Annotated in this window: 62 protein-coding genes (1 of these 62 cut by a window edge); 19 read left to right on the top strand and 43 right to left on the bottom strand. The window is 48.1% G+C overall.

Annotated features, from left to right (window positions below; all coding sequences use genetic code 11):
* Window positions 1–750, top strand: the final stretch of a protein-coding gene (locus KA369_11005; protein ID MBP7736491.1) for a trypsin-like peptidase domain-containing protein. The gene continues 759 nt to the left of window position 1, outside the view; 750 of the gene's 1,509 nt are visible here — the last part of the coding sequence; its start codon lies off the left edge, out of view; the stop codon is at window positions 748–750.
* Between the two features lie 30 nt (window positions 751–780).
* Here KA369_11005 and KA369_11010 read toward each other — a convergent pair whose 3' ends face one another.
* From KA369_11010 to KA369_11020, 3 genes are all read right to left on the bottom strand, one after another.
* A complete protein-coding gene (locus KA369_11010) occupies window positions 781–1,911 on the bottom strand; it encodes a CapA family protein (GenBank protein MBP7736492.1) in 1,131 nt (376 codons plus the stop codon).
* A 110-nt stretch (window positions 1,912–2,021) separates the two neighbouring features.
* Entirely contained in the window at window positions 2,022–2,522 is a 501-nt protein-coding gene (locus KA369_11015; protein MBP7736493.1) for an OmpA family protein, read from the bottom strand.
* 475 nt (window positions 2,523–2,997) lie between these two features.
* Window positions 2,998–3,552, bottom strand: a complete 555-nt coding sequence (locus KA369_11020; GenBank protein ID MBP7736494.1) for a helix-turn-helix domain-containing protein — start codon at window positions 3,550–3,552, stop codon at window positions 2,998–3,000.
* A gap of 198 nt (window positions 3,553–3,750) precedes the next feature.
* Here KA369_11020 and KA369_11025 point away from each other — a divergent pair, with 198 nt between their 5' ends.
* The 3 genes from KA369_11025 (at window position 3,751) to htpX (ending at window position 8,175) form a co-directional block, all read left to right on the top strand.
* Window positions 3,751–5,466 (top strand): chloride channel protein, encoded by a 1,716-nt coding sequence (locus KA369_11025; protein MBP7736495.1) that lies wholly within the window; start codon window positions 3,751–3,753, stop codon window positions 5,464–5,466.
* A gap of 246 nt (window positions 5,467–5,712) precedes the next feature.
* Window positions 5,713–7,011, top strand: coding sequence for an HlyC/CorC family transporter (locus KA369_11030; GenBank protein ID MBP7736496.1), 1,299 nt, complete (start codon window positions 5,713–5,715; stop codon window positions 7,009–7,011).
* Window positions 7,012–7,299: 288 nt separating this feature from the next.
* Window positions 7,300–8,175: a protease HtpX gene (gene htpX / locus KA369_11035; GenBank protein ID MBP7736497.1), complete on the top strand. Its 876-nt coding sequence runs from the start codon at window positions 7,300–7,302 to the stop codon at window positions 8,173–8,175.
* A 203-nt stretch (window positions 8,176–8,378) separates the two neighbouring features.
* Here the strand turns inward: htpX and KA369_11040 are convergent, their stop codons facing one another.
* From KA369_11040 to KA369_11085, 10 genes are all read right to left on the bottom strand, one after another.
* Window positions 8,379–8,729 carry a response regulator gene (locus KA369_11040; protein ID MBP7736498.1) on the bottom strand — a complete coding sequence of 117 codons (351 nt, stop codon included), beginning with the start codon at window positions 8,727–8,729 and terminating at the stop codon, window positions 8,379–8,381.
* A gap of 14 nt (window positions 8,730–8,743) precedes the next feature.
* The gene (locus KA369_11045; GenBank protein ID MBP7736499.1) at window positions 8,744–11,047 is read right to left on the bottom strand and encodes a PAS domain S-box protein; all 2,304 of its coding nucleotides are present in this window, start codon (window positions 11,045–11,047) and stop codon (window positions 8,744–8,746) included.
* A 564-nt stretch (window positions 11,048–11,611) separates the two neighbouring features.
* Complete coding sequence (locus KA369_11050; GenBank protein MBP7736500.1) at window positions 11,612–12,046, bottom strand: hypothetical protein; 435 nt, start codon at window positions 12,044–12,046, stop codon at window positions 11,612–11,614.
* 45 nt (window positions 12,047–12,091) lie between these two features.
* Window positions 12,092–12,253, bottom strand: a complete 162-nt coding sequence (locus KA369_11055; GenBank protein MBP7736501.1) for a hypothetical protein — start codon at window positions 12,251–12,253, stop codon at window positions 12,092–12,094.
* Window positions 12,254–12,451 (bottom strand): hypothetical protein, encoded by a 198-nt coding sequence (locus KA369_11060; protein MBP7736502.1) that lies wholly within the window; start codon window positions 12,449–12,451, stop codon window positions 12,254–12,256.
* A gap of 27 nt (window positions 12,452–12,478) precedes the next feature.
* A complete protein-coding gene (locus tag KA369_11065; GenBank protein ID MBP7736503.1) occupies window positions 12,479–12,853 on the bottom strand; it encodes a hypothetical protein in 375 nt (124 codons plus the stop codon).
* A gap of 183 nt (window positions 12,854–13,036) precedes the next feature.
* Complete coding sequence (locus KA369_11070) at window positions 13,037–13,357, bottom strand: MarR family transcriptional regulator (protein ID MBP7736504.1); 321 nt, start codon at window positions 13,355–13,357, stop codon at window positions 13,037–13,039.
* A 294-nt stretch (window positions 13,358–13,651) separates the two neighbouring features.
* Entirely contained in the window at window positions 13,652–14,656 is a 1,005-nt protein-coding gene (locus KA369_11075) for a glycyl-radical enzyme activating protein (GenBank protein ID MBP7736505.1), read from the bottom strand.
* A 23-nt stretch (window positions 14,657–14,679) separates the two neighbouring features.
* Window positions 14,680–17,199 (bottom strand): formate C-acetyltransferase/glycerol dehydratase family glycyl radical enzyme, encoded by a 2,520-nt coding sequence (locus tag KA369_11080; protein MBP7736506.1) that lies wholly within the window; start codon window positions 17,197–17,199, stop codon window positions 14,680–14,682.
* A gap of 97 nt (window positions 17,200–17,296) precedes the next feature.
* The gene (locus KA369_11085) at window positions 17,297–17,665 is read right to left on the bottom strand and encodes a hypothetical protein (protein MBP7736507.1); all 369 of its coding nucleotides are present in this window, start codon (window positions 17,663–17,665) and stop codon (window positions 17,297–17,299) included.
* A 236-nt stretch (window positions 17,666–17,901) separates the two neighbouring features.
* On the opposite strand from KA369_11085, the gene KA369_11090 reads away from it, so the two are divergent.
* The gene (locus tag KA369_11090) at window positions 17,902–18,564 is read left to right on the top strand and encodes a TetR/AcrR family transcriptional regulator (protein MBP7736508.1); all 663 of its coding nucleotides are present in this window, start codon (window positions 17,902–17,904) and stop codon (window positions 18,562–18,564) included.
* 79 nt (window positions 18,565–18,643) lie between these two features.
* Here KA369_11090 and KA369_11095 read toward each other — a convergent pair whose 3' ends face one another.
* A complete protein-coding gene (locus KA369_11095) occupies window positions 18,644–19,204 on the bottom strand; it encodes a class I SAM-dependent methyltransferase (GenBank protein ID MBP7736509.1) in 561 nt (186 codons plus the stop codon).
* A 263-nt stretch (window positions 19,205–19,467) separates the two neighbouring features.
* Here KA369_11095 and KA369_11100 point away from each other — a divergent pair, with 263 nt between their 5' ends.
* The 4 genes from KA369_11100 to KA369_11115 all read left to right on the top strand — a co-directional run bounded on the left by KA369_11100 (window position 19,468) and on the right by KA369_11115 (window position 22,685).
* Window positions 19,468–20,085, top strand: a complete 618-nt coding sequence (locus KA369_11100; protein ID MBP7736510.1) for a TetR/AcrR family transcriptional regulator — start codon at window positions 19,468–19,470, stop codon at window positions 20,083–20,085.
* A 229-nt stretch (window positions 20,086–20,314) separates the two neighbouring features.
* On the top strand, window positions 20,315–20,920 hold the full coding sequence (locus KA369_11105; GenBank protein ID MBP7736511.1) for a TetR/AcrR family transcriptional regulator: 606 nt from the start codon (window positions 20,315–20,317) through the stop codon (window positions 20,918–20,920).
* Window positions 20,921–20,949: 29 nt separating this feature from the next.
* Complete coding sequence (locus tag KA369_11110) at window positions 20,950–21,873, top strand: ABC transporter ATP-binding protein (protein ID MBP7736512.1); 924 nt, start codon at window positions 20,950–20,952, stop codon at window positions 21,871–21,873.
* Entirely contained in the window at window positions 21,870–22,685 is an 816-nt protein-coding gene (locus KA369_11115; GenBank protein ID MBP7736513.1) for an ABC transporter permease, read from the top strand. The genes KA369_11110 and KA369_11115 overlap by 4 nt, the downstream gene beginning before the upstream one ends.
* Window positions 22,686–22,820: 135 nt before the next feature.
* Here the strand turns inward: KA369_11115 and KA369_11120 are convergent, their stop codons facing one another.
* Entirely contained in the window at window positions 22,821–23,336 is a 516-nt protein-coding gene (locus tag KA369_11120) for a DUF3592 domain-containing protein (protein MBP7736514.1), read from the bottom strand.
* Window positions 23,337–23,596: 260 nt separating this feature from the next.
* Between KA369_11120 and KA369_11125 the strand changes: the two genes are divergently transcribed.
* The gene (locus tag KA369_11125; GenBank protein ID MBP7736515.1) at window positions 23,597–23,806 is read left to right on the top strand and encodes an SUMF1/EgtB/PvdO family nonheme iron enzyme; all 210 of its coding nucleotides are present in this window, start codon (window positions 23,597–23,599) and stop codon (window positions 23,804–23,806) included.
* A 239-nt stretch (window positions 23,807–24,045) separates the two neighbouring features.
* Here KA369_11125 and KA369_11130 read toward each other — a convergent pair whose 3' ends face one another.
* The 4 genes from KA369_11130 to KA369_11145 all read right to left on the bottom strand — a co-directional run bounded on the left by KA369_11130 (window position 24,046) and on the right by KA369_11145 (window position 26,706).
* On the bottom strand, window positions 24,046–24,405 hold the full coding sequence (locus KA369_11130; GenBank protein ID MBP7736516.1) for a hypothetical protein: 360 nt from the start codon (window positions 24,403–24,405) through the stop codon (window positions 24,046–24,048).
* Between the two features lie 25 nt (window positions 24,406–24,430).
* Window positions 24,431–24,931 carry a hypothetical protein gene (locus KA369_11135; protein ID MBP7736517.1) on the bottom strand — a complete coding sequence of 167 codons (501 nt, stop codon included), beginning with the start codon at window positions 24,929–24,931 and terminating at the stop codon, window positions 24,431–24,433.
* 62 nt (window positions 24,932–24,993) lie between these two features.
* Window positions 24,994–25,653, bottom strand: a complete 660-nt coding sequence (locus KA369_11140; GenBank protein MBP7736518.1) for a TetR/AcrR family transcriptional regulator — start codon at window positions 25,651–25,653, stop codon at window positions 24,994–24,996.
* 156 nt (window positions 25,654–25,809) lie between these two features.
* Complete coding sequence (locus tag KA369_11145) at window positions 25,810–26,706, bottom strand: SDR family NAD(P)-dependent oxidoreductase (GenBank protein ID MBP7736519.1); 897 nt, start codon at window positions 26,704–26,706, stop codon at window positions 25,810–25,812.
* Between the two features lie 147 nt (window positions 26,707–26,853).
* Between KA369_11145 and KA369_11150 the strand changes: the two genes are divergently transcribed.
* From KA369_11150 to KA369_11160, 3 genes are all read left to right on the top strand, one after another.
* The gene (locus KA369_11150) at window positions 26,854–27,426 is read left to right on the top strand and encodes a TetR/AcrR family transcriptional regulator (protein ID MBP7736520.1); all 573 of its coding nucleotides are present in this window, start codon (window positions 26,854–26,856) and stop codon (window positions 27,424–27,426) included.
* 217 nt (window positions 27,427–27,643) lie between these two features.
* Window positions 27,644–28,648: an FAD-dependent oxidoreductase gene (locus tag KA369_11155; protein MBP7736521.1), complete on the top strand. Its 1,005-nt coding sequence runs from the start codon at window positions 27,644–27,646 to the stop codon at window positions 28,646–28,648.
* 11 nt (window positions 28,649–28,659) lie between these two features.
* Complete coding sequence (locus tag KA369_11160; GenBank protein MBP7736522.1) at window positions 28,660–29,301, top strand: thioredoxin family protein; 642 nt, start codon at window positions 28,660–28,662, stop codon at window positions 29,299–29,301.
* An 83-nt stretch (window positions 29,302–29,384) separates the two neighbouring features.
* Here the strand turns inward: KA369_11160 and KA369_11165 are convergent, their stop codons facing one another.
* The 7 genes from KA369_11165 to KA369_11195 form a co-directional block, all read right to left on the bottom strand.
* Window positions 29,385–30,128 carry a transglutaminase family protein gene (locus KA369_11165; protein MBP7736523.1) on the bottom strand — a complete coding sequence of 248 codons (744 nt, stop codon included), beginning with the start codon at window positions 30,126–30,128 and terminating at the stop codon, window positions 29,385–29,387.
* Between the two features lie 40 nt (window positions 30,129–30,168).
* Window positions 30,169–30,960, bottom strand: a complete 792-nt coding sequence (locus KA369_11170) for a helix-turn-helix transcriptional regulator (protein ID MBP7736524.1) — start codon at window positions 30,958–30,960, stop codon at window positions 30,169–30,171.
* Between the two features lie 122 nt (window positions 30,961–31,082).
* Entirely contained in the window at window positions 31,083–31,733 is a 651-nt protein-coding gene (locus KA369_11175; protein MBP7736525.1) for a hypothetical protein, read from the bottom strand.
* A gap of 28 nt (window positions 31,734–31,761) precedes the next feature.
* Complete coding sequence (locus KA369_11180; GenBank protein ID MBP7736526.1) at window positions 31,762–32,928, bottom strand: alpha/beta hydrolase; 1,167 nt, start codon at window positions 32,926–32,928, stop codon at window positions 31,762–31,764.
* 66 nt (window positions 32,929–32,994) lie between these two features.
* Window positions 32,995–33,438 (bottom strand): winged helix-turn-helix transcriptional regulator, encoded by a 444-nt coding sequence (locus tag KA369_11185; protein ID MBP7736527.1) that lies wholly within the window; start codon window positions 33,436–33,438, stop codon window positions 32,995–32,997.
* A 353-nt stretch (window positions 33,439–33,791) separates the two neighbouring features.
* Window positions 33,792–34,565: a peroxiredoxin gene (locus KA369_11190; protein MBP7736528.1), complete on the bottom strand. Its 774-nt coding sequence runs from the start codon at window positions 34,563–34,565 to the stop codon at window positions 33,792–33,794.
* A 367-nt stretch (window positions 34,566–34,932) separates the two neighbouring features.
* The gene (locus KA369_11195) at window positions 34,933–35,238 is read right to left on the bottom strand and encodes an EF-hand domain-containing protein (GenBank protein ID MBP7736529.1); all 306 of its coding nucleotides are present in this window, start codon (window positions 35,236–35,238) and stop codon (window positions 34,933–34,935) included.
* Window positions 35,239–35,598: 360 nt separating this feature from the next.
* Between KA369_11195 and KA369_11200 the strand changes: the two genes are divergently transcribed.
* Window positions 35,599–37,023 (top strand): tetrathionate reductase family octaheme c-type cytochrome, encoded by a 1,425-nt coding sequence (locus tag KA369_11200; GenBank protein MBP7736530.1) that lies wholly within the window; start codon window positions 35,599–35,601, stop codon window positions 37,021–37,023.
* A 170-nt stretch (window positions 37,024–37,193) separates the two neighbouring features.
* Here the strand turns inward: KA369_11200 and KA369_11205 are convergent, their stop codons facing one another.
* On the bottom strand, window positions 37,194–37,589 hold the full coding sequence (locus tag KA369_11205) for a PIN domain-containing protein (protein ID MBP7736531.1): 396 nt from the start codon (window positions 37,587–37,589) through the stop codon (window positions 37,194–37,196).
* A gap of 5 nt (window positions 37,590–37,594) precedes the next feature.
* Window positions 37,595–37,789: a type II toxin-antitoxin system VapB family antitoxin gene (locus KA369_11210; protein ID MBP7736532.1), complete on the bottom strand. Its 195-nt coding sequence runs from the start codon at window positions 37,787–37,789 to the stop codon at window positions 37,595–37,597.
* A gap of 538 nt (window positions 37,790–38,327) precedes the next feature.
* Here KA369_11210 and KA369_11215 point away from each other — a divergent pair.
* A complete protein-coding gene (locus KA369_11215) occupies window positions 38,328–40,556 on the top strand; it encodes a nitric-oxide reductase large subunit (protein MBP7736533.1) in 2,229 nt (742 codons plus the stop codon).
* 126 nt (window positions 40,557–40,682) lie between these two features.
* Here the strand turns inward: KA369_11215 and KA369_11220 are convergent, their stop codons facing one another.
* A complete protein-coding gene (locus KA369_11220) occupies window positions 40,683–41,138 on the bottom strand; it encodes a universal stress protein (GenBank protein ID MBP7736534.1) in 456 nt (151 codons plus the stop codon).
* Between the two features lie 126 nt (window positions 41,139–41,264).
* Between KA369_11220 and KA369_11225 the strand changes: the two genes are divergently transcribed.
* Window positions 41,265–41,861, top strand: coding sequence for a TetR/AcrR family transcriptional regulator (locus KA369_11225; GenBank protein ID MBP7736535.1), 597 nt, complete (start codon window positions 41,265–41,267; stop codon window positions 41,859–41,861).
* Between the two features lie 57 nt (window positions 41,862–41,918).
* Here the strand turns inward: KA369_11225 and KA369_11230 are convergent, their stop codons facing one another.
* The 12 genes from KA369_11230 to KA369_11285 all read right to left on the bottom strand — a co-directional run bounded on the left by KA369_11230 (window position 41,919) and on the right by KA369_11285 (window position 52,065).
* Window positions 41,919–42,482 (bottom strand): DUF488 domain-containing protein, encoded by a 564-nt coding sequence (locus KA369_11230; GenBank protein MBP7736536.1) that lies wholly within the window; start codon window positions 42,480–42,482, stop codon window positions 41,919–41,921.
* Window positions 42,483–42,948: 466 nt separating this feature from the next.
* Window positions 42,949–43,110, bottom strand: coding sequence for a rubredoxin (locus tag KA369_11235; protein ID MBP7736537.1), 162 nt, complete (start codon window positions 43,108–43,110; stop codon window positions 42,949–42,951).
* Window positions 43,111–43,258: 148 nt separating this feature from the next.
* Entirely contained in the window at window positions 43,259–43,693 is a 435-nt protein-coding gene (locus KA369_11240) for a hypothetical protein (GenBank protein ID MBP7736538.1), read from the bottom strand.
* Window position 43,694: 1 nt separating this feature from the next.
* Window positions 43,695–44,237 carry a hemerythrin domain-containing protein gene (locus KA369_11245; GenBank protein MBP7736539.1) on the bottom strand — a complete coding sequence of 181 codons (543 nt, stop codon included), beginning with the start codon at window positions 44,235–44,237 and terminating at the stop codon, window positions 43,695–43,697.
* A gap of 243 nt (window positions 44,238–44,480) precedes the next feature.
* Complete coding sequence (locus tag KA369_11250) at window positions 44,481–44,903, bottom strand: GreA/GreB family elongation factor (GenBank protein ID MBP7736540.1); 423 nt, start codon at window positions 44,901–44,903, stop codon at window positions 44,481–44,483.
* A gap of 51 nt (window positions 44,904–44,954) precedes the next feature.
* Window positions 44,955–45,503 carry a hemerythrin domain-containing protein gene (locus KA369_11255; protein ID MBP7736541.1) on the bottom strand — a complete coding sequence of 183 codons (549 nt, stop codon included), beginning with the start codon at window positions 45,501–45,503 and terminating at the stop codon, window positions 44,955–44,957.
* Window positions 45,504–45,558: 55 nt separating this feature from the next.
* Window positions 45,559–46,641 (bottom strand): peptidoglycan bridge formation glycyltransferase FemA/FemB family protein, encoded by a 1,083-nt coding sequence (locus KA369_11260; protein ID MBP7736542.1) that lies wholly within the window; start codon window positions 46,639–46,641, stop codon window positions 45,559–45,561.
* A gap of 102 nt (window positions 46,642–46,743) precedes the next feature.
* Window positions 46,744–47,163, bottom strand: coding sequence for a nucleoside diphosphate kinase regulator (gene rnk / locus KA369_11265; GenBank protein ID MBP7736543.1), 420 nt, complete (start codon window positions 47,161–47,163; stop codon window positions 46,744–46,746).
* Window positions 47,164–47,273: 110 nt separating this feature from the next.
* Window positions 47,274–47,822, bottom strand: a complete 549-nt coding sequence (locus tag KA369_11270; GenBank protein ID MBP7736544.1) for a hemerythrin domain-containing protein — start codon at window positions 47,820–47,822, stop codon at window positions 47,274–47,276.
* 215 nt (window positions 47,823–48,037) lie between these two features.
* Window positions 48,038–48,466, bottom strand: coding sequence for a hypothetical protein (locus KA369_11275; protein MBP7736545.1), 429 nt, complete (start codon window positions 48,464–48,466; stop codon window positions 48,038–48,040).
* A 558-nt stretch (window positions 48,467–49,024) separates the two neighbouring features.
* The gene (locus tag KA369_11280; protein MBP7736546.1) at window positions 49,025–50,374 is read right to left on the bottom strand and encodes a sigma-54-dependent Fis family transcriptional regulator; all 1,350 of its coding nucleotides are present in this window, start codon (window positions 50,372–50,374) and stop codon (window positions 49,025–49,027) included.
* A 17-nt stretch (window positions 50,375–50,391) separates the two neighbouring features.
* Entirely contained in the window at window positions 50,392–52,065 is a 1,674-nt protein-coding gene (locus tag KA369_11285) for a Cache 3/Cache 2 fusion domain-containing protein (GenBank protein MBP7736547.1), read from the bottom strand.
* A gap of 362 nt (window positions 52,066–52,427) precedes the next feature.
* Between KA369_11285 and KA369_11290 the strand changes: the two genes are divergently transcribed.
* From KA369_11290 to KA369_11300, 3 genes are all read left to right on the top strand, one after another.
* Complete coding sequence (locus tag KA369_11290) at window positions 52,428–52,622, top strand: type II toxin-antitoxin system VapB family antitoxin (protein ID MBP7736548.1); 195 nt, start codon at window positions 52,428–52,430, stop codon at window positions 52,620–52,622.
* A gap of 4 nt (window positions 52,623–52,626) precedes the next feature.
* Window positions 52,627–52,989 (top strand): PIN domain-containing protein, encoded by a 363-nt coding sequence (locus KA369_11295; GenBank protein MBP7736549.1) that lies wholly within the window; start codon window positions 52,627–52,629, stop codon window positions 52,987–52,989.
* A 329-nt stretch (window positions 52,990–53,318) separates the two neighbouring features.
* The gene (locus tag KA369_11300; GenBank protein ID MBP7736550.1) at window positions 53,319–54,242 is read left to right on the top strand and encodes a helix-turn-helix transcriptional regulator; all 924 of its coding nucleotides are present in this window, start codon (window positions 53,319–53,321) and stop codon (window positions 54,240–54,242) included.
* Window positions 54,243–54,458: 216 nt separating this feature from the next.
* Here KA369_11300 and KA369_11305 read toward each other — a convergent pair whose 3' ends face one another.
* A complete protein-coding gene (locus tag KA369_11305; protein MBP7736551.1) occupies window positions 54,459–55,070 on the bottom strand; it encodes a choice-of-anchor D domain-containing protein in 612 nt (203 codons plus the stop codon).
* A 172-nt stretch (window positions 55,071–55,242) separates the two neighbouring features.
* Window positions 55,243–55,523 (bottom strand): hypothetical protein (locus tag KA369_11310; GenBank protein MBP7736552.1); only part of this gene is annotated, 281 nt, incomplete at its 5' end.

Below are 55,523 nucleotides of genomic sequence, written 5' to 3' on the forward strand. Positions count from 1 at the left end.
TCTGATCTTAGAAGATCCTGTAACATGGGGAAGAATATGACGGGTGTGTTCATTAATAGAATTGAATACCTTTCCCCGGCGCGTAATGTCCTAGCCGAAGGTGATATCATTCTATACATTGATTCAATGCGCGTGGGGAATGATGGTTCCGTTGAGTTCAGAAAGGGCGAGCGCACGTCGCTTCTGTACGCCGTACAGAAGCGGTTCATGAACGATGCGATTCCGGTCGTTGTTCTGAGAAAAGGTGAGGTAAAAAAATCAAGTATCAGGCTGAAGCGAACAAAACAGTCAATGCAGCTTGTCCCGTATGAACAATATGATGTGGCTCCGACATATTATATTGCAGGAGGTCTCGTGTTTGAACCCCTTACCAAGAACTACCTGCAGGAATGGGGTTCAAAATGGTATGACGAAGGACCAACGCGACTTCTTAATTATTATTTTAACGGTGTCATGACCCCAAACCGCAGCGCAGTGATTGTCCTTACAAAAGTCTTGGCAGATGAGATCAATGTAGGTTATCATGATTACTCAAACATGGTCATAACGAGAATAAACAATAGGAGGATTTCAAAAATTAACGATGTGATCTCCGCAATCGAAAACAACAATCAGAAGTATCATGTAGTCGAAACTGAAAATGGATCCAGGATAATATTGCTGAGGCAGAATGTCCAAAAATATTCGTCGCGCATATTGCGTCGATATCAGATACATGCAGATCGTTCATCGGATCTTAAGAAAGAGTGACCGAAAATCATCCTTACCCGGACCATTGTATCACTGGTGATAATCGGTGCGGGTATATTGTTTTGTGTTGTCGCCGGGAGTCCCCATTCCTGCAGCGGGTATGCCTTTACGGGGATCTATTATCCCGCAGTCATTATCAATGCTGATTTCAGTATTCAATTCATAGGACAGTTTTTGCAATAATGCAAGCACTGTTGCCGCTTCTATCCGATTGAGAAGATAAGGCTGAAACCGTATTTGCCTGTTTCGTCCTGCAACAGGTAAAACCTTTATATATTCCAGATCATTCCCACTATAATATAAAACGACGGCAATATTATCATGCTCGATTTTATTGGTGTAACCATTGATAAAATTGCCAAGAGAATACACGATGGGTTTGCCATGATACAGTTCAATACCCTGGGGCCAGTGAGGATGATGACCAATAATGGCATCCGCCCCGCAATCAATGATGGAGTGAGCCAGCGTTATCTGGTAGGGTTGCGGAGATATGGTGTGTTCGATGCCCCAGTGAAGAGAAACAATGATAATAGTGTCACCACGCCTGTGCGTCTCGATATCTTCTTTTATTAACGAAAGATCAAGGGGGGCGATTCCCGGTGAATCGATGGATGCGGAAAATGCTGCCGGCGGCCTTTCATTGTACGCGAGGATAATTATAGTGGTCCCTCCGTGATTCAAGCGCGCAGGTCTCCGTGCCGCATCCAGGGTTAAGCCTCCGCCAGCATACTGTATGTTCATATTTTTCAAAAAAAATAGCGTATCTTTCATCCCTTCCGGACCATAATCCATTAAATGATTGTTGGCTATTGAAACAGCATCCAGTTTCAGGTCCTTCAGGCATGTGGCGGTATCATTCTTAATCCTGAATATATATGGCTTGGGATGTACCGGGACGCCTCGTTCGGTAATTGGCGTTTCAAGATTGGCGAATATAAAGTCATATTTCAAAAATTCATTTTTTATTCTGGAGAAGGGGTAACCACTGCCTTTTATTTCAATATATCGTTCCGCTTCATTAGCCAGTAGTATGTCTCCGGCAAATAATATTGAAAAATGCAATGGCATCCCTGTCTTTTTTGATGGTGCCGCCGTGCAACATAAAAAGGAGAAAGCAGCGATTAGAATATATGGCAAGATTCTTTTGAATGCATTCATTATTTATTACAGGTTATAGCGCTGCATTTTTAGTTATACTCAACGATGCAAAGAGTATGCGGTCATGAGCCGTGAATGCTCATGACCGTAGAGATGCTTGCAGATGCGTCCTATTGAGGCACAATGGAAAAAGTTACTCTCCGCTGCTGGCCGCTGCGCGGAGCATATCCCGTAAGCGGTTCGGAGGACCCAACGCCTTTATAGGTGATCTTCCTCGATTCTATGCCTTCGGATGCAAGTGCTTTAACCACCGCTTTAGCCCGGTCCCGGGAGATGTTCATGTTCCCTGGTTTATCGCCTTCCTGCTTTTCAGGACCGCTGGCATCCGCATGTCCGCGCACTTCAAGGACGTAGCCGTCGGGGATTTTACCGAGAATATCCTTCACGGCAGGTGAAGCGACGCGCGCCCATGTTTTCCACTGCCGTTCAGGAACAGTTGCGCTTTTGTAGGCGAATCCGGCTACCGGATATTTGGCCAGCTGTTCGTTCGATCCTGTTACAAAGGCATTATTCGCACCGACCTGAACGGGTTCCTTTATTTGGTCTTTTGCACATGCATTCATTGCGAGAATTGCGGCTGAAATGAGTATTGTCATACACAAGGTTTTCATGCTCATGCCTCCTGATATGTTTGATTGTTTTTATTACCCTTCAGCGTGATTTCTCACGCTGACAATAGGAATCATTGAGAATGTATTGTTTCAAGTCAGTCAAATCGGCACGTATCAGGTTTTCCCATATGTTATTGCCGCTATAATTCATGTGTACCCGGCTGCAAATGGCCGGATCTGTTAATTTCAATTTTGCCGAAGAGTATGGATTATTAGTCGTATAATCGCGGGTGTTGCATCCAACAAAAAGAATAAGTTTCATCAGGGATAACACTATGATTATTGATCTTATCATTGAATTCCTTCCGGTAAAGATAGCATGTTATAATTGTAAGGTATTGATACGGAAAAGAGGTAACAAAATATTTTAAAATTATTAAATAATTTTCAATTATATCAAATATACAAAAATTCGCGTCAAGAAATTTTTTAGGATAAAATGCACATGCGGGCTAAATTGTTAGTAAAAAAAGAATCAGAAAAGTGGTGGCGTGCCGGTTACGATCAGTTTAGCAGCACGTGACCCCCTGTTTCTTACTCTGCAGGATATAAAGGATCTGAAAATTATAGAATCATCATTTTGGAGAATAACCTTTTCTTTATTTTTTATTTGAATCTCAACGGAGCCAGCCATTACGTAAATAAACCGTTCCCCTTCTATGTCGTCATCCAGTTGTGCGATGGCAATCTCCGCGTGCGGCTCCAATTGGGCTTTATATGATACATTTTTTGTATTCTGAAGCTTTGAGGCTAGAAAGGTAAGGGTAACTTTTTCAGTTTTACTGGTAAAGGTTTCGGCATCTTTGCTTTTAACAACCAGGTAGTCATTTTTTTCAACTTGATTGAAAAATGCGGATAATCCAACACCATAGAATCTCAACAAGGCCTGAAGAGAATTTAGGGATGGGGAAGCCTTGTCATTTTCGAGCTGGGAGAGCAGGCTGGTTGACATCTTGGTCTTTGTTGCTACATCGTTCAGAGTATAATTTTTCTCTTTACGCAGCTTTTTTAAATATGCCCCTATTTCCATGTTGTTGCCGCGAGTAGATGTTTTTTAAAGGAAAATTTAATTGCATAACCCTAATTCTACAACGAAAATAATTGACAAATTATATCAACAAACATTTTAATATTGTAAAAAAAATTTAATAATATTGAATTTTGTTATTAATGCATTAAGATTGAGTATTCACACCGATTTTCAATACCGGGAATTGATAGAATTCACATGATAAAACCAAAGTTACTGATACATCTACTGCAGCAATTCCCTGAAAACGTGCGGGGGACGGTCTCTACCGGCCTGCTTGGACTGGCTGCCGGTCTCTCAGCCGTGGCTTTTTTGTTTTTAATCAACTTTTTATTTTCACAAACATACCTGGTGTTCGCGACCAAATCCGTCGCGTTCTTCATCATTGCCAGTTTCATTGTCATCAGCGTCACCTCGTTGCTGGTCGGATACCTGTTGAATGTGTTCAGTCCGGAATCGGCAGGGAGCGGGATACCGCAGATCAAGACGGCCTACTGGAAAGAGCTCGGCTATGTCAGTTTCAGACCGGTCATCGTGAAATTCATAGCCGGCGTTCTCAGTATCGGCGGGGGAAGCAGCCTGGGACGTGAAGGCCCATCGGTATTCCTGGGGAGCGGCGTGGCGTCCAATCTCGACGGTGTCCTGGGGACACCTCCGCGCCAGAGAAGAAGCGCCGCCCTGATCGGGGCTTCCGCCGGCCTGGCCGCGGCTTTCAATACGCCCCTGGCCGCGATAACCTTCGCCATCGAAGAAATCATCGGCGATATGAACAACCGTTATCTGGGCCGCGTCGTTCTTTCATCGGTCATCGGCGCGTTCGCCGTCTATGCCATCCTGGGCCGCCATCCCGCCTTTTCCCTTCCATCGATAGAGAACATCAGCTGGTTCCACTATCTCGTTGTTCCTTTCGTTTCCCTTGCCGCGTCCTTTGCCGGCGTGGCTTTCCAGAAGGGGACGATTTTTCTCAGGGGCCGGCTCATCAGGCAAAAGCGCATGCCGCGCTGGCTTCTTCCGTTGTGCGGGGGGATCATAACGTGGATCATAGGCTGCGCCGTATTTTTCGCCACCGGGAAGATCGGGGTATTCGGGCTCGGGTACCAGGACCTTTCCAGCGCGCTGAACAATGCCATGGCATGGGAAATAGCCGGTATTCTTGTCGGTGCGAAACTGGCGGCCACCATTGCCTGCTATAGCTTCGGAGGGTGCGGTGGTATTTTCGCCCCTTCCCTGTTCATAGGAGGTTTGACGGGATATTTCATCGGCGGGCTGTCGGGTTACTGGGTCCCGCTGACGCCGGCGGATCATATCGTTCTGGCGGCGGTGGGCATGAGCGCCTGCCTGGGCGCGATCGTGCGGGCGCCCCTGACGTCGATGCTGATCGTTTTCGAGATGACCCACCAGTTCTCGCTGGTGCCAGGATTGATGATCGGCACCATCATCAGCCAGGCGGTGGCCCATCGATTCGGCGCCTTGAATTTTTACGACGCCATTCTTGTGCAGGACGGCCACGAGCTGCACAAGATACGTCCGCCCCTGGACCTGCAGAGCTGGCAGAACCTGCCCATATCCGCCATTGCCAGTCCCAATCCGGTCGGGCTCCATAAGCTGACCTTTGAAGAATTCCAGGAGATCATTGATACGTACCCCTATGCGGCTTTTCCCGTTTTTTCCGGAACGGAGATAAAAGGGATTCTCACGCGACAGCAATTGACGGATGCGGTTATCCGGAAGAGCATGCCCCAAATGCATGACATGGGCGTGTGTTATGCCGATCAGACGGTGAAGGAGGTGGGCAACAAATTTGTCGAATCCACGGCCCATGTTTTGATCGTCCTTGAAAGAGGCACGGACAGGATCAAGGGCATCATAACGCTCCATGATTTGATTCGGGCCCAGGCCGCCATACAGAATTAGGATTGCCGATCCTCCTGGAGTGTTTCCGTGCGGCGCCGGTATCAGCTTCCCGCGTGCCCCTGCACCAAATCGTTACTTTACAGGGGAGTGCATGCAAGCCGGCCCTTGAGCTTTTCGCTGATGGGCCGCGTTATCGTTGCCCCATTCCTCTACGGGTGTTATATTGTCTGTATCACATGAAAGGTGAGTCGGATAAGCCGTACGCTTAATAAATGAGTCCTCCACGCAGGGATGAGGTGTTTTGCCATGTCACATGAATTGTTCGCAATAATCGTTATTATCTCGATGATACTCCTGAACGGCCTGTTATCCATGTCGGAGATGGCCGTCGTGTCATCGCGGAAGCAGAGGTTGATAGCCAAAGCCGGCGAGGGACGCGCCTCCTACCTGGCCGTGCTGGGCCTCGTGGAATCGCCCACGGCGTTTCTGTCGACGATCCAGATCGGGATAACGCTGATCGGCATCCTGTCCGGCGCTTACGGCGAAGAGACAATTGCCAGGAGCCTCCAATTATATTTCCAGTCGGTACCGGCGATAGCGAGTTACAGCAATGCCCTCAGTACGGGCGTCGTCGTTATTACTATCACGTTCATTACAATTCTTTTCGGGGAACTGATTCCTAAACGAGTGGCATTGAGCAGCCCTGAGCGCATCGCCTCCCTTGTGGTGTATCCCATGAAAATATTGTCCATCATGTTCATGCCCCTGGTTCGTCTTTTTACGGTGATAACCAACCTGGTGATGACGGGCATCGGGGCGAAAAGAGACGGCAAGGCGGAACCGCCTATTACAGAGGAGGAGATAAAGGTCCTCATTAAAGAAGGGGAAGCATTCGGACTGATAAAAAAACAGCAGGTTGAAATGGTCGAGGGGGTCATCGACCTTCACGGTAACAGGATCGCGTCCATTATGAGCCCGCGGCCGGATATTAAATATATCGAGATAACCGAAACGGGAAAAAAAATAAAGGAGAGAATAATCGAGCTGGGGGATTATCCATACCTACCGGTGTGCAGAAACGGCCTTGATCATGTCGTCGGGGTGATAAAAACGCGGGATGTTTTGAGAAAAATCATAAAGGGTGAATACAAATCGCTTTCACGGCATCTTGAAAAGCCGATGTACGCGCCTGAAAGCATAAGCCCTCTCAAAGTGCTTGAGCTCTTTAAAATCAATAAATCCCATGTCGCCTTTGTCATCGACGAATATGGCGGAGTGACGGGCCTGGTTACCATGCATGACGTAATCGAGGAAATCGTCGGAGAAGTTCCGGAATTCACTGAAGAGGGGAATCCCAGGATCACGCGGCGTAAGAATGGCAGCTACCTGGTTGATGGGATGGTTTCAGTGGATGATTTCATTGAGCATTTCAAGGTTGATATCGCCGGAGAGGGAAATTACAATACCCTGGCTGGGTTTATCATGGAGCGGATCGGCCGGATTCCCAGGGCAGGGGAAACGCTCGCATATGGCGGCTATTCCTTCGAGGTCGTCGACATGGACGGCAACAGGATCGACAAGGTGCTGGTGAAAAAAATAACGTAGACGCAGGCTGTGATCATCGTGCCGGTGATAAACCGACAGGGAAAACCAGCCGGCCGGGCTGCCGGATTCGCCGCTTTTTTTAACGGAGTTATGGCCGGCGCAATAAGAAAAGGCGGGGGAAACACCCGGAATTTTTATGTGCCGCTGTAACCATACCTCTTGACATTTTCCCCAATGGTTACAAATGTCCTTGTAAACGGGCCTTTGCCCTTTGGCCCATAGCGGTTCCAGGGCCGATCTTTTAATCAAGCAATGACATATTAATATTTTACGAGGTGTATATTCATGCTGAAAAGAATAGGTTTATTTCTACTCACCAATATCCTGGTGATCCTCACGGTCAGTCTTATTTTGAACGTGGTGCTGCCCATGCTGGGCATACGGCTCGCCGGAGCCTGGGGCATCGCGGTATTCAGCGGCGTTTTCGGCATGGCCGGCGCTTTTATTTCCCTGGCCATAAGCCGCTGGATGGCAAAGAGGGCCTACAATATACAGCTCCTGGACGGCTCCACGCAGGATTACCGTGGCCGCGAGATATATGACATGGTGGCCCGGCTTTCACGGCAGGCCGGCCTCCCGGCCGTTCCCGAGGTGGGTATCTATCAATCCGCCGAGCCGAACGCCTTCGCCACGGGGCCGTCAAAGAAAAAATCCCTGGTGGCCTTTTCCACGGGCCTTCTCTCGTCCATGGAGCGGAGCGAAGTTGAGGCCGTAGCTGCCCACGAGGTGAGCCACATCGCCAACGGCGACATGGTGACCATGACCCTTCTTACCGGCGTGGCGAACGCCCTGGTCATGTTCCTGGCCAGGATCATCGCGCAGGTTTTCGACAGCTTCCTCCGCGGCGACGATGACGAAGGCGGCCTCGGATTTTTCGGATACATCATTACCGTCATGGTGCTGGAGACCGTCCTCATGGTTCTGGCGTCCATCCCGCTGGCGGCCTTTTCGCGGTTAAGGGAATACCGGGCCGACGCGGGCGCCGCGAGCATCACGTCGCCGGGGGCCATGATTTCGGCGCTCCAGCGTCTCCAGCAGGCGGCGTCCCTTCCCCAGGTTAAGGATTCTTTTGCCATGGCGAAGATCAGCTCGCCTAAAAGAATGTCCCTGTTTGCGACGCACCCGCCCCTGGAAGACCGCATCGCCCGGCTCAGGGGGATGTAGCTGATCTCAATCCCAGCTCCATCTTGCGTTCCTTCTCCGGCTCTGCGGGAGAATCCCCGGGACGGGATTCTTCAAATCAAGCTCCTGTCATGAGCTCCGCAAGGAGGCGCTTTTCCTGGGGATCGATGACACCGTCTCCGTCGGCGATGGACAAAATCTTGTCATATAAGGGCGCATGGGTCCCGGAATCAATGACGCGAGGGTCATGCATAACCCAGTAAAAGGTCCATGGCACCCATGTTGAGGGGCTTGTGAAGGTATTGCACCGATTTCAGGTCTTTCACTCTCTCGATGACCGTGTCGTTCATATAACCGCTCATGAATATGATGCTTGTTTGAATTTCGGAAAGGATCTTGTTGGCCGCTTCTATCCCGTCCATCTCGCCGGCTAGGCGAATGTCCATTAATATGACATCGGGACATTTTTCTTTCGCCTTCATGACGGCCTCTTCCCCGGTCGAAACCGGGCCGATCACATCGGCGCCGCGCTTCTTCAGGTGGTTGTTCAGCACCATCGCCGGTATGGCCTCGTCTTCGACGATCAGTATTTTCATCTGCGATTCCCTTCCTATACACGGGGTTTGAAGAGGGTGTCTTTGAATCGAATGACGCATTCGGTCCCCTTCACGGACATGAATTCGGCCCTGCCTTTAAGCTGGTACTCGGTCAGGGCGAAAACTATGTTCAATCCCATCCTGCCGTTGGCCCTGAAGTCAAAGCCGGGCGGCACGCCCGCGCCGTTATCCGCAACCGTCAGCTCTATCCCGCCATCCTCGATCCTGTGAAGCCGGATCGTTATTTCGCCTTTTCGGCCGTCGGGAAAGGCGTATTTCAGCGCGTTGGAGATCAGCTCGTTTATGATCAGGCCGCACGGCACGGCCGTGTCTATGAGCACATTCACGCCCGATATGTCGAAGTTAAGACCGATCCTGTCGTGGGGGATCCCGTAGCTCTTTATCAGCATGTCAACAAGATCAATGACGTACTCGCCCATGTCGATGCTGGAAAGGTTCTGTGACTGGTACAGCTTCTTGTGGACCAATGACATGCTCTGGATGCGATTCTCCATCTCGTTGAATATCTCTTCTATCTTCCCGGTTTTCACATACTCCAATTGCAGCGAGAGCATCGACGAGATCACCTGCATGTTGTTTTTCGTGCGATGATAGAGCTCGCGCAGGAGGGTCTGGTTGCGTTTGAGCGAGGCCTCTATTTCCTGCTCGGCGCGCTTGCGCTCGGTGATGTCGCTGAAGACGCCCTCGATCCCGATGACGCTGTTGTTCTCGTCGCGATAGTACTGGCTGTTGGTCAGCACGCAAACGGGACTTCCATCATGTTTCTTGAGCACCGCCTCGTATTGGGAAACCGTGCCCTTTTCTTCCAGGATGGAAAGCAGCTTTTCCCTCTCGTCCGGATGATAATAGATATCCCTGCCTATGCTCTTTCCCGCCAGCGAGTCCACCAAGGGATATCCGAGGAGCCGCGCCGCCGACGGGGTCGCAAAGGTGACATTGCCCTCCAGGTCGCACCGGTATACGGCGTCCTGCATGTTGTCGACGAGGGTGCGGTATTTTTCCTCGCTTCGGATCAAACGCTTTTCGGCCTTTTTCCGCTCGCTTATGTCCGTATGCACGCCGATAACGCTTACCACGTTTCCATTGGCGTCCTTTACCGCGTCGGCCCTGAGAAAGATGGGCAGGCAGTTCCCGTCTTTCGCGATCATCTCAACCTCTCCCTGCCATGAGTTGCCGGACATGATCGCTTCGAACACTTCCTGGCCGATTACCTTGTCCTTGTACGCCGCAATTGGATGGCGAAGGGCGACCTCATCTACGGTGAAGCCGAACATCCTGTCGAATGCCTTGTTTTGATAAAAATGGCGGCCCTGGGCCGTGGCCATGCCGATGGCGTCGGTGGTCGAATCGATGGCGTATTTAATCTGTTTCAATTCATCTTCAACGAGTTTCCGTTCCGTGATGTCTATGAATGTCGTGATCGCATAGACCTCGCCCTTGTGGGAGACGATACGTGAGGACAGGAGTCCCCAGAATGACGACCCGTCCCCGCGAAGGAACCGGGTCTCGAAATTGCTTATATATCCCTGCTTGTTGAGCGTTTCGACGATGGTAAGCCGGTCGGCCTGATCGGCGTAAAATTCGGTCGTGAGAAAGTCGGTATATTCCTGCCGGCTCAGGCCGCTTAACTTGATAAAGGCCGGATTTCCGTACAGTATCCTGCCGTTGGAGAGACGCGAGATGATGAGGGGCACCGCGACGGTCTCCAGTACCTTATTGATGTATTCCTGTTCTTCCCTGATGGCTGCTTCTTTGTCCCTGTGTTGTGCGATCTCCTCCCGCGCTTTCCGGTATGACCGCGCATTGTCCAGCGCAATGGCCATGGTCGTGGATAGCATATGCAACAGCTCCAGGCTCCCGTCGGTGAAAGCCCTGGCGGCCCGGTTGTCTTCAAGATAGATGATGCCGCTGATCCTTTCCCGGTTCATCAGGGGCATGCACGCGACTGATTTTACCTTATGATTCTTTATATACGGATCATTCATGAACGCGCCGGATTGGCAGGCGTTGTCCAGGACGATCGATTCCCGCAGGCGGGCCGCCTGGGCGACGATTGCTGAAGACACCTCGCCGTTTGCGGTTATGGCGCGGCCCATTAATACGTCAACAGCGGGCCTGTCAGCCTCTCCCATGGCTTCTATCGCCCATTCTTCGCCCTTTTCAAGCAGCAGGGCACCGCGCCGCGCCCCGGTTTTTTCAAGGGCGACGCGCACCAGCTTTTCCAGCAGGCTCCCGAGATCGATCTCTGCCGCGATGGCATTTGCCGTTTTAATGACGGTCGCCGGGTCGAGGTGCATCAGGGGCCTTCAGGGATGCGGGAAAGAGATGGCAGTGTTTGTCCGGACAGATGCATTTCCCTCTCTCAAAAGTTTGAAATTATCCGAATATGATAAACTTCTTCTTAAAATGCATCCCTTGAAGCGGGATAAGATCTATCTGAATCAGCGGGTGAAACAGTCAGTCACTGAACAGATGGCTAGAGATTTCATTCAACGCGTGGAAACAGGGAAATAATACCGCATGGTCACAAATATTGATCATCAGTAATAATTGTAATAAGATTTTGATTATTTAGCAAGATATTTTTACAACCGTAATATAAAAAACGGGGGATGATTCTATGGGCATAATGGTGGCAGTTATCGGTCTGGCAAGGAGGCGAACATTTCCATGGCTGTCCGGTCCGTCCCGGGGATTCCAAAAACCGCAAGAGTTCATTGCGATGAATCCGTGTCAACCAAGGTAACTGCCCTGGAAAGCTTCCTCGATCACACGGTCACGGGACAGATCAATAATCCGTCTGGAAACGACCGGAGGCGGGTAATCCCTCCTCCGGAAAAGTTGAAATCCAATCATATAAATTATGTCTGACCGATGGGGGTAGGGCTCGCCTGATCCTTGGCGTTTTTCATGAAAAAATAGCCGATACCCTGCGCGATCATCAAAATAACGGACACGCACCACAGTGGCGCCATTCTCCCCAGGGAAATGCCGCCGGCCATATAGAAAGGAATGCCTGCCGCAATCAGTCCGGACAGAAGAGGAAACAGGGTTATGGGTATGATTCCCCTGCGTTCAATTGGATTGGCTGCCGCCCACAACAATATGCCCGTCCAGCCTGCCATGAGCGCGGCGCCGACGTTCATCAGATACAGGGCCGTGGCATCCGGCGCAAAGTCATTGATGCCGATGACCATGCCCGCCAGCTTGGGGAACATCAGGGGTGGCACGAATAAGGCATCCGCGACGGCGCCCGCTATAAATGTGATACGTACGAACAAAACTTTTTTATCCATGTTCTTTCCCTCTACAATAAAATCATTAACCATTCCATCAAATGATCAGCCGCCCAGGGGGCAGCGGTTGAACTCAAAGGAAACCTCCTGGAAGAGCGGGGCCAGAAATGCGTTTTGCGCCAGGGTAAGGTACAAGCCTTTCTTTCCGCCATGTTGTTTTCGATGATTCCTTGCGTGTTCTTCTGACCAGAAGAAGACCGACTTCATTCAGAAATCATCGATGATGCTCGGCGCCTTCAGCCTGGAGAAATCGACCATGGGGATAAAGAAGACAGGGTCCGACGTTTCGTCTTCCAGGATGAAGCTCAAGTCGCTGTTCATCCGGAACCTGATCTCCCTGCCGCAGCAGGCGCACTCTGTCCTGATATTGAAGGTAAGGGATTCACCGCGTAAACGTCCTTGCACGAAGGGCGTTGCGACCGCGTCCGTCGCTCAGGCGGCCCCGATGGACTCCCCGGTGGAAAATTCGACCCGGTGCGGGGTGGGCGCCACGGTCACCGGGTACGCCCACTCGACGTCCCTCCCGCCGGGGCGGAATAAAAAGAGCTTGCGGCGCTCGAGCTCGTTCATGATCGACACGACATGACTGGCATCCATGCCGAGCCCGCGGGCGACGAAATCGGGACCCATCGGCCGCGCGTATCCCGGCAGCTCCCGGACCACGAAGTGGTGCACCTTCCGCTGGTCCCCGTCAAGATGGCCGAAGGTCACCCTGTTCTTCGACGCTTCTTTGGACGCCATTATCCTGAAGAGGCCCCAGGGGACGGGAACCATGTATCGCCCATGGCCGAACAGAATTCGTTTCATGAGATTCTCCTTGATCATTGAATTATGTTTAGATACTAAACAGATAATTATAATTTAGCATCTAAACGGCAAATCGTCAAGTCACAATCGGAATTTTTTTGGAAATCTTTATGACCGGTGGCTGATAGCCTGATTGCTCCGTAAGGCCGGGAAATACGCCATTGGCGGATCCGAATGTTTTAATTACGTATGGCCGTTTGTTAATTGTGCTTCTATATAATTCAAAAAATCGCCGATGACTTTACGGTCCCGTTCCGGAAGGGAAGTCAAATATGAGTTAAATCGCCTGGATATGCCTTCTTGAATTTTTTTGCATTGCTTATATACGTTTTTGCCTGGATCGGTTAATATGATCGCCAGGTCATTGTTGTCGGGATTTTTTTTCTTTTTCAGGATCCCTTTCTTGACAAGGCGGGAAATGGTCTGCGATACGGCCCCCTTGGTCACGCCCAGCTGCCTGACAATGGTGCCGTAGCTTTCTTCTTTCCCATTGGATATCATCAAGATGAGATGTATTTCAGAAGGAAACAATTTTAGATCATCGCCGTATGTCAGGACTGTGCTTTTCTCGTTAAAAATTATCTGATTGATGATACGTATAAATTGATCGGTGCTGGCTTCACTATGTTTTGTCATGGCCGTATAAGGTAAAAGATATAAGAGTATCGCGCATTGTCAGCCTGAATTATTGGACGGGGTTGTCAAAAAGTCAATTAGATTATCATGGGCAGGCACAAGCGGGTTGTTTGAACGTGCAATGCCGAAGAGTGTAGCATGCGATGATTCCACCACATAGCCTCAAGCCTGCGGAAGCCGGTCCTGCGCTATTTTATTGCCCGCACCGGCCACAGCCGGTATTCCATAGGATTGCATGTGTTCAGCGATACGCTTAATGTTCTGTTCCCAGATCGTCCTTTCCGGGGGGGTGAAGTAATTCATCGGATATTCCCTGCCCAGTGACTTGTATTTCTCCACGCCCAGCTGTCTGTAAGGGAGCAGCTGGACCTGCATGACGCGGTTGCCGAGGTCACCCATGATAAAATCCGCGGTGGCGCTGATATTTTCATCGCCGTCGTTAAGCCCGGCGATGACCGGAACGCGGATGATGAGGGGCTTGTTCGCCTTCGCCGCTGCCGTAATATTTTCCAGAATGCGCTCATTGCCGACGCCCGTATATTCCCTGTGCTTTTCCGAATCCATATGCTTGATGTCGGTTATGATCATGTCCGGGAGCGGAAGGATCTCGCTCACTATCTCTTGTGCGGCGTGAAGGGAGGATTCGACGCAGGTATGGATGCCGCGGCCCCGGCATTCTTTCAGGATCTCGGCCGTGAACCGCCACTGCGCCAGCGGCTCACCGCCGGAGATCGTCACGCCTCCGCCCGACTTTTTGTAAAAATCGATGTCGGACAGGATAGCCTTCATGACTTCGGGCACCGTCATCTTTTTGCCCCACACCGTCAGGGCCCCGGAGGGGCAGGCGTCGGCGCATGCAAGGCACCCGGCGCACTTTTCCCGGTCAATCCCCGTTATGGCGGTACCGTCGGTCAGGAGCGCGCCCTTTCCTGATTCCGAACACGCCTTGACGCAGTAGCCGCATTGGGCGACGCCGATGCAGCGTTTGGAATAGACGCCCACCTCGGGATTCGGTCCCATGCTCTCGGGATTGCTGCACCAGCGGCAGCGCAGGGGGCATCCCTTTAAAAAGATTTCCGTCCGTATGCCGGGCCCGTCATGAATGGTATACCGCTGTATGTCGAAGACCAATCCCTCGCCGCGGGCGTTTGCGCTTTCGGATTTCATAAAGGGCTTCCTTCCCGCGCTTGTCAATCGAAGGAGAGCTCGGTCCTTCCCATGATATCGTACTGCAGGGGCTTTGAGAGTTCCACGAAGATGGCGCTGTATCCGGCGACGCGCACCACCATGTCCCGGTAGTTTTCCGGGTGCTTCATGGCGTCCTCAAGGGTCTCCCGGCTTATTATGTTGAACTGGCAGTGCATCCCCTTCCGGTCGAAGTAGGATTCTATCAGGGAGATGAAATTATCCCTGCCGGAATCTCCCGATACGGCCGAAGGCGAGAACTTCATGTTGAGCAGCGTGCCGTTCCCCGCCCGTATGTGATCGAGCTTCGCCACCGATTTGATCATCGCCGTGGGACCGCTTACGTCGTGGGACCTGATCTGGGTGTGGACGGCGCCGAGGCAGTCCGAGACAGGCTCAAGGGCCTTGCGTCCTTCCGGCGAGGCCCATTGCACCAGCCCGAGGGCGACATTGGCGGAAACCGAGTAGACCCCCGGAAGGTATATCCCGCCCCGCGCGTTGGGCCTGTTCTCGACATGCTTGCAGTAGGTGTCCGAAGCGAATCGCGCCAGGCTGTCCGCGTAGTCGTCGTCGTTCCCGTAATGATGGACCCTGTCGCTGTTCACCAGCGCGTAGAGCGGCTCGTTGCCCGTCCAGTTCTGCTCGCAGGCGTCGAGGAGCTTCCTGCCGCTGACCTTCTTCTCGTCAAAAACGAGCTGCTTGATGGTCGACAATCCGTCCGCCACGGCGCCGACTCCCACGGCCTGGGGCCCGGTGAAATTATAATGCGCTCCCCCCGCCGTGACATCCACGCCCCGGTCGATGCAGTCGTCCATCAGCGCCGAGAGGTAGGGAAGGGGCTTCAATTCCCGGTGCGCCCCGTCCATGATCTCGATGCCGGCGATCATCAGGTCGACCCAGTATTTCATCTGTTTATCATATGACTCGAGCACCTGGTCAAACGAGGTGAAATCCGCGAGGCTCCCGGTTTCCGGTCCCAGGCGCTTTCCCGCGCCGCCGCACCGGTCCCAGCGCATGCAGTGGGAGCCGCAGCCGATGCAGCGGCCGTCGTTGATCGCCAGCTCCAGGACCTTGGCTATGCTGAAATAGGCGGCGTCGTGCCAGCCGTATTCCCTGCCGCCGGCGTCGATCTCGACGCACCCGACCACGTGGTAATTCCTGGAATCCTCAAGGGTCCTGCCCGCCCGCAGAGAAGCCGGTATGGCGGCCTGGTCGTTGAAAATCTTGGGCTGGCCCGTGCCGATGCGTATGACGTTGGCGGTTTTTACCTTCAGCTCCCGCGGCGTGTTCTCGTGCCACCGCACCGCCAGCCAGGGAGTGCCCCACCGGGTATGGGCAAGGGCGTCAAGGCACATGTAGGTCAGGTCGTTGGTGGCGTCCTTTCCTTCCCTGTCGACGCCGCCGATCGTCAGCGAATCCCCGCCCATTCCCCTGCCAGAATTGGCTATGACGGTCATCCTGTCGCGGAGCTTCGTCCACCAGATGTCCTTCATGTAGAGTATCTCGATCAGCTCCTGTATCCATTCCCGGGTCGCCGCGCCGGACCTGGTGTCGGCGTCGTAGAACGGGAGCATGTACTGGTCGAAGCGGCCGAAGGAAACGGAATGGCCGTTCGTTTCGATGAGTGTTATGGTCGTGGCCATGAACATCAGCTGAAGGACCTCCCAGAAGGTGCGCGGACTGTTCTCCGATACCCATTCGCAATTGTCCGCGATTTTAGGAAGAAGCTTCCGCCACTCCGGGTCCTTTTCCTTTTTCGCCAGGCTCCGGGCGAGGGCGGCGTAGCGCCGCAGGTAATCGCTCGCGGCGTCCAGGACTATCAGCTCGGCCTCGTAAAAGTCGCGCTTGCCGCTGTTCCCGGGATCGTTCGCGTCCAGCTCCTCCATCTTCTTCCTGGCCGCTTCCTTGAGGCCGCCGTATCCCAGGGCGAAGAGCTTTTCATAGTTCAGCTGGAGATGGCCGATGCCGGCGAACATGTAAAGGTTCAGGAGGAAGAGGTTGCGCTCCAGGTTGCTTCCCTTCTTCTCGTCGTCGGTCATGCGGGACGCTATGGCTTCATCGATGCTTTTGCCCTTCCAGAAGCTTTCGATTCCGAAGAGCTTTTTCCTGGATTCTTTGGTCATGTAATATTCGTCATGGAGCCTCTTGTCCCAGGGGTGATTCTTCATCTCGTCGACGATCCAGCCATAGGAATGCTCGGGAAAGATGGGGGCTGATTTCATCGGCGCCGCCATCTCGCCGACGATGAGCTCGTCGGGAAGGATGCGTATGGTGACGTTGCGGAGCACGTGGGCCAGGGCGTGGGCGCACTTGAGTATCTGCGGGGAGCCGCGATATTTTTCATAGGCCTCGGTCACAAGGCAGGCCCGTTCATGGTCGACGGTGAATTTGCTGTCCAGTATGAACCTGCGGAACCGGTTCACGCGGGGAAAGGGCGAATGGGAGTCACCCATGGCGTTGGCCCCCACTCCCCAGTCCCTGTCGGTCGGTTCCACGGGCAGGGGCCTTATCGCCGGCTCCGCCATTTTTTTTGCCGATTGTGCCATTGCGGTTTGCATAACGTTCCTCCTCTCGTACGATAGAGCCGTTTCATTTCACGGGCTCGTATTGCGGATGATTCCCTTAACCCTCCTGCGCGGACATCTTCCCCAGGGCGGTCAGGAACCATATGAACTCCTTGTAGTTTCCTTCGGACTGCAGCTTTTTCTCCGTCAGCGCGGCTATGATCGCCTCGTCGTCCCCGGACGACATGACGCTGAAGGCGGTGCCGCCGTCGCACCACACGAAGGCCGCGTCGGCCGGGGCCGAATCCATTGCCGACGTGTGAACCCGGCCGTCCTGTATGATAAAGGTTTTACCCTGCCTGCCGTCGGCAGTCTTCATTACTATCCTGACGTTCTTTCCTTTAATAAAATTCCGGAAGGCATTGTTGTTTTTCGCCGCTTTCTTCATTTTCTGTCCCACTATGAACAGCAGTAGTTTGAATTTCATGGGATGCCATCCTCATATTTATTATATTGACAAATTCATGTTACTATGATATTAAATACGGTGTTATTATTAAATGTAACAGTGTATCAATTATTGTCAATACTAATATACGAAAAACCGGTATTTTTATTGATATATAAGTTTTTTAATTAAATAAATAAACAATTTATGATGTATGTGTGATAATTTCTCTACACAGTAACATCATTGGTGTTTGAGTTGGAATAATAATCGATATGGCAAACAAGACACGATCGCCGGAAATCATAAATTTTCAAAAACAGCAGATGAGCAAGGCAGCCCTGGAAATCATCGTCAAGGAAGGCTACAACAACCTCAGCATTCGAAAACTGTCGAACAAGCTCGGGATTTCGCCGACCACCATTTACAATTACTTCAAGAACCGCGAAGAAATCTATATTTACGTGCTGAATAACGGGTTCGAGATGCTCTACGAGGAGTTGAAAAAATCCTACGCTCCCGCGGCGGACCCCGTGGATAAGCTCCGCGCGCTGAGCAGGGCCTTTTTTTCATTCTCCACCCGCGAGCGCGAGCTTGCCTATATCATGCTCATACTGGATACTCCCAAGTATTACGACTACCTGGAAACGGAATATGAGCCGTTCATGAGGATCGAGCTGTCAAACGCCCTCAAGTGCAGGGATGAGGTCATAAAGATAATCTCGGAAATATCGGACAGGTACCCGGCGCTCCCGAAGGACGAGGTGGCGTTCCGCACCTACAGTATCATCGCCAAGCTGGTCGGCCTTATCACGACATGCAACAACAACCTGATCAAATACCTGATTGACGAGAGCGAGGGAGCCATTGAAAGGATGCTCGACGATATCATGGGTCCCTTCGAGGCCGTCAGGGAGCGAAGGCATTCGGGATCTTAGCTTCCGAATGCCGATGTCCAAACACTACAGGGGTGCGGATTTCAGGGCTGCGGTATATCCCTTCTCAATTCAAATGATTTTAAACGGGGGTGCATACAAGCCAGTCCTTGGCTTCTTCGCTGATGTTCCACAATTTGGATTCGTTGATTTTCCGCTTTGATTCCTGCCGCGGCTGGTGGCCGTCCTCGATTATAAGCCTGCCGTTCTTTTTCAGCATTCTGTGCAGTTCTTTAAGAAGAATATCCGGGTGCTTTACCATGTGAAACATGTCAAGGGCGTATATCACATCGGCGGAATTGTCAGCGATATCGCACTTGTAATCATGCACCAGCACGGGCTTCACGTTCGCCAGGCTGTATCTGGCGATCTTTTTCTCGATTGCCCGCATCGCAAGCTCATGAATATCGGCGGCATAGACTTTTCCCCCGGCGCCCGCCAGCCTGGAAGCTTCTTTTATGTAATTCCCGGGGCCGCATCCGAAATCTATGACCGTATCGCCCGGCCTGATGCCGAATTTTTTAAGCTTTCTTTCGGGGGAACCGAATAAGCCCCAGATAAAGAACAGGAAGGACATGCCCCTGAAGGCGATATCCGGTATCCTGTCCATGTTGCTTCCCGATAATTTTTCTTTAACAGACATTGTTTTGCTCCTTTTATGTTGTATGGTACTGTATTCTTCAGCTCAGTGAGAATTTCTATTCAAGGATTTAATCAAGTTCCCGGAGGTGAAAGAATCGCCATGGCCGGGATAAAAATTCACGGCGCCCGCCTTCAATAATGCGCTGAACTAAAGCTCATGTTATATTAAATAATATGAACTTTAGTTCACAAAGTCAAGGAAAAAATGAACTTAAGTTCACATTTTTCTTGACGGGGAACGCGCGCCGGTTATATCTTGAAAACATGGATAATAACAGTAAAACGCGCATACCGCGGCAGGAAAGAGGCAAAGAGACGAAAGAGCGTATATTGAATGCCGGGCGGAAGCTTTTTTCCGAAAAGGGGTTTTACAAGACCAATTCAAAGGAGATCGCCAGGGAGGCGGGCGTTTCGATCGGGGCGTTCTATGTATACTTCAAGGATAAAAAAGGCCTTTTCAAAGAGCTGCTGATCGATTATCACAGGAAAATAAAACATGTTCTGACCACCATTGACATAGAAAGTTTTATCCAGGCTGACGCAAGGAAGGATTTTTTGAGGTACCTGGTCGATAAATTGATCGAATCCCATGATATTTATCCCAGGTTTCATCAGGAAGTTCACGCGATGGCCCAATCCGACCCTGAATTTTCACAGATAATGGAAATGTCAAAAACGGAATCACTCAGGGTCACGAAGTCAATACTGTCCACATGGAAAGATCAATTACGCGTAAAAAACATTGACGCTGCCGCCGTTGTGGTGCAGACGTCGACCGAGGAAATCGTTCACGCCGTATTGTTTTCCTCCAATAAAGTTCAGGTGAAAAAAATTATTGAAGAGCTCACTGACATGCTGTATTGTTATCTGTTTCGGGAATAAACAGTGTGATCCTCCCTTCATGCCCTGGTTGGATTGAAGAACCTCCGCTACCTTCCGGATTTGCCCCACCCCACAATTTTTTAACCCATCAGGCGCGCAGTTCATCGCTATAAGCGGTTTAAGAGCGCTGTAATAACTATATCTTTTATTAAAAGGAGTTGACAGAATTCAATATAAAGACAGTATGACTAATAGAGTAAATATAGTCATACATATACAGGAGAGGTTGATGCCAAAAGCCTGGAGCACAAGGGAAAAGGAACTGGTCAGGAAAAGCCTGCAGGCCGAGGGTCAGAAACTATTTGAAAAGCAGGGAATCCAGAAAACAAGCGTTGATGATATCGTTCGCGCTGCCGGCATATCGAAGGGAGCGTTTTATATATTCTATCGCTCAAAAGAAGAGCTATATTTTGACATCATGGAAAAGCTTGAAAAAGGATTCAAGGAGCAGCTGTTCGGGTGCCTCTCGCGGCCCGGCCTGACCAGGAAAAAAAGCTTTGAGCTGTTTCTCAGGGAGATGCTCGTCATTTTCGCGGAAACGCCGATACTCAGGCAGATGAGCTCGGCCGATTATACCTATCTGTACCGAAAGCTGCCGGAAAAGGCGATTAAAAATCATCTCGCCAGCGACCTGGAGCAAACCTCGCGGGTATTCGGCGAATGGATGAAAAAAGGATGGATGAGAAAAGTGGATATGGCCGGTCTCGCGGGACTCATCTTTTCCCAATATTATTTTATCATGCATAAAGACGATCCGATGGCCTTTTCCTTTGATGCGGAGAAGGAGATCTGGATCAAAATGATGGTGGATTATCTCATCATCTCGGACAAGTAATTTTTCAAAAACTGAAAGGAGAGGCGCCGATGGAAGATATCATTAAAACGGTAAATCTTACCAAGCATTACGGCAGGGTCGGGGCCGTGGAAGGCCTTTCCCTGTCGATCCGGCGCGGTGAAGTTTACGCCTTCCTGGGTTTGAACGGGGCCGGGAAGACAACAACCATCCGGATGCTTCTCGGTATGATCCGCCCCACCGGGGGCGAATCGTTTATTGACGGGACCAGGGTCGACGCGGGCAGCTACCGCCTCTGGGAAGACATAGGCTACCTGGTGGAAGTCCCCTATTCATACTCGCAATTGACCGTACGGGAAAATCTTGATCTTGTCCGGAAGCTCAGGGGAATAGATGACGGTAAACGCGTCGATGAGATCATCGACATGCTCGGCCTCGGCCCTTACCGTGACAGAAAGGCCAGGGCCCTTTCCCTCGGCAACGCCCAGCGACTGGGTCTGGCCAAGGCCATGATCCATGAACCGGCGATACTGATGCTGGATGAGCCGGCCAACGGGTTGGACCCGGCCGGGATAGTCGAAATCAGGGGGCTTCTCCGGAACCTGGCGGAAGAGAAGGGGGTGACGGTGTTCATTTCGAGCCATATTCTCGGGGAAGTCGCCAGGCTGGCTGACAGGATCGGCATCATCCATGAAGGTAAACTGGTGCAGGAAGTCAATGCGGGGGAGCTTCATATGTATCTGAGGAAAAGACTGCTGGTGGATTCCCGCGACCGGAAGGCGCTCTCCGCCCGCCTGGGTCAGATGGGGTATGCGGCCGCCTATGCAGAAGAAGGGGTTCTTGAGGTGCGGGAGGACGATGCCTGCGGCAACCCGGAACTGGTCAATGAGCGCCTGGTGAAAGCGGGAGTGCTTCCGACGCTGCTGCAGGTGGAGGAGGAAGACCTGGAAAGCTACTTTCTCAGGGTAATTGGCGTGGAAGGAGGTGCCGCATGAACCGGTTCGCCGAGGGAAAAAAGAAGGGGATCCTCAGATCGCTGTCCGCGGTGGTGGAAACGGAGATCACAAAGGCGTACCGATCGCCGATGTTCTGGATCACCATCATCGGGATGATTTTTATCCCGATGATGTTCGGTCTCATGATGTTCATAAAAAAATATCCAGAGCTGGCGCAGAGCAGCCTTTTTCTCAGCAAGGCAAAAATGATCGAAGGAGATTCAAGCTGGCAGACCTATTTCGGCCTCTTTTCGCAGATGATCAGCGGCGCGGGCATGGTCGTGTTCGGCTTTGCCGCGAGCTGGATATTCGGCCGGGAGTATTCAGACCGCACCATCAAGGACCTGCTGGCCCTGCCTGTCCCGAGACAGGTAATGGTTGCGGGTAAATTGATCGTCCTGTCCGCCTGGAGCGCGGTCCTGTTTATGATAGGAACTATTACGGCGATCATACTGGGGCTGCTGCTGGAATTGTCCGGATGGTCGCAATCGTACCTGGTCCGGTGCGCGGGGGTCTTCTCGATATCGATCCTCCTCGACGTAGGCCTGTGCATGGTGACCGCATTCATAGCATGCTGGGCGCGGGGATATCTCGCTCCCGTCGGGTTTGTTTTCGTGACGATGATCCTGGCAAACTTTTTCAGCATGCTCGGTTACGGGACCGTCTACCCGTGGGGAATACCGATGATGTACGCCATGAAAGGAACGGAGGGTGTGGCCGTCCCCTTCTACAGCATTGTCATTGTCGCGGTAACCAGCGCACTGGGACTGGCGGTGCTATTGCTCTGGTGGCGTTATGCGGATCAGAATTGACAATGGTCCGGAGTTTTTTCCTTTTAGCATCAGGGAACGGGCTGATGGATTGTCCGGGATATTACCGGCAGCAGGAAATCAGGCTCATGGGAACGATCGCCGCCATTGATGCTTGCCGATTCCCGTCATGTATGATTATCCGGTCCGTTTCCTGATAACCAATCCCGCCAGGTATAGGCCGTAGCCCAAGAATCCCAGCCCCATCAGTATGAAGATATAATTCTCTTCACTCCCCTTCGTCTCCAGGACTGATTCTTCCGGAGCGCGCGGATTGTAATGAACCTCAACAGTTCTTTCTCCGCAATATTCCCTGGCTTTCTTCTCCCAGTAGCTCCGGTCCCCGGTCCGGGGCCCGAAGTAAAACCTCCGCCCCCGGTGCGGCACGCCGGCAACCTCGTAATCATATTCCACTTCAAGATCATAGCTCACCGAATCGCTGCGGCTTCCATACCCGTAGCGCCCACCGGCGGATGAGCTCCGGTGCTTTGCCACGCGGCACGTTGCAAGTTTTCCCGATGTCGACGGCCAGTACGCGCTGTCATCGGCGGCCCTGATCAGATAAATGAAATAGCCCAGGGTTGCGATGCCGCCGGTTAGACACAGCAGGGCCAGGACCGAAAGGGGCTTGTTGGCCGGGAGCTTTTTCGGCATTACCTGTTCTCCCGCGACCCGGCCGGTTCCCCGGCCATGGTCGTCGGAAGGAGCGCGCCGCAGCTGGGTTCCGGCTTCCCTCGCCGGATGAATGGGAGCTCGTGGCGCGCTGGAGGATCGATTCCACGTACACGGTTGGCGGATACGCCAATCCCTATTTTACCTAGGGCAATTCCGCGAGCGGGGCGCGGGCTTATGGTCTTGTTGCAATACAATTGGTTGCCTGGATTCTGTTTAACAGCGTCAATTCCACGCACGCGGTGAAGGGATTGGCCGCGAACAGCCTGGACCTCAACGACATGAGCGGGAATGTAAATGAATGGTGCTTTGCGAAGATTTCAAATGCAACCATTTTAATGGGCGGGCATTATTTTTCTGACATGTCCGATATTTACATTGGATATCGGCCCGCCGATTTGGTGAATAGTAGTAATAAATTCCGCGGCTTCCGTATCGCCAGGACAGAGTGAGCTCCCGGCGCCGCCGCTGGGGCGATAGGGCCGTTAACCCCTAACCCCCGGCCCCTTCCACCCTGGCAAGGGAGAAGGGGAGCGAGAACCGTTGGACGCTTCTTCGGTGAAAGACGTTTTCCGGTGCGGGAAGGGGTCGTGATTATTGAAATATACTCACCTTTATTTCGAAAATAGTTCCATGGCAATTATTAAAATATTTGTTTCCCTCAGGCACTCCGGATTGAAGGGATGCGCAATTAAAAATACAGGACAACGATCGAAAACATCATTACCGCTCCCGAACCTGCAGCGACCCAGGTATGATGAAGATATTGGTTCTTTGACGAGCTGTGCGAGCGCTTGCCGTCGATCTTAGCGGACACAATTGATCCGATGAAGCCGGCGGTGGAGACAAGCCCGAGGATAACATGGGCGTCATACTTCGACATGCTCTTGTCGAGGCTGAATATGTTTCCGTACTGGATGAATCCGGAGGTGCACGCGCCGACTGCCAATGCCGCGGTCCCATAAGACGCGACCCCGTGAATAATCCGCTGCGCGCGGGACGGTTTTCTGCCCCGGTCGCGATCAAGGTGGTCGATGATCCCGGTGGTCATGGCGGCAGAATCTGACGGTGTTCAATTACTCGCTGCTTTTCTTCCTCCATGGTTTTAAGACCGAGATAAATACGGCTAAAATGATAGTGGCGACCTGAAATCCCCCCAGGTACCACAGGATATGTTTGGTATTGATGTAACTCTGGTTCATCAACGCATTCATTCCTTCCGCTTTCGAGAGTGGCGGTAGGCTATTCAGCCATGGCCCGAGAAAAAAGGTTCCTGATATGATTCCCCAAAGCGTGATGATCCATTTAACGGTAATCCATCTATGCTTAAACCAACCCCAATTGGTAAAAACCGAATATAGTGTCCCGGTAAGAAAACATCCTATAGCTCCGGTAATGATGATAAAATCATCAATAAATTTCATGGATGAATCAATCCCGTATAGATCCATTCCTTCTTCCGCCTGCAAAAAAAGATTTATCGAAAGAAGGCTGATTGCTCCGCCTACCCATGCACAGCAGAAAAACACATGAAAGCATTTTAGCCATCGCTGGCCTTTGGGGCTTATCTTTCTCATAGTCATTTACTCCTCTTTGAATTACGCTTCATTCACAAAGACAAAATCAAGGGAGGGCGATTTTACAAAGTTATTCCGCCCTTGTGGTGGCCGTTACCGTATCCATAAAGCTGGAGCTTGGTGATTTCCTCCGCGAGATACGGAATGTCAGGCTCGGCGTCGCCGAAAAAATTATTCATTATAACCATCATAATGGAGCCGATCACCGCCTGCACGGCTATCATCATGTTAACGTCACCCAGCAGGTCAAGCTTCCGGAAAATGGAAAGCTCGGTCTCGACCTGGTTTTTTATGATATTGTAAATGTTGAGCAGGATTTTATTGATCTCGGGGTCGATACCGTAGGATTCGAAAAGGATGATGCGGAAGAGATTCTTTTCGTCCCTCACCGCCTCGAAAAACCTCCTGTTTTTCCTGAGGATATAATGGTAGAGGTCAAGATCGCGGCTTTGGGCATCATTCATCGCTTCGACTTGAATCGGGCTGATGATCTTCAGGATATTTCCCATCGCATCGATTATGACTTCCCTGAATACTTCCTGCTTTCCGCTGAAATGCATGTATAGCGTGCCCTGGGCGATATTGCATGCCTTGAGGATGTCCCCGATGCTTGTGTTGTGGTAGCCTTTTTCAGCAAATACGGCTTTCGCTTTTGCGACAATTTCTTCTTTTCTGAGGGCCTTGCTCATATAGGCCCGCTTGGGCCTTGTTTTCTTTTCCATAGGCGGCATGCTAATATGTACTAAATATGTAAATAAATTACATATTTAGTACATTATCGTCAACCGTTTTTTAGCTTATATATCGAAAAAATATCTCGCTATACTTGTTTGTGGCGGCCGCCGAATTGGAAAAGGAATAACAAAACAAGTATGGAATTATTTCCGGAAGCGTTCAACTATTCGCAGCGATTGTTCATAGACGTCGGCGCCGATTTTGGGATTCCTGACCATTTCTTCCCAAACATGTCTGCATGGTTTTTTATCGTAGGAGAAGATCGTTCCGCTGGGATAGGGAAGGCTTGCTTCTGTCATGATCCAAGCTGCGGCTGAGGCGCTTTTTTTCGTGCTGGAAGTATCGGGAAGGAACGTGCCTGCTATCGGCAGGACATTGCTCCACATGAACCGCATGATGGGGCTTTGGGTTCTTGCCAGACCTGTTCCCGGCATTAGTCCCGGATCCAATACAAAAGCCTGATATGTTTTGTCGCGGCGAGCCAGCTCAACAGCAGTCACGGTAACTAAAAATTTTGATGTGGCATAACGGTCCATATTCCGCCGGGTAATGCTTCCGGTGGATGATCCGCCGCTCGCCAGGTCCTGGACGGACGTGTATCGCGCTCCGCGGAAGCCAAACATGGCGGCGGTTTTGTGTTTTGGATTGTGCGTTCCGCTCCCCATGAACAGCACCTTTCCCCCGGAGAGGTGCTTCTCCAGTCCGATCGTCAGCAGGAACACCGCCAGGTGGTTGACGGCAATGGTCTCCTCGAGAGAATCAGCTGTGAAGCTCTCCCGGGTGCTGAACTGGACGCCGGCGTTGTTGACCAGGCCGTCGAGTTTTGATCGCCATTTCCTGACAAAAGCCCCTACATTCCCCAAAGATGATAAATCCAGATGCACCGCCGATACGTTTTTCCCGAGCTGCCGTGCTATCTCCAGCCCCCTGTTCAGGTTCCTCACCGCCATGATAACCTGAGTATCAGGATTTTGCGCCAGCTGTGATGCGATTTCCAACCCGAGGCCGGAGGTTGTTCCGGTAATCATAATTTTTTTCATAGTTGTTTGTTCCTAAAAGTTAAGTTGACACTGTCAACATCAAGGTACTATAATATGTTGACAGTGTCAACAAAATGATGTAATTTTTTTGGGTTTGACTTGAAATTTGATAAGCTATATTTTTGAGATAATTCCCGGGGATAATACATGGGCAATGATACCAAACAAATCCTTCTTAAAGCTACACGCGATCTTATTGATAAACAAGGAATCGCGGAAATATCAATGAGAACCGTGGGTAAAGCCGCACATTTATCACGGGGGGCTTTATACCGGCATTTTGATAATAAAGAGTCATTATTGGCTGCCATAGTTATTGAAAATTTTCATATCATGAAGGAGAAATTCGCCGAGCTTGAAGAAAAAATAAGAAATCCACGGCAGCTATTGTTCGAGTTAAGCATTCAATATTACAATTTCGGGATAAATAACCCGGATCACTACCAGCTTATGTTTAATACCAAATGGGATGAGGATAAATACCCTGATGTCAAGCAGGCGGCCATCGACGTGTTTAATAAGTTTATCTTTTTTGTTTCCATGGCATTGAAATCAAGGCAGTTGAATCAGAAATTATTGCTGGAAAAGACGGCGGTTTTATATGCGTGCATACATGGCGTCGTGGAATTACACCTGGCGGGTCATAACAAACCAGAAAAAGGCCTGAATGATATTACGCCTTTGATAAACCACGCACTTGATTCAATCATAAAGAAATAATTTACCGCCCAATCAAATATTCTCGGGACTGGCGCATGTTCAGCCTGAAAACGACAAAAGGCGGGGCCGAGCAACCCCGCCTTCCCGGTGTCTGAGATTGGAGGTGACCATAAGTCAGTGATTATATAAAATATTTGACAATATGCATTCGTGAAATTATTTTTTATACCATAAACGCTGCAAAAAAGGCGACTTCTGAAATCGAATTGAAGCGGAAATGCTCGTTTCACGGAGGATTGAAATAGATTTTAACCTCAACGCGGTTTCATTCTTGAATGAAAAAAACGCCGCTTCCCTGGATTCGGAGCGGATCTACGATGTTGTCATCATTGGCGGCGGCCCCGCGGGTCTGACCGCCGCGGTCTATTGCATGCGCAAGGGCGTTGACGCCGCCCTTATCGTCAAGCACGTGGGTGGGCAGATGGCGGAGACGTCCGCCATCGAAAACTACATGGGCTATCGCCACATAAACGGCCTGGACCTTGTGGACAAGTTCCAGGAGCAGGTACGGCAGTTTAGCATTGGCTATGGCGAAGGCGTCGGAGTGGCATCGACCGAGGATGGTCCGATAAAGACAATTAAGCTCGATGACGAGCGGTTCGTCAGGGGGAGAGCGCTTATCATCGCTTCCGGCAAGTCATGGAGAAAGCTGGGGGTTCCCGGAGAGCAAAAGCTGACCGGCCGCGGGGTTGCCTATTGCACGATATGCGACGCCCCTCTCTTCGCGGGAAAGAGGGTCGTGGTTGTGGGCGGCGGAAACTCCGGGGTGGAGGCCGCGATCGATCTTGCGGCCATCGCGGGAGAGGTCATCGTGGTGCAGAACCTTGACCGGTTGACCGCGGATAAGATACTCACGGAAAAACTGGCCGCGTTCGGCAACGTGCGGTATATGTATAAAAGCTCGGTGAGGGAAATAAAAGGCGAAAACGCCGTGACTTCGGTTGTTCTTGAAAATGCGGCGACCGGCGAGGCCATGGAGGTCGCCGCCGATGGGATCTTCATAGAAATTGGCCTTGAGCCGAACAGCGGTTTTGCCAGGGGCATCGTTGAAATGAATGATGCCGGCGAGATCGTGGTGGACTGCGCCTGCAGGACAAGCAGAGCCGGTGTCTTCGCCGCGGGTGATGTCACCACGGTGCCATACAAGCAGATCATAATCGCGGGAGGGGAGGGTGCGAAGGCGGCCCTTTCCGCGTGCGACTATCTGAAAAAAATGGAATAAGGAGGCGCTCCATGGCTCTTTTTGACGACAAGGTCCGGCGGCAATTGAAGAATATACTCGACACCATGAAGGATGGCGTGCGTCTTCTTTATTTCACGCAGGAAATCGAATGCCAGGTCTGCGGCGATACGCGGAAGTTCGTGGAGGAAATCGGCTCCCTTGGCGGCAAGCTTGAGGTCGCAATCCATGATTTTGTCGCTGATGGCGCGCTGGCGGCGCGCTACGGAATCGACAAGATACCGGCGATAGTCCTGCTCGACGCAGGCGACAATGACCGGGGCGTCAGGTTTTTCGGCCTTCCCGGCGGATACGAGATCAACTCCTTCATTGGCGCGATAATCGAGTTGTCCGGCAGAAGGGAGCCCCTCCCGGATGATATCGCAAAGCGGGTGAAGGCGGTATCAAAGGATGTCCACATCCAGGTCTTCGTGAGCCTCGCCTGCCCCCTATGCCCATCGGCCGTGGCGACCGCCCACAGGCTGGCAATGGAGAGCGACAGGATCAGGGCCGATATGATAGACGCGAATGCCTTCATGCCCCAGGCGATAAAGCATCATGTAACCGGCGTGCCGAAGATCATTTTCAACGAAAAACTCGAGCTCGTGGGAGCCCATCCCGTGACGGCGTTTCTCGATACGATTGAAAAGCTCTGAGGCCCCGTGCGATCAACATTTGGCGCTTCTTTGTCGGATGTCGCGAATTATTGAAAGGGGCCGCTCCTGGCATATTAATGCTCTCAGACATTTGCCGCGTGTAATGCCGGCGACCCGCACAATCCCGAAGAGCATTCCGATCTCATCCGCGCAATCTTCTTGTTCACCGTCCTTGGAATGAAGAGCCGGTAGACCAGTAACTTGATGGCATTAGGCCGGTTTTTATAGAGATCGGTCGCATAGTAATAACCGGGATCTTCCCAAACGCCATGATCCTCGACAACCGCATCCATCTGCACGAATTTTTCAGCATCCAGATTGAATTCGGCGCTTGACTCGCCGCTGGAGCAGGAGATTGAATATCCGGTATCCCATCCGTTTTCCCTGAGCTTTTTCCTCCCTGCGAGATAGAAGGGCTGGTCATTGATATACGAGTCTATTCGTATCCATTTACCGTCAACATGGACATCGATCCAGCTGTGAGACAGCAGGGGAGGGAGGAGCCGGTAAAAGATGCCGGTGAAGAGTCCAGCCTGAATTTCCTTTCTGATTAGAGAAAAATGAATACGTGCCGGTATGCTGACCGCTTTGCATAATGCCAGGAACAATGTTCCTTTATTATTGCACTGGCCCATGCCGAGTTTAATGATTTCGGATGCCTTGATAATATCACCGTCTGCGGTGAAGCCGAAATCTATATCGTCCCTCACGTAGTAAAATAATTTTTCAAGTTTGCCCCGAATCGTTGTTTCACCTCTGACAAGATCCGCCGCTTTTGATTTGACCATTGGATCGTCATAATCAGACAGAATCCGGATATTTTTCATAATTGTTCCTCCAAGAAGATTTTACTCAATTATGAAAATATCAATCACTGCTAATTATGACTTGAATGAACCTGCTGTTTTTATAATTTTTAAATATTCTGAGGAGGGTAACGCCGAACATTTTTTTAAATGTCCTGCTTAAATGCGCGGAATCCGAGAATCCCGCTTCATGGGCGGCGTCGGTAAATGAAATGCCAGTGGTTATCAGTCTCAGCGCGTCCCGCAGACGGCACCAGAGCAGGTATTGCCGTATGGGTATTCCGACCTCCTCGGAAAAAAGATGCATGAGCCTGCTTTCTGAAATGCCGACGGATTCCGCCAATTCCCGTATCGGGGCTTTTTTTTCATGAAGATTACTTATCCTTTCGATAACATGCTGAATTTTTTCATTGATACATACGCCCGGTCTGTCATTGCAGGCGAGACCGTCGACAATACGATTGAATAAAGTTTCTGCCTCAGTACATGCAGTGGGATTTCGGATTAATTTTTCCAGGTCCCGCAGGTGCGGCGCAAGCAGGGCCCTGTCAATTTCGCGGAGGCCGGTATCCCGCAAGTGGTTCTTCCTGATAAGCCGTGCCGCATCCGATTCTGAATCCAGGAGAAGAATCGCGACCCAGTTGTCACCGGCATCGAGCTGATGATCCCTGTCGGCGTCCAGTATCAGCGCGAGCGTTTCATGCCATGTATTGCCGTATTTGAATCTGAATGGACCGCCCAGGGAAACAAGTACCTGCACAAGGTGGTGGCGGTGCACCTCGGTATCTGTCGATTTCCCCAGGAAGAGAACGTTGTAATGGAAAAAATAGAGTATCAACTTTGTTTCTGACATATTAAATGATTCAGCCTTGTAATTTCCGGGATTTTTCAATCATTATTTATATTGTCCGGTTATTGTGGGAAGCGGAATGCGTCATTTTTTAATATACCGGATAACAGGAACGCCTGATTGATTCAGCTAGGCTTTCCTTTCGTTTCATCAAGGATGCTATGAGAGAATAAAGCAATATGTATTCCATGTTTTTTTAGAATCTTTTGGATCTCCGATATGAACAACCCTTTTTGGCTAACAAGACATGTTTTATACATTTGATCATTCATCTGATTTCTGTCAACTGCCTCGGGAGTCAATGAGGCAAAAAAATCAAAAGACTTTCCCATGTCCAGGCTGGCATTGACGCCGCAGGAGGGGGAGCCGTCTATGCCGACTATCCCTATTATCTGGAAACCGGATTTATGATAATCAATCAGATTTCTCACGGTGTTTCGTGCGATCCGCTTATACATGAATTTTGTATAAAAAATAAATAACGGGAGCAGGATAATCCGAAATTTATAGAAAAGGCCTGGTTTTGAGCCAAAACCAAGCCACATATATTTTTTCAAGACGCCTCCCCATGCTTGTTGTTCCGGGCATGGCATTTGAACGATTCCGTAACCCTTATCAAGGGCGGTTTCGATTATACCCGGTACGATGCCTTTGTAAAAGGCCCCTCCCATATATCTCGTGTTTTGATTCAACATGCAATGAGATAGTATTATGATCTTGTTGCTTCGTTCATCGGCCAGTTTATTTCTTAATTCATTTAACAAGTGTTTATTCATGGGAATCCTCAATTGATATTTGTGCTGTTTATTTTATTTCTGAATGCTCCCTGATCCAGCGTGTCATGTATTGAAGCACCAGCGGTATGTTGCCAAAACTGACATGGTTTTCCCCGTGTTCATGCTTTGTGAATATTCTCCCGGTAAACGACCTGACATTGACAAGTTTCCGCGCCTGTATGAAAAAATCTCCGGCTGGAATGAAATGGTCATGGGTGCTGCCGATCAACAGAAAATCCTGCCGGACCAGGTGTGAAATGTTTTTCATGGAATATAGCTTGAGCTTTTTAAAATATTCATAAGGACTTTTCGCTCCCAGAACGCTCATTCCATGCTCAATCCCCCATTTTGCATAGGTATCTTTTCTCATTTTTATCCGGGATATGGCATTCACAATAAATGATGCTTTCAGTGGAAGCAGTAACTTGAGCATGATTTCCAATAATTTCCCTCGGCGTGATACAACAACATCAAAGAAATCATACATGACTCCCCAGGCGATGATTCGCTTGACCCGATGTTCGAATGCTCCCGCACGCGGGGCGAGATAACCGCCCAGGGAAAGACCGATAAGGGTGACATTGTCAAGGCTGAAATAGTCCAGCACCGCTTTCACCGGCTTTTCCCATTCATGGGTCATCGGCAGTTTGCCTGAATAAAGGGCGTCCCCCTGTCCCGGCCCCTCGAAGATGTATAACTCAAGGCCCGCATTGCGGAAAAAGTGAACCATGGGAATGAGCTCCTCTTTCAATGAATCATATCCGAGATGAGCCACAACGATGTTTGTTTCGCCATCCTTCTTCGCCGGTTTGGAATGCCATACCGGAATAAACCCGCCTTCATAAGGAACCTTTATTTCCCGGATGATCCCCGATGTGAAGTCATGCCCGTATAATTCATTTATGAGCGCCTTGTATGAAGCATACGTGGCGTTCTTGTTGGGGTCACCCGGTGAAATATAAAAATTCGCCGCGCGGTAATAGGCGGAAGCCTGGAGCGCGCGTTTTCCGGCTTCCGCTTTCTTTGCCAGTCTCATGAACTCATTTATCCAATCATCGAGGGTCTTAATCCCGGCAGAAACCTCTTTTATTTCTTCAAGGTCTCCCCCGTTTATTGAATAGATTCGGTTGAACTGGTAATTCATGTTCGGCTCCTCGTGGAAGAAATGGGTTCCTATTCTTGGCTCTTTTTTCATATGCATACCTCCTGGTGGATTATATTTGCAAAATAGTATAGCAGCTAAACTAAAAGATAAAAAAAATCAGCCGGCAGATCCCAGGGTCAGATATGAATCGACATGTTCTTCAATGGTGCCCAGCATTTGCCGGAACTGTTCAACCTGTTTTGGCGTAATGTCGGCCGCTTTTGCGATCAGGCTGCGATCCATTTCTTCGTGAAGGTGTACATGGGAATCAAATGCCTTGCGGCCCTTTGCGGTAAGAGTGAGAATTCTTTCTTTTCCTGAATCGACGCTCCGGTTTTTTGTCACATATCCTTTCCGGGATAGCTTGCCCACAACCTGCGATACCGCGCCCTTGGTGACCCCGAACAGCCCGCACAATTCTGTCACGGTAGCTTTCCTCATTTTGCCGATCAGATCGATTGTGTGTATCTCGGTCGGGTACAATAAATCTCCTGTTCCGAAATCAAGTGGCTGTTTGATCAGTTTATTGAATTTGTTCGTCAGCCTGATGAAATCGACCATCATTTCCCTGACTATTTTTTTATCGAGTGCCATGAAAATAGTATAGCTACTAAACCATAAATTGTCAAGTGGAAATGTATATTTTTTTCTTCGATATGAGTTTTTATGTTCGGTTTCTGGATAGTCAACATTGATAATACTTTTCCCTAATTATGGCGGAATCGTCAATCCCGCCTTTTTTACATTCTGGCATGCAGGTGAGACGGGACTCAAGCTGTTGGACACTTCTTTGGTTAATGTTATCAGCCCATTGAAAAAGCCCCCGCAACTGCGAGGGCTTTTTCGATTAAACCGAGAACCAACCTAAGACGGTTTCCTGGATAATGATGATGCGTCTAAACTGCCGTCATTTCCTACTTCCCGGTATCGATTTTATTGATCGGCAGCTTTTTAAAACAGAAAAACCAGTCGTAGCACGTGGTGTCGGCGCTCTTTTTCTCAACGCGCTCTTTTGCGGATCCGCAGGAGCCCGGAGGCGGGACTATAACATCATCACCGGGCTGCCAATCGGCGGGCGTGGCCACTCCCTCCTTGTCGGCCGTCTGCATGGCGATGAGGAGCCGCTTTATTTCCTGAAAATTACGCCCGTTGGAAAGCGGGTAGTAAATCAGGGCGCGAACCTTGCCTTTCGGGTCGATATAGAATACGGCGCGGACGGCCTTCGTGTCGCTGGCACCCGGCTGCAGCATGCCGTACTTTTTCGCGACTTCCATCTTGAGGTCGGCGATGAGCGGGAATGTCACCTCGATATTGGCCATATCCTTGTACTTGACCTTCTCCTTGATCGTCCGCAGCCACGCGATATGGCTGTAAATGCTGTCAATGGAAAGGCCCACCAGCTCGGTATTGAGCGCCTTGAATTCTTTCATCATTTTGGCGAATGTCATGAACTCGGTGGTGCACACGGGCGTGAAATCGGCTGGGTGGCTGAAAAGGATAACCCACTTGCCCTTATAATCCTCCGGGAATTTGATGGTGCCCTGGGTCGTTTCCGCCACAAACGAAGGCGCCGGTGAGCCGATGAGCGGCACGGTTGAGGTTTCCTGACGGGACCCTGCAGAAGGCGCGGTTTGTTCGTTCTTCCCGCAGCCCGGAATCGTTAGGGCCGATGCAGCTAAAATCAGCATAATAATAGCATTACGCCTTAACATAATAAGCCTCCTATTAGTTTAGTAGTTTTAGGATAATTTAAATATGGAAAATTAAGTAATTTAGATGATACTTATATTATTGGCTTTCGTCAACTGTTCCCGCTCGTTTTTAATGATTTTTTGTAATTAATTCAACTTTTTTAGCGTAATATCACAGGGGGATTCAATTGTATCATATCAGGTCAAGAAAGGCCGGTGCGACACCGAAATCGCCTGGAGCCGCAGAAAGGACCACTATGGGCCTTTCAGGTGCTCCCGAGCCGACAGAAACGATCTGACCTGCCTGAGAGGCCGGACTGCCGGCTCGAGAATTTCGACAGACACATCACTGTGCGGATAACTATTATCTGTTCCTGCCTTTACCCTGGCCAGTTCCACGGCCCTTGCCTGAACAGAATTCTTCCATTGTCAGGAATCCATCCTTATTGGCATCCCGGGATTTAAAAATTTCATCGGCGTTGCCTCTGCGGTGCTTTACGGCCCTGAACTCCTGCATGCTTACTTTTCCATCATTATCTGTATCCATGGCTTTAAAGTTTTCCTGGCATCTCAGATAAGGCCTTTCATTCTTCTGGGCAAAAACAACACCCGAGCTGAGGAACATAACGACAGACATAAGAACTATAAGATATGTTCTTAACTTGTTCATAAAATATTCTCCTTCTGGTTATAATTGTTTTTCTTTAAATATATGGGCGTAAGACCCAAGATTTATGGAATAGTTCCATTAAAATATATTTTTTTATAAATTTTGAAATAAATTATTACTGCAGGGTTTTTTCAGATTGGCGGATGGCTTTGCCGGGTTGCTGTAATTCATGGGCGTCAAGACCACTGCCATGTGCCATCATCAAAGGTTAGAAGGCAACATGACATTTGGAATTAAAACTCGCTGTTATTTGGCAATGTAGAACATTTCGGATGCAATAATATTGATGAAAAAAGGTTTTGACTTTATTTCTGGTAACATTGAGTATTATTCTACTAATCATTCTCGTGGGGAAGAATTATGAAACATGGTATTGCTATCATTATGATTATTACCTGTGTATTTTTTTCAGCCAGGGAGATTTTTACAGCTGAAAAGACCCCTCCCCATCATGAAATAAGCGGGGATTTTAAAAACCCGCAGGATGTAACGCGGCAATGCCTCGAATGCCATCCCGAAGCCGGCGATCAGATATTGCAGTCAAGGCACTGGAAATGGCAGGATAAAAAGACAATTAAAAGAGGTAATGCATATATATCAGCAGGTAAAATCAACATACTGAATAATTTCTGCATAGCTCTAACGTCCAACTGGCCGCGGTGTACCAGTTGTCATGCGGGCTATGGCTGGAAAGACAAAAAGTTTGATTTTGCCGACAGGAATAATATCGACTGCTTGGTGTGCCATGACACCACCGGCTTATATGAAAAGCTTCCTACCGGTTCCGGCTATCCGGCACGGGAAAAAACAATAATCGAAAACAAGACGTATAATCCGCCCGACTATCTGACCATCGCGAGAAAGGCGGGGAAATCAAGCAGAAAGAATTGCGGTACCTGTCATTTCTTCGGGGGCGGCGGAGACGCGGTAAAGCACGGGAACATTGATTCGACCCTGCTCAACCCTGACAGGGACAGCGATGTTCACATGGGCAGAAAAAATTATAATTGTTCAAAATGTCATTATCGCACCAACCATGTGTTTGTCGGCAAAATGCACGGTTCGCGAGCCACCGGCGGTAATAACATGGGCTGCAATTCCTGTCATTCCGGCAACGTGCATAAAAACGCGGCTATCAACAGGCATATGGCCCATGTGGCATGCCAGACGTGCCATATACCGCTTTATGCAACGGCAAAACCGACAAAGACCTGGTGGGACTGGTCGGTTGCTGGTCAGGACCGGGCGGACATTAAAAAAGAGCACGGGATGCCCACCTATGATAAAAAGAAGGGTGAATTTAAATGGGTGAAGAACGCAGTGCCGGTCTATCTCTGGTCCGATGGCAGTCAGGATATCACTGTTGAAGGCGACAAGATTAAAAAACCCGGCAAGGAATTCATCCTCAACTGGCAGAACGGCGCCATCAAGGATAAGAATTCAAGGATTATGCCCTTCAAGGTCATGAAGGGTAAGCAGGCCTATGATGTGAAGAACGGTTATATACTCATTCCCAAGCTCTTCGGGCCAGGAGGCTACTGGGCTACATATGATTGGAATAAATCATTTATAGAAGGAATGAAAGCGGCTGATTTGCCCTATTCAGGCTCCTATGACTGGATAGTGACGGTAATGTATTGGCCCGTCAACCACATGGTGCCGCCAAAGGAAAAAGCACTTCAGTGCAACGATTGTCACGGGAAAAACGGCCGCCTTGACTGGAAGGCCCTCGGATACAAGAGTGACCCGAAAAAGAGCGGCGGCAGATTTAAAAAACAGAGATAATAAAAATGAAAAAGGCGGGGTCGTGCAGCCCCGCCTTTTCACGTTCTGGCATGCAGGCAATCAGGGACGATTTTCGAACTCGGTGGTAGAGGAGATTTTGCTGGAAATAATGATCTGGATTGCAGGAAATAAGTTAAATTCTGAAAAATAATGCTCTGGAAATCATTTTTTTATAGCGCAATTAATTTCAGTTTTGAGTGCTTGGCAATAATATCGAAATCCCGGTCCCTGTGAAGTAGTGGCAGACCATTTTTGATTGCCGCATGCGCTATCAGGCAATCCAGGCTTTTTCTGATCGTGACTCCTTTTTTCTTGAGAGAGCGGTACAGGTCGGATGCTCCAATTGCATCCGGTACCGGTTCCTCTATGACAAAATTATACGACAGGAGAATATCCTGTACTTCGTCGTGATCTTTATCTGACCGGAACCCCTGCAGGATTTCCATGAGTATTATTGAATGCATGAATATGGTTTTGTCGGATTCTATGGAGTCAGCAAGGTATTCACTCTGCCTGTTCTGAATGCCATTAAAAAAATCTATCCATACTGATGTATCAACGATCAATCGGCTTACCTCATGGCCCTCATCTGATCAAGGTCACCTTCCCACCTGGCCTTGCCGCGAAAACGCAGGATGCTTTTTTGCTTGCTCAAGCGCACCAGCTCACTCAGGGCCACATGCACCACTTCCTTCTTTGATTTCAGCTTTGTTGCCGCCATGGCATCATGCATAAGCTTGTCATCTATGTCTATGTTGGTTCTCATGATAATCTCCTTATACACAAAAATAGTGATATTTATACACATTGTCAAACGCTTTTTAAATATGATTGCTGGAAATTAAAACCATGTTGTTTTTGATTATTTGTCCGGATCGAAGGATAGTAGTTCGAAAGATTAATAATTGGGGGATCAGGGGGACGATTCCGAACTCGTCAAGATTATGGTTCAGACCAATTTCTGGTATTAAACAATAAAAAAAGCCGCAGAATTTTTACGGCTTTTTTTATTGAGTTCGAAAAGATGTTCTGCAGGTGACGATGGGACTTAAACTATTGGACAGTTCTTTGCTGAATGTCATGATTTGGCATAGAAATGCTGTTTAATAAAGGCCAATCATTGATAAATTCTTGCATTTTAAAATAATCAGGGTATTCTATCTTCTACGTTGGAAATGTTTAACAAGACGGCGGGTTCGTCATTAAATACAATTTTTGAGAATGATGGCGCCGCTCTTCGGATAGCATTGAGCTCCTTGCTATCCGGCACAATTCATAATTAAAACAACAGGGGGTAGATCATGATAAAACCACAGGTTCGTGCCATATTGTTATTTATTCTCGCCGTGTGTTTTGGCGTGCTCATATTTGGAGGATATCTGATCAAGCGGGACAAGCCGCCCATACCGGACAGAATCGTCGACCAGAACAACAGGGTGCTCATAACGGGTGAAAATATCAAGGATGGCCAGAATTATTTTTACAGCAGGGGCGGTCAGCATATAGGGACCATCTGGGGCCACGGCTCATATCTCGCGCCGGACTGGTCTGCCGATTACCTCCATCGACTCGGTCTCTACGCTGCGGCGCGTTACCTGGGGCTTGACGCGGAAAAGGCGCGTTCCTTCACGCAGAAGGATTTCGACTCCCTCAATCCTGTGAAAAAAGCGGAGATATCCGCCATGGTCGCGAAGGATTTGAGGGTTAACCGATATGATTCCGGAAAGAACGAGTTGGTTTATACAGTCAACCAGTCTGAGGCTTATGAATATCTGAAAGAGTATTACACCGATCTGTTTAAAAAAGGCAATGATCGTATGGGACTGCAGCCGGGGATTGCCCGCAATGACAAGGACGGTTTTATTATCGCGAGCTTTTTTTCCTGGCTTGCCTGGGCGGCCGGTACGACGCGCCCCGGCAAAGACGTCACCTATACGACAAACTGGCCCTATGACCCTCTGGTTGGAAATGTTCCGACCGCTGAAATGGTCATATGGTCGATCGTGAGCGTGATCCTGCTCATCCTAGCGCTGGGCCTGGTGCTGTTCTTCTATAACAGGTACATGAAAGAGGATGATTATTCGGCCAGGCTTGCGGCCCTCAATGAACCGGCTCCCACGTCGAGCCAGAAAGCCACGGTGCTGTATTTTCTCGTGGCGTCACTCCTGTTCCTGGCCCAAATAGGAACCGGCTCTCTCACCGCGCATTACACGGTTGAGGGCACTAACTTTTTCGGCTTCCCCATCGCCACGATCCTGCCCTACGCGGCGCTCAGGACCTGGCACCTCCAGCTTGCCATCTTCTGGATCGCAACCTGCTTCCTGGCGACGGGACTGTTCATCGGGCCTTTCGTCGGCAAGGAGCCGAAGCACCAGGGGAAGCTTGTCATTGTCCTGTTCGCGGCAGTCGTGGTTGTTGTCCTGGGCACCCTCTCCGGCACCTGGCTTTCGATACAGGGATTCTTCGGCGGCGAGGGTTATTATCTAGGACACCAGGGGTATGAATATATCGAGCTCGGCAGGGTATGGCAGCTGCTTCTCGTTGTGGGGATGCTGATATGGCTTGTCCTGGTGCTGAGGGCCATTCTTCCCGCACTTAAGAATGAGAAAGATAAAGGCGGTCTAACCCACCTCCTTCTCTATAGCTCTATAGCGATACCCCTGTTTTACATGGCGGGGCTCATGTATGGAAAGGGAAGCCATTTATCGGACGCCGAGTACTGGCGCTGGTGGGTGGTGCACCTCTGGGTGGAAGGGTTCTTCGAGGTTTTCGCGACGGTGGTGCTTGCTTTTATCCTGTCCCGGATCGGGGCAGTAAGCGAAAAATTTGCCCACACTACCGTATACCTCAGCGTTTTCCTCTATCTCGGAAGCGGCATAATAGGGACGTTCCATCACCTCTACTGGTCGGGTACGCCGGCCCCTATCATGGCTCTGGGAGGGGTTTTCTCCGCCCTTGAAGTCGTTCCGCTTACGCTGTTGGGATTTGAAGCGGCGATGAATCTCCGGACCATAGAAAAAGCAGGTCACGCCTATGAGTACCGATGGCCGCTTTATTTCTTCATATCAGTCGCTTTCTGGAACCTCGTGGGTGCCGGTGTGTTTGGGTTTCTCATAAATCCTCCCATCATCCTTTATTATATCCAGGGGATCAACACGACGCCGATACACGCACATACCGCGTTGTTCGGGGTGTATGGACTCCTGGCGATTGCTCTCATGCTTTTCTCTGTGCGGCATATATTCAAAAAGAACGCCTGGTCCGATTCTCTTCTCAAGTGGTGTTTCTGGGGACTCAATGGCGGCATATTCCTCATGACGGTTATAAGCCTCATCCCCTCCGGTTTTTATCAATTCTACCACGCGGTGAGCAAGGGCATGTGGTACGCGCGGAGCCCGGAAATAGCGAGCGGAGATTTCATCAGAACGGTTTCATGGCTCAGGATGGGGCCGGATATCATTTTCGTGCTGGGCGCTTTCTGCCTTTTTGCCTTCCTGGCCCGTGGGATCTGGATTTCATTTATTAAAAAATGAGCCGGTCGTCATGAACGCGGGAAACGATTAACCGATACCAGCGCTGTGCTGCGATTCGTATCGGGAGATGAAAGACGCTGCCCGACAGGGGCAGCGTCTTGTTTCATTGGCGGGACGTGCCCGTTATTACTGTAGAGCGGTATGAACAACGAGCGTATCGCAGTTGGAACGTTCTATCAGCTTTTCTGAGAGATGCGTCCTGAACCTCTGCCATGCTGTTTTCCTTGGATGCGGCCCAATGACAAGCAGATTGATGTTCTTTTCGCGTTCTTCCTGTAAAATCTCATCAATTGTCTTGCCATAGCGTATATCGGATAAAATGGTTACGCCCTTGTGGTTCCTTAACCTATTTATTTCGGCATCCAGCTTGCTGCGGGCTTCATTTATCAGCTTAGTTTTCTCTCCCGCGACCTGCTCTTCGCTGAGGCAATAATCCACGGCGCATTCTTCTATTTTATCCACAGCATGTACTACATATACGGTTGATTTCACTTGTTCGGCCAGCGCAACCGCCTCGTCAAGGGCGGCCCGTGAGGAGCTGGTGAAGTCCGTCGCGACCAGGATGTTTTTAATGGTATTCATGATGTGCCTCCTTTTATCTTTTGCATCTCATTTCCATATATAATATAGCGCACACCTGAAGCCCCGGCAAGAAAAAGTATTGACTTTTTTAAATAATTAGTTAATATTTACTAACACGGAGGCGTTATGAAAAAATTGACCCTGAGGCAACATGAGATACTGGACGATGCTCTTGACATCATTGCCCGTTACGGTATGCAGCGCATGACCATCAAAAACCTTGCACACGCTGTTAAAGTAAGCGAGCCTGCTTTGTATCGTCATTTCAAATCGAAATTCGACATACTCATGACGATTCTTGTCAGGTACGGGAGCAATCTGCAGGAACTTTTCAAGCAATCGGAGCATGAAACTGTCTCGTCGGTCGATGCGATTGAAACATTCTACACGGGCATGTTTAGAGGCTTCGAAAAGCAGCCCGCCCTTTCAATTGTCATATTTTCCGAGGACCTGTTCCGATATGACCGCAGGTTATCGCATGAAGTAACGACCATTATTAAGCTCACGCATGAACGCATATATAAGATCCTCAAGGAAGGAGTCCGTCGCGGTGAGGTTAGATCTGATGTACCGGCAAAACAGCTTGCATGGATGGTCATGGGAATAATGAGGCTCCTGATCACAAGATGGAGAATTTCAGATTACCGGCTGGGTCTTGTGAAGGAAGGCCGTGAAGCGATCATCCTGATTCGCAAGGTAATTGCTCCGGCACGAAAAAAGTGATTTCTCTGATGTTTACATCTATTCTTTGCTGTTTTCTCTTGCATAATGCCTTTCCATTTATACTTTTTTTGAAGTATCGCCCATGGCAACATGCTCTTCCGGGTAATATACTCTCCCTGCCATAATCCTGGCAAATGATGTCATTGAGTGTCCCTTAACGATCGCTTTAGAGTAAATATCTTTCACCACTACGCCCCTGGCTGTTAATGCATCGGCGATTAATGAACGGTGGCATCGCCAGGGTACGGATTCCGCACACATTAATACAGAGGTTTTATTTACTAAGAGGGCTATCAGTTTTTCGAGAGCCACATCGAATTTGCCCGTTTGCATGTAATCCGCAAATCCCCGGAATGATGGTTTTCTCCATCCCTTATTAATGGTATCCTTAAGTGCATGTCTGAATCCTCCCAAGTCTTTCATCTGCCTGTAATTAATATGTCTGTTTCGAAGGATTTTCGCAAAGACGTCCCTGTTAAACTGTGGGTTATGCATTGATCGGGGGATGGAGCGGATGTCCACGACCTGTTTTATTTTATATGTTTTGAGAATTTCAATAAACTCTTCTATTGTACGGTTTGAATGTCCTACAGTGTAAATAGTTCCCTTGATATTTTTCATAAACATTCCAATGTTCGAATAAAACACTTATGGATGCGCGGTCACCCAACACAAAAGTCTGTTTAAAATCCTGTATAAGTTATAATGTGATCGGCAATTTCCACTGTCAGGTTTACTCGTTATTATTTGTTCCCTTACTGCTTCCCCCTCCCGTCGTCACAGGGCTGGTCCTCGTCATAATTACGCGCCATTTCCGGGTGGGTCGTTGTCGTGCATTGCGGCAGAGTTTGAACGATCATGGGTTTGTCACAACATATTGGGACTGATTCATTCTCTTTATACTCTTTTTGCGCATTGCAAGCGGAACATCGGTAGACATGTTTTATTTCGTCCATGCCATTACTCCTTTGTTATGATATATACTCCATGTATAACCATGCTCATTGATTAATGCTGCCTTAGAGGCATGAATCCCTCCACCTAATCCGGTCCTGCGGGGCTTAAATGTCGCTTATATGTATAATACTTATTTCGCAGGTTCAAATTCGCTTTTACTTGCTCCGCACACGGGGCATACCCATGAATCGGGAAGATCATCGAATTTAGTTCCTGGTTTTACGCCATTATCAGGATCCCCTATCTCCGGATCATATACATAACCGCAAACTGAACATACATACTTTTTCATAGTCACCTCATTTTTATAATCTGAATTATTTAATATTTAACTCGTTACATATCTTATTCATTTTTCCGTGATTAAGGGGCGAAGCCCCTTAAAAGCCCCCCGCAGAGCTTGCCTGCTAGCGTAAAACGCAGTTTCGCAATAAGTCTATTTATTGGCTCTTAATTTGAAGCAATTGTTTCATTATGTCGACATTTTTTTCGTGTTGTATTTTTATCGCCTCAACAAATAACATGCTGGAGGCAGAATTTATCAATTCCCTGTTATATCTGATCTGTTTTGCAACCCATTCCTGTCCTTTTATCAGGAGCTTGAGCTTCTCATCTGTTGAATCAAGAGCCCTGATTTTATCAATAAAATCGCCTGTCCTTTCTCCCGGATCCTGTCCGAGATTTTTTATCAGGTTGGTTAAAATCTGGCAATTCATACCTTCATCCCGAAGATAGATCAGCAACTGAGATTTAAGATCGCCATCTTCAATCAAGGGCATTATTTCATTCAAAGACTTGACGCCCGCTCTCTCCGCTTCAAGAAGCATGCGGTAGAAATCCGCGAGTAAATCTTCATGTTTTTCCTTGTTGTCCATGTCATTCATGCCTTTCCTTTAGTGACGTATAAATAGCGTTGTATTTTTCATGAATCATCTTTTTGTCGAATTCCCAAAAGTCATTCAGCATTTCATCCAATTCAACATTTGAGAAATATTTTTCAGTATTAGGGAAAAATATTTTATCTTCTTTTAAAATATGAGGCGGGTAAAAAACAATTAAATCTGACAATGTATCTGTAATAGTTTTGATGCTTGAAGAATCTCCGTCGGCATATTTTTTATTACCTTCAATTAGTCGACTCACCATTTTTCTGGCAACTGCATGCTCATCAATCAATTCCCGCATCATTCTCTCATCTTCAGCGCCGAGATTTATGTTTTTTAATTTTGTGAATAAGATTTCTTCTTCTTTCCCGTGATGCGTCCGGTCTGCATATGTTTTAATAAAATCTACAATAGTATCAATGAACACTGGATTCAATATATTGCTTTTTTTAATGACATCCAATTCTTTCCCTGTAATATTTAACATTTTTTCAATGAGCCTGTGCTCGGTCATCAATGGACCTCTTGGTTTCATGTATACCTCCGTCATTGTTATTTGCTTTGGATATTTTACCTTGCCGTATCCTTCGTATTGTGCCATAGCCTGCAAATCGTCGCAAGTAGAATAATTTCCAAAATCGTGTACACTATAACAGTGTCTCCTGCGCATGTTAAGTGCTATAACCGCCGCTTGCGGTCCGGATATCTTCTACCGTAAGGAAGCTGCCACATGAATGATGCGAACAAATATCAACATTCATCACTACCATCATTTTCCTTATAAATTATAATTCCCCGCCGCTTCCGGCTGATATATCATATTGATGATTACAAACTTTTTTAATCCTTCCGGGAAGGTCCAGTTTATGACATTGCCGACCCTGCGCCCTATAACGGCTGTTCCTATCGGGGACAGTATCGATACGATATCCTTTTCACTATTTGCTTCTTCGGGAAAAACCAGATTCAAGACTCTCGATTCTATTCCCTCATTGTCTTTTATTTCAAATATCGAGTTCATGGTAACGTAATCAGACGGGATTTCCCTTGAGGAAACCGTACGCACCTTGTGCAATTCCTGTCTTAATTTTTTAGCATTTTCTTTTTGTTCTTTTGAAAGTGTATTCTGTAAATGGCCGAGAAGAATCATTATCCGCCCATAATCATACCTGGTTATTAATAACTCGCTGCTGGGTGCCATTGCTTTATCCCTTATTGCTAATCATGGAAAAATATATTCATCTAATCCACATCATGAATACTTTTTAAAAAGATAATCAATACTGTTTTTGATATACTTGGTGTCGCATGCCTCCATAACGTATTTCTCGTATTCGTCGAATTGAATGCAAACATTCTCCTGCTCCGAATCCGAAAGATAATGATCTATAATGGTAAATAGTTTCTCGCTCTCCATTTCAATATGCGATTCCATGTGGTTGATATATCCCACAAAACTAGTTATGAACCTTGGGGAGATCAATTCATAAGGATTTTCCGGAAATAAATTTTGCAGGTTCTTGATATATATTCTGCACAGCTTGTGTTCCGCTGTAAGAGTATCTATCTCATTTTTGATGAGTCCGTTTTCTTTTTTTGTGAGATTCTTAAAAAGGATTGTTTCTTCTTTTCCCTTATGGCACATGTCGGTGAATATCGCGTTAAATCTGATGCATTCAGAAAGGTCGATTTTATTTATTATTTCCGAATCTTCCGATTTCATGAATATCTTCTGTGAAATTCCCAGGCTTTTCATGATATAATCATGATCTTCCCTGATGTGATCAACGGCTATCCCCATTTCATGTTCCTTGATCGTATTCTCTTATTGTTGCTATCAGTGACCTTTGAAAATTTTATTGATGAAATATTCCTTTTATATTTTCAGATGCCCGATAGATGGCGTACTCCTCCTTTCTTATCGGATAATCCCAGCATCCCTGCTTGTGCAGCACGCGCCCGCCAAAGCCGGTTTTGAAACGATATAGTCCGTACAGCGGATGAGCCGTATCCTCGACGGGCGATATTCCATATAGATCATACTCTATGCATCCTTTTTTGCGGGCAAAACGTATTGTTTCCCACTGTAGGGCATATGAAGCCATGTGATTTCTTTTATTATTTGCTGAAGCGCCATACAGGAATGTCGCGCGCCGGTGACTTATCGATACTATGTTGCCGGCAACAACCTCATCGTCCGCAACGGCGATGAGCAGATGTATTGATGCCGAATTATGATTCTCCTGGTTTGCTTCAAACATGGTTTCGAAATATTCATATCTATGTCTTTGGAAGCCAGCCCTGCCGGCGGTTTGAAGATAAAGCCTGTACCAGGCATGGAGCCGTTCCAATCCGGATTCCATCACGATGACCCCTTTTCTTTCGGCCAGGCGGATATTATATCTTGTTTTCGATTTCATCCTGCCGAGTATCTCGTCTTCCGGCACGGTTAAATCTATGATAACCGTATCAGGCGGTTGAATATCGGTTATTGCCTTCCGTATGTTCCAGTACCTGGTGCTAAAATTCATCCGCATTTCTCTAACATGCGGTTCTGGGCATCCTTGCCATCGGCCATCGGCGTCATAGCGGCTTTGGTCGTGCGCATAGGGTGTTTCCCATGGAAGGTCATACCGTATAAAAACACAATTCCGGGGAAGATGTCTGGCAAGTCCATATGAAAGCGATTCAAGGAATAATCCTTTCACTTCCTCTTCCGGCGCTATTTCCGGCCCCTGCGGCACATAGGCCATGCACCTGTCCTGGTTAATTCTATGGACCAAAACAAGAATGTCTCCCTCTGCGTTTCTTGATATTATGTCAAAGGCACAGGGAATCCATCCGAGCCGTGACTTTATCGAGCTCCACAGGGATGTCTGGTGAAGGATGATCGTCGGAATTAATGCTCCCGATTCCTTATGTTTCAGAATTACATCCATGAACATGTATCCTTAAACATTTTGATGCTCCGCGAAATGATTAAAGACGCACAATTGCCGTTATCGAAACAATATGTTAAATTTACTTGGGTCTAATAGCGACTATAGTTGGTAATCACCGGCGGCTTCCGGCTGGTATATTATCCTGGTGATGATAAATTTTTTAACGCCCGCCGGGACCTTCCAATGTATCACGTTACCCACGCGGTAGCCCAATACGGCGGTGCCCACGGGCGACAATATGGACACCCGGTTCTCCTCAATATTCGCTTTCTCGGGGAATACCAGTGTAAGTGTTCTTGTTTCGGATTCATCAACTTCTTTAATCTCAAAGCTTGAATTCATCGTTACGCAATCGTGGGGGATATCGTATGAATCTACCCTTTGCGCCCTTTTAAGCTCCATTACCAGCCTGTCCGCGTTTTCCTTCTGCTCTTTCGAAAAGGTGTTTCTCAACCGGTCAATCATGCTCATGATCCGTCCGTAATCGAAGCCCGTTATCATTATTTCATTGGTGTTCATTATACTGACCTCGCTTGTTGAATTCTTTTCCTCGCGGTCTCGGCAGAAATACTCATACCGCCTGAGCCGCCTTTTGTTCATTATGACGCGTGTTTTATTCTTCATTCTTTTCATGCATATTTTCTCATCAGGTAATCAATAGTGGCTATTATATCCTTATTATCATATTTTTCCATGATATGATTTTCATACTTGTTAAACAGTTCACACACCATCTCCTGTTCTGAATGTGATAAGAAATGATCAATAATTGGAAGCAGTAGCGTATTTTCCTTATTAATGTGTGATTCTATATGATTTATAAACCCGACGACTCCCGTAATAAATTCCGGCGAGAGAAGCTCGTACGGATTGTCGGTCAATGAATCCTGCAAAGTTTTGATGAATTTGCTGCATATCCTGTGCTCTGCGGCGAGATTTCCGATGTCGCCGTTAACTATATCAATGCCTTTGGCCTCCAGGTTTTTAAAAAGGATGGCCTCTTCTTTTCCATTATGGCACATTCCGGTAAAAATCGCGTGAAACCTGACGCATTCTGCAAGGTCCTTCTTGTTGATTATCACCGTGAGTTCGGATTTCATGAATATATGCTGCAGGATATCCAGTCTACGTAATATATATTCATGATCCCTCCTGATGTGTTCCACTGCTTTTCCCATGTCGAGCTCCGTATAATAAAGTGCTGTTATCATATCGTCCGGGACAATCAACTACATGTTCCGTTCTGTCCACATCGTTGAAATATGTGGCCATTTGCGCTTTGTATTTCCAATAGCCGCATATGACGTACCCGATACCGCGAGAAATGAAATGTATGCAATTCACACATCGGGAAATATCAATATTTTGATCCAAGCTTATTCTCCTCGGGCCCTCAGGTCGGTTTCAGCGTAAAAATCACCTTGCTGATGGCGTCATGAAATATCGGAGGCTGCGGCGTGTTAAGCAGTCGGTACAGCATCGCGACATACAGCTGCTTCTTTTTCACGGATGCCTCTTCATTTGATTTTTTCAATTCCATCAAAACGTTACCTAAAGAATGTATAGCCATGACGCGCGTATCAAGACACATCTGGTAATCCATTGCCGTATTAAATACCTCTTCGATTAAAATAGCCGATGGCTCCTTTATTTCATGAACGCATTCCAGTACCGCCTCCACAAGCTTCCAGTTTTTTTTGTATCTTAGTATTCGTATGAGTTCATCTTGTATTTTATCGAGCATCCCCTCTTTCTTAATGGCCTCGAGTTTATCAAGAACAATCCCCCAATCCAGCAGATTACCGAGATAGAATTCGTTCATATCATGCCTTTTTCATCTTAAGCAGTTATATATTTTTGTTATACCTGATTGTGGCAAAATTCACTTTTCCAGACGCAATTTAACTTCCACGTATTCAGGATATTAAGTTTTTTTGAATAACTTTCTTTCATGGCGGCTTGCCTGCCCCGCTGATAAAAGGAGTCCCCAAACCGTGAAAATAAGTCCGACAATCAGGATGGTTCCCATTATGATAAACATCTTCAGTTTCATGATAGTAGCACCCATCATATATTATAAACTCATCATAGAGCTTGCATTGACCATGGTAACGCTTCTATGAATTATATAACGCAAGTAACATGCCATTAAAATGATAGTAATGATTTTATTAATCCTTTTGATATTTATGAGTCATTTTCATCGTTTATGGGCTGGAGTGAGTTGGAATTATGCGAGGTATGCCAATATTTGATACACAACGTGCATTTGTAGATTATTAGGAAGGAAATCAAAATGGAGGGGTTTAACAATAAAATAGTTTTTATGATGCATAATACAACATGTCGTTGCTTTATGCATCACGCCAGTGCGATGGATTTATTCAGTTATGCCAAGCCTCTGTATCATCCTCCAGAGTGAAGTTCTGTTTATTCCTAGTATCTCGGACGCCTTGGCCTTGTTCCCGCCGGTCATTTCAAGCACCTTTATTATATAGGCGCGGCTCACCTCTTCAAGGGTCATCAGGTCTTCGCCGGACATGGGCGATTCGTTTGATGGCAACCGCATCCGTTCCGGAAAGGTATCCGGCGTGAGACGGCTTCCGGATTCAAATATCACCGCTTTTGAAATGGTGTTTTCAAGTTCCCGCACGTTTCCGGGCCACTGGTATGATTCGAGAATTGATTTTGCTTCCGGCGTTATTTCATTTACGGCTTTGCTGTTTTCCTTCGAGTATTTAGTCATGAAGTACAGGGCAAGCGGAAGGATGTCGTCTTTCCTGTCTCTCAGCGGGGGAATCGGTATGGTGATTACATTGAGCCGGTAAAACAGGTCCTCGCGGAATTTTCCTTCCTTCACGGTGTTTTCCAGGTCTTTGTTCGTAGCCGCCACTACGCGGACATCCACCTTTTTCCGTTCAGCCGAGCCCACCGGCTGGATCTCACCCCCTTCCAGGACCCGCAGTAGCGCCTGCTGAAAACTTGCGCCGGTGTCCCCTATTTCATCGAGAAATATCGTTCCTCCCTCGGCCAGTTCGAAGAGCCCCGGCGTGTCCTTGAGTGCGCCCGTGAAGGCCCCCTTGGCGTAACCAAAGAGCTGGCTTTCCAGCAGCGAGTCCGTCAGCGCGCAGCAGTTGACCGGTATGAACGGCTTTTCCCGGCGCGCCCCGTTATAATGAAGTGCCCTCGCGATCAGTTCCTTGCCGGTTCCCGTTTCACCTGTAACCAGCACGGTGGCCTTTGCATCCTTTACTTTATTTATCATTTTGTAGACTTCAATCATCGGCTCGCTGTTGCCGATGATATTGTCAAAAGAATATTTTTCTTTCAGTTGCTCGCGCAGGAGTGCGTTGTCGATGAGTATCCCTCTTCTTTCCATGACCCGGTTGATAATGATGCGTATTTCGTCGAGGCTGAAGGGTTTTACCATATAATCCTCCGCGCCGTTCTTCATGGCTTCAACGGCGGTATCAACGGAGGCGTAGGCGGTAATGATGATTATGCTCGTATCCGGCGTCGCCGACCGTATTGACTGCAATACCTGCATGCCGCTTATTCCCGGCAATTTCAGGTCTGAAATTACCAGCGCAAATACATGTTCGCTTGCTTTCTCCAGAGCTTCTTCGCCGCTTTCCACCCCGGTCGGCTGATACCCTTCTTTCGCTGTTATCTTGCAGAGGGCGTCCCTGAGCCTCGGGTCATCTTCCACGATCAGTATGCTTTTATTCATATCACTGTTCCCTGAATCTATCCTTCCTGCTTAACTACGGGCAACTCAATGGTGAAGGTCGTCCCTGTATTGACGCCGCAATCATCGCCGTCTTCAACGGCGCTGCTGATAACGCGTATATTCCCCCCGGCTTTTCTTATCATTTCATAGCTTATATAGAGTCCCAGCCCGGTCCTTTCACCGCTGGGTTTTGTGGAAAAGAACGGGTCAAAGATCTTTCCGATTATTGATTTTGGTATGCCCGTTCCGCTGTCTTGAATATCGATTTTTACCATATTCGTGACCGTGGTAAACCATGTCTTGATTTTCAAGGTCCCCCCGTGTTTCATTGCCTCAACGGCGTTCGTAAACATGTTCATCATCGCTTGGTGAACGACGCTTTCATTGCAAAGCGCTCTCGGCAGGTCTTCCTGAAAATGAACGAATACCGAAACGCCATGTTCCCTGGAATATTTTTCTGTCATTTTCACCAGGCCCTTCAGAATGTCATTTATGTCAACTTCCTGTAATTCAAGTGATGAACGTCGGGAAAAGCTCATCAGGTTTTTTATTATCGCACCGCACCGTGTGAGTTCTTCCACGGCAATATTCATTGATGAAAGATCATCAGAAGGGTATTGTTCTTTTAATTTTTCGTATAATAACTGCGTATAGATAAGAGCATTGGCAAGGGGATTGTTCAATTCGTGCGCGATGCCCGATGTTATTACCCCCATGGATGTAAGTTTTTCGTTTTGCAAAATCATCATTTCCAGCTCTTTTTCATGGTCATATGATTTTTGAAGCATTTTGATCAGCATGTTTGCGGCAAAATAGCCGATCCCGCCCGCGATTATAAAGCTTACTGCAATAAACAAAAGCATATACAGGCGCAGCGTATTCACCCTGGAAAGAATTTCATCGCTATCCTGCCTGACCGTGAGAAGCCAGCCGTAACGGTTAATGCTTTTTGTCGCTTGAAAATACCTGTTCCCTTTTTCATCAATATATTCTCCCGATATGAATTCGCCTTGTTTAAGCAGTTTAACTTTGTCGGATATTTTCACTGCTTTAAGCCTTGATCTTCCGGCCTTGTGATTTATGATATTGCCTTCCTTGTCTGTGAGAGTTAAATACCCGGTTTCTCCAAAACTTACATTGTTTAAATGATTATTTATTGCGTCGAAATCAATTATACCGATCATTCTGTAGAGCAGTGTGTTTGATTTGTCAGTTATAGGCATAGACAGCGCTACACAGTTATCTTCATATGATCTATTGTAACATGGTAAAATGCATTCGTTGATTTTATGGGCAGCAGTTTTATTCACATCGAGCGTTTTAATATCTATAGAGCCTTTTTTTGATTCTATCCTGAATAATAAATTACCCTGGTTGTCATAAATTATTATAGCATGATAAACGCCGTATGCCTCCATAATACGCTGGAGTCTGTTATAAACGCTGTTATAGTTATAATTGTCCTCAAGGGCCACTTTTCCCATTAGTCGCATATCCGCTTCGCGTTCACTTGTAAAACGGTTTATTACAAGAGAATTGCCGTCAATGATAGTTGTAAAATGACTCGCGACATTTTCCCGTATTAATGTCTGGCCTTTAATATAGATAACAATGCCAAGACACAGCAGGGGCACGGTAGAAATTGCAACGAAGGTAACAATCATTATCCATTTTAAACGTTGAAGTTTCATATGATTAATTTTGAAACCAGAAAATGTTATTTATTATTGTAACTTATAAAAATATAAATGTCAAGGATTACTGAAAAATGTTTTATCCAGCAGGGATCTTTGATGAAGGCCCGTTCTTTTCTATTATATAGAGTTGTTAGTAAAAATGATTGGTTATCTGAAAATGAAAAAAGCGGGGTCTTTCAGCCCCGCCTTTTCGCGTTCAGGCATGCAGGCAATCGGGGACGATTTTCGATACCTCATATTAATGAGATTTTGCTGGAATTCATGATATGGGAATTTGAACGCTGTTGGTTTATAACAAAATATTTCATAAAAAAAATTATTTGACTAATATGCATAAAATATGCACATTATTACATATGAGAACAACAATAAATATTGACGATTCATTGATCAAGAAGGCATCGGCTCTCACCGGGATAGAGGAAAAAACGACTCTTGTCCGCCTTGGACTCGAAGCCCTTATCAAGAGGGAGAACAGCAGGCGTCTTGCTAAACTCGGCGGGACGGAGAAGTCATTGACTCCGGTGCCGAGAAGAAGGAACAAATTCTAATCCCATGGTCCTCGTTGATACATCCGTATGGATCGAACACTTCAGAAAGGGCCATCCCCGGTTGGCAGAACTCCTGAACAATTCCGATGTGGCAATTCATCCTTTTATTGTCGGGGAACTCGCATGCGGGACTATCAAAAACCGAGAAGAGATCCTGAACCTGTTGCAAACGCTCGATTCATCACCTGAAATAAGCCTTCAGGAATTATTACATTTTATTGAAATAAATAAACTTCAGGGGAAGGGAATAGGATTCATAGACATCCATATTCTCGCCTCATCTCTACTTGCGGATTTCATGCTGTGGACCAATGATAAAAAATTGCATAGCATGGCCCAACGGATGGGAATAGCATATCAAGCATGAATCTAAATTAAAGAGCAAATATAAAAGGCGGGATCGTGACCCCGCCTTTTTGCGTTCTATGATGCAGGTGAAACGGGACTTAAACTGCTGGGCACTTCGTTGTTGAATGTCATTGTTTGGTGTAAAAAAATGATATCATGTTACCTGATATAATGATTATCCTCTGTGATGAATGGCATATGGGAAGTTGTAAATTTGAATTGGATGTATTTGAATCGAAATTATTGTCAGAATTTCATATAATTTATTAAAAAATCTGTGATTGAGCAACTGAAGTCAAGAAAAGATATTTTAATTCATGTATTGTTTCCCAATCGGAGGATTAATGTATGGTAAGCGAAAAAGTTGAAGCGGTGGGGAAAATGCAGGAGTACATCCAATCTCACATCAATGATCCCATAACCTTGCACGATCTTGCCCGATCATGCGGATTTTCGCCATGGCACGCATCCAGGATCTTCAAGGAGCTTATGGGAAAAACCCTGTTTGAGTATATCCGGGCTTTTCGTCTGTCTCAAGCGGCCCTTAAACTCAGGGATGAAGATGTAAAAGTGATAGATGTTGCTTTTGATTATGTTTTCGATACCCATGAAGGATTTACGAGGGCCTTTTCAAGGCAGTTCGGGATAAATCCTTCCGATTACAAAACACATACTCCCCCCGTTCAACTCTTTATTCCTTATCAGATTAAAGATGCCTACCGCTATAAACTAAAAAAGGAGATGGAAATGAACAATGGAAGTTCAGTTAAGAGAGATGGCAAGCCGGTACAGACGGTTTTCGTTCAGGTGGTTGATAGGCCAGCCAGGAAAATGATTTTGAAAAGAGGGATCAAGGCAACTGATTATTTTGAATACTGTAATGAGGTCGGGTGCGATGTGTGGGGGATGCTGATAAGCGTTAAGGAGGCTCTCAATGAGCCTATGGGAGTATGGCTGCCTTCGAATATGATGAAAACAGGAACGTCCCACTATGCGCAAGGGGTGGAAGTCCCGGTTGAATATTCAGGCAAGGTACCGGATGGATTCGATATCATCGATCTTAAACCGTGTAAAATGATGATCTTCCAGGGACCACCCTTTGATGACGAAGAATTCGAGGATGCTATCTACAGCTTGTGGGAAATAATAAAATCATATAATCCGGAACTGTATGGTTTCTCCTGGGCTGAACAGGATGCTCCGCGATTTCAACTGGCACCGCAGGGGTATCGGGGATATATCGAAGGCAAGCCGGTGAAGCAGCTTGGTTAGATATATTGATTGGAACAAAAATTATTTCATAATAAAATAGATGATAAAAAAAGGCGGGGTCGTGCAACCCCGCCTTTTTCGTGTTCTATGATGCAGGTGAGACGGGACTTAAACTATTATGTAGTACATTGGTTTTTGTCTTACTATGGTTTCGGAAACATACATAAAGATAGATTGATGTTTTCCACGACCGCACATTCAGCGTGGGGGCGCCGATTATTTCCTTTTCATGCGGCGCCGTACCTTGGCAGTCCCGAGCACCAGGCCCATGAGGGCAATCAGGCCAAGGGCAGAAGGGCCGAAAAACTTTTTGCCCGTCCCGCCGGTTGCTGCGTTCGCGGCGCACCCGTCAGAGTCGTCCTTGCTGAGCGCGGAAAGAAGGAGGGCGGCGCCGGTATTGCCGGTATTCGATTCAGGCGTGGTCCCGGTGCCGGTTATGGTGGCGAACCATGTGCCTCGATCCGTTTGAACAGTGAAGCTTTCAGAGTAATTGCTCTCGGCAGAGGGAGCAAAGACAACATCAGCAGTGCAGGAGTCACCCGGATTTGCGAGGCTGGTGCCGCAGGTTGTTGATTTAATTACAAATCCCGAACCGACACTGATTGACAGAATCGTTACTGCCCCAGGCGAGCCAGCTACATTAGTCTTGTTGGTTATTGTGAACGTTTGCCCGTCCGATTTGGAATTGACCGGTACTGAGCCAAAATCAACGGTTCCATCAGGTGAGATATCTATCGCCGCTACAGCTGTTCCTGAATAGGCAGCAGACTGAATGGCGACGATGAAAGAAACTAACGCCATGCAGGCAATGATGATGGTGTTCTTCATGAGACTCCTCCAGGTTTATAGATCCGCGATCCTGCTCCCTCGCCGGAACCGATCCAGTTGATGTAATGTTTCATGTATAACCAGATTAGATAATTTTAAGGTTACTGTTCAGTACTTTTCCTGTTGAAATGGCCTGTAACCGGTACATACAACGGTTTCTGATAAATAAATATCAAGATGATACAACCCTGTCAATAGGCCAGGAATGAACGGCCACTCCCGGGGAATGAACGGCACAAGTTTTGTCGATTTTTGTGAAACAGGATGTCGGCAGGTCGTTGACCATGCCCGCATGGCGGTGGCCGATGGTGCGTATGAGCGAAAGTTTTTCACGGCCTTCAAGTGAGGGCGCCGTTGAAAAGCGTAGGCTGTAGAAACCGGTAGGTCTCTGTTTAATAAAAAAGGCGGGGTCCTTCAACCCCGCCTTTTTCGCGTTCTGGCATGCAGGTGAGA

It is taken from the genome of Spirochaetota bacterium (assembly GCA_017999915.1).
Classification (GTDB): Bacteria; Spirochaetota; UBA4802; order UBA4802; family UBA5550; genus RBG-16-49-21.

Bases quoted from the DNA above. Each gene is read 5' to 3' on its own strand.
- KA369_11275 (MBP7736545.1), bottom strand. From the start codon at position 48,466: ATGAACGAATTCTATCTCGGTAATCTGCTGGATTGGGGGATTGTTCTT.
- KA369_11190 (MBP7736528.1), bottom strand. From the start codon at position 34,565: ATGCTGATTTTAGCTGCATCGGCCCTAACGATTCCGGGCTGCGGGAAG.
- KA369_11130 (MBP7736516.1), bottom strand. From the start codon at position 24,405: ATGACCACCGGGATCATCGACCACCTTGATCGCGACCGGGGCAGAAAA.
- KA369_11300 (MBP7736550.1), top strand. From the start codon at position 53,319: ATGGTAAGCGAAAAAGTTGAAGCGGTGGGGAAAATGCAGGAGTACATC.
- KA369_11185 (MBP7736527.1), bottom strand. From the start codon at position 33,438: ATGGTCGATTTCATCAGGCTGACGAACAAATTCAATAAACTGATCAAA.
- KA369_11140 (MBP7736518.1), bottom strand. From the start codon at position 25,653: ATGGAAAAGAAAACAAGGCCCAAGCGGGCCTATATGAGCAAGGCCCTC.
- rnk (MBP7736543.1), bottom strand. From the start codon at position 47,163: ATGAACACCAATGAAATAATGATAACGGGCTTCGATTACGGACGGATC.
- KA369_11225 (MBP7736535.1), top strand. From the start codon at position 41,265: ATGAAAAAATTGACCCTGAGGCAACATGAGATACTGGACGATGCTCTT.
- KA369_11095 (MBP7736509.1), bottom strand. From the start codon at position 19,204: ATGTCTGTTAAAGAAAAATTATCGGGAAGCAACATGGACAGGATACCG.
- KA369_11200 (MBP7736530.1), top strand. From the start codon at position 35,599: ATGAAACATGGTATTGCTATCATTATGATTATTACCTGTGTATTTTTT.
- KA369_11285 (MBP7736547.1), bottom strand. From the start codon at position 52,065: ATGAAACTTCAACGTTTAAAATGGATAATGATTGTTACCTTCGTTGCA.
- KA369_11280 (MBP7736546.1), bottom strand. From the start codon at position 50,374: ATGAATAAAAGCATACTGATCGTGGAAGATGACCCGAGGCTCAGGGAC.
- KA369_11290 (MBP7736548.1), top strand. From the start codon at position 52,428: ATGAGAACAACAATAAATATTGACGATTCATTGATCAAGAAGGCATCG.
- KA369_11270 (MBP7736544.1), bottom strand. From the start codon at position 47,822: ATGGGAAAAGCAGTGGAACACATCAGGAGGGATCATGAATATATATTA.
- KA369_11180 (MBP7736526.1), bottom strand. From the start codon at position 32,928: ATGAAAAAAGAGCCAAGAATAGGAACCCATTTCTTCCACGAGGAGCCG.
- KA369_11305 (MBP7736551.1), bottom strand. From the start codon at position 55,070: ATGAAGAACACCATCATCATTGCCTGCATGGCGTTAGTTTCTTTCATC.
- KA369_11255 (MBP7736541.1), bottom strand. From the start codon at position 45,503: ATGGGGATAGCCGTTGATCACATCAGGGAAGATCATGATTATATCATG.
- KA369_11195 (MBP7736529.1), bottom strand. From the start codon at position 35,238: ATGAACAAGTTAAGAACATATCTTATAGTTCTTATGTCTGTCGTTATG.
- KA369_11010 (MBP7736492.1), bottom strand. From the start codon at position 1,911: ATGAATGCATTCAAAAGAATCTTGCCATATATTCTAATCGCTGCTTTC.
- KA369_11045 (MBP7736499.1), bottom strand. From the start codon at position 11,047: ATGCACCTCGACCCGGCGACCGTCATTAAAACGGCAAATGCCATCGCG.
- KA369_11220 (MBP7736534.1), bottom strand. From the start codon at position 41,138: ATGAATACCATTAAAAACATCCTGGTCGCGACGGACTTCACCAGCTCC.
- KA369_11245 (MBP7736539.1), bottom strand. From the start codon at position 44,237: ATGAAACCAAGAGGTCCATTGATGACCGAGCACAGGCTCATTGAAAAA.
- KA369_11210 (MBP7736532.1), bottom strand. From the start codon at position 37,789: ATGAGAACCAACATAGACATAGATGACAAGCTTATGCATGATGCCATG.
- KA369_11165 (MBP7736523.1), bottom strand. From the start codon at position 30,128: ATGAAAAATATCCGGATTCTGTCTGATTATGACGATCCAATGGTCAAA.
- KA369_11240 (MBP7736538.1), bottom strand. From the start codon at position 43,693: ATGGACAACAAGGAAAAACATGAAGATTTACTCGCGGATTTCTACCGC.
- KA369_11030 (MBP7736496.1), top strand. From the start codon at position 5,713: ATGTCACATGAATTGTTCGCAATAATCGTTATTATCTCGATGATACTC.
- KA369_11020 (MBP7736494.1), bottom strand. From the start codon at position 3,552: ATGGAAATAGGGGCATATTTAAAAAAGCTGCGTAAAGAGAAAAATTAT.
- KA369_11015 (MBP7736493.1), bottom strand. From the start codon at position 2,522: ATGAAAACCTTGTGTATGACAATACTCATTTCAGCCGCAATTCTCGCA.
- KA369_11055 (MBP7736501.1), bottom strand. From the start codon at position 12,253: ATGAAGTCGGTCTTCTTCTGGTCAGAAGAACACGCAAGGAATCATCGA.
- KA369_11065 (MBP7736503.1), bottom strand. From the start codon at position 12,853: ATGAAACGAATTCTGTTCGGCCATGGGCGATACATGGTTCCCGTCCCC.
- KA369_11135 (MBP7736517.1), bottom strand. From the start codon at position 24,931: ATGAGAAAGATAAGCCCCAAAGGCCAGCGATGGCTAAAATGCTTTCAT.
- KA369_11160 (MBP7736522.1), top strand. From the start codon at position 28,660: ATGGCTCTTTTTGACGACAAGGTCCGGCGGCAATTGAAGAATATACTC.
- KA369_11120 (MBP7736514.1), bottom strand. From the start codon at position 23,336: ATGCCGAAAAAGCTCCCGGCCAACAAGCCCCTTTCGGTCCTGGCCCTG.
- KA369_11295 (MBP7736549.1), top strand. From the start codon at position 52,627: ATGGTCCTCGTTGATACATCCGTATGGATCGAACACTTCAGAAAGGGC.
- KA369_11150 (MBP7736520.1), top strand. From the start codon at position 26,854: ATGGGCAATGATACCAAACAAATCCTTCTTAAAGCTACACGCGATCTT.
- KA369_11105 (MBP7736511.1), top strand. From the start codon at position 20,315: ATGCCAAAAGCCTGGAGCACAAGGGAAAAGGAACTGGTCAGGAAAAGC.
- KA369_11230 (MBP7736536.1), bottom strand. From the start codon at position 42,482: ATGAAAAATATCAAGGGAACTATTTACACTGTAGGACATTCAAACCGT.
- KA369_11175 (MBP7736525.1), bottom strand. From the start codon at position 31,733: ATGAATAAACACTTGTTAAATGAATTAAGAAATAAACTGGCCGATGAA.
- KA369_11260 (MBP7736542.1), bottom strand. From the start codon at position 46,641: ATGGATGTAATTCTGAAACATAAGGAATCGGGAGCATTAATTCCGACG.
- KA369_11170 (MBP7736524.1), bottom strand. From the start codon at position 30,960: ATGTCAGAAACAAAGTTGATACTCTATTTTTTCCATTACAACGTTCTC.
- KA369_11080 (MBP7736506.1), bottom strand. From the start codon at position 17,199: ATGGCGGAGCCGGCGATAAGGCCCCTGCCCGTGGAACCGACCGACAGG.
- KA369_11145 (MBP7736519.1), bottom strand. From the start codon at position 26,706: ATGAAAAAAATTATGATTACCGGAACAACCTCCGGCCTCGGGTTGGAA.
- KA369_11025 (MBP7736495.1), top strand. From the start codon at position 3,751: ATGATAAAACCAAAGTTACTGATACATCTACTGCAGCAATTCCCTGAA.
- KA369_11085 (MBP7736507.1), bottom strand. From the start codon at position 17,665: ATGAAATTCAAACTACTGCTGTTCATAGTGGGACAGAAAATGAAGAAA.
- KA369_11235 (MBP7736537.1), bottom strand. From the start codon at position 43,110: ATGAAAAAGTATGTATGTTCAGTTTGCGGTTATGTATATGATCCGGAG.
- KA369_11155 (MBP7736521.1), top strand. From the start codon at position 27,644: ATGCTCGTTTCACGGAGGATTGAAATAGATTTTAACCTCAACGCGGTT.
- KA369_11050 (MBP7736500.1), bottom strand. From the start codon at position 12,046: ATGGATAAAAAAGTTTTGTTCGTACGTATCACATTTATAGCGGGCGCC.
- KA369_11090 (MBP7736508.1), top strand. From the start codon at position 17,902: ATGGCAAACAAGACACGATCGCCGGAAATCATAAATTTTCAAAAACAG.
- KA369_11250 (MBP7736540.1), bottom strand. From the start codon at position 44,903: ATGGCACCCAGCAGCGAGTTATTAATAACCAGGTATGATTATGGGCGG.
- KA369_11100 (MBP7736510.1), top strand. From the start codon at position 19,468: ATGGATAATAACAGTAAAACGCGCATACCGCGGCAGGAAAGAGGCAAA.
- KA369_11075 (MBP7736505.1), bottom strand. From the start codon at position 14,656: ATGAAATCCGAAAGCGCAAACGCCCGCGGCGAGGGATTGGTCTTCGAC.
- KA369_11040 (MBP7736498.1), bottom strand. From the start codon at position 8,729: ATGAAAATACTGATCGTCGAAGACGAGGCCATACCGGCGATGGTGCTG.
- KA369_11115 (MBP7736513.1), top strand. From the start codon at position 21,870: ATGAACCGGTTCGCCGAGGGAAAAAAGAAGGGGATCCTCAGATCGCTG.
- KA369_11110 (MBP7736512.1), top strand. From the start codon at position 20,950: ATGGAAGATATCATTAAAACGGTAAATCTTACCAAGCATTACGGCAGG.